At 68.7% G+C, this 55479-nt stretch carries 53 protein-coding genes, 1 tRNA gene and 1 pseudogene; 30 read left to right on the top strand and 25 right to left on the bottom strand.

Annotation, left to right across the window (positions count from 1 at the left end):
- Positions 1-156: 156 nt before the first annotated feature.
- The 3 genes from WBG79_RS19365 to WBG79_RS19355 all read right to left on the bottom strand — a co-directional run bounded on the left by WBG79_RS19365 (position 157) and on the right by WBG79_RS19355 (position 5893).
- Positions 157-1308 (bottom strand): hypothetical protein, encoded by a 1152-nt coding sequence (locus WBG79_RS19365; protein WP_337358860.1) that lies wholly within the window; start codon positions 1306-1308, stop codon positions 157-159.
- Complete coding sequence (locus WBG79_RS19360) at positions 1308-5018, bottom strand: hypothetical protein (RefSeq protein ID WP_337358859.1); 3711 nt, start codon at positions 5016-5018, stop codon at positions 1308-1310. The genes WBG79_RS19365 and WBG79_RS19360 overlap by 1 nt, the downstream gene beginning before the upstream one ends.
- 488 nt (positions 5019-5506) lie before the next feature.
- Positions 5507-5893 carry a hypothetical protein gene (locus tag WBG79_RS19355; RefSeq protein WP_337358858.1) on the bottom strand — a complete coding sequence of 129 codons (387 nt, stop codon included), beginning with the start codon at positions 5891-5893 and terminating at the stop codon, positions 5507-5509.
- A 331-nt stretch (positions 5894-6224) separates the two neighbouring features.
- On the opposite strand from WBG79_RS19355, the gene WBG79_RS19350 reads away from it, so the two are divergent.
- From WBG79_RS19350 to WBG79_RS19335, 4 genes are all read left to right on the top strand, one after another.
- Complete coding sequence (locus WBG79_RS19350) at positions 6225-6518, top strand: hypothetical protein (protein ID WP_337358857.1); 294 nt, start codon at positions 6225-6227, stop codon at positions 6516-6518.
- Entirely contained in the window at positions 6515-8254 is a 1740-nt protein-coding gene (locus tag WBG79_RS19345) for a cyclic peptide export ABC transporter (protein WP_337358856.1), read from the top strand. Before WBG79_RS19350 ends, WBG79_RS19345 begins: the two co-directional genes overlap by 4 nt.
- 348 nt (positions 8255-8602) lie before the next feature.
- On the top strand, positions 8603-10435 hold the full coding sequence (locus WBG79_RS19340) for an asparagine synthase-related protein (RefSeq protein ID WP_337358855.1): 1833 nt from the start codon (positions 8603-8605) through the stop codon (positions 10433-10435).
- Complete coding sequence (locus WBG79_RS19335; protein ID WP_337358854.1) at positions 10432-11175, top strand: lasso peptide biosynthesis B2 protein; 744 nt, start codon at positions 10432-10434, stop codon at positions 11173-11175. The genes WBG79_RS19340 and WBG79_RS19335 overlap by 4 nt, the downstream gene beginning before the upstream one ends.
- 98 nt (positions 11176-11273) lie before the next feature.
- On the opposite strand, the gene WBG79_RS19330 is transcribed toward WBG79_RS19335, so the two are convergent.
- Positions 11274-12767: an MFS transporter gene (locus WBG79_RS19330; RefSeq protein ID WP_337358853.1), complete on the bottom strand. Its 1494-nt coding sequence runs from the start codon at positions 12765-12767 to the stop codon at positions 11274-11276.
- A gap of 129 nt (positions 12768-12896) precedes the next feature.
- Between WBG79_RS19330 and WBG79_RS19325 the strand changes: the two genes are divergently transcribed.
- A complete protein-coding gene (locus WBG79_RS19325) occupies positions 12897-13808 on the top strand; it encodes a LysR family transcriptional regulator (protein ID WP_337358852.1) in 912 nt (303 codons plus the stop codon).
- A gap of 13 nt (positions 13809-13821) precedes the next feature.
- Positions 13822-14309 (top strand): annotated as a pseudogene (locus WBG79_RS19320) (IS3 family transposase); the annotation flags it as partial.
- A gap of 268 nt (positions 14310-14577) precedes the next feature.
- On the opposite strand, the gene WBG79_RS19315 reads toward WBG79_RS19320, so the two are convergent.
- Positions 14578-14653 (bottom strand) — tRNA-Ile (locus WBG79_RS19315).
- 235 nt (positions 14654-14888) lie between these two features.
- Between WBG79_RS19315 and WBG79_RS19310 the strand changes: the two genes are divergently transcribed.
- Together WBG79_RS19310 and WBG79_RS19305 are read left to right on the top strand one after the other, a co-directional pair.
- Entirely contained in the window at positions 14889-15653 is a 765-nt protein-coding gene (locus WBG79_RS19310; RefSeq protein ID WP_337358851.1) for an SIMPL domain-containing protein, read from the top strand.
- Between the two features lie 195 nt (positions 15654-15848).
- Positions 15849-16262: a septal ring lytic transglycosylase RlpA family protein gene (locus tag WBG79_RS19305; RefSeq protein WP_337358850.1), complete on the top strand. Its 414-nt coding sequence runs from the start codon at positions 15849-15851 to the stop codon at positions 16260-16262.
- A gap of 192 nt (positions 16263-16454) precedes the next feature.
- Here the strand turns inward: WBG79_RS19305 and WBG79_RS19300 are convergent, their stop codons facing one another.
- A complete protein-coding gene (locus WBG79_RS19300) occupies positions 16455-16865 on the bottom strand; it encodes an acyl-CoA thioesterase (protein ID WP_337359379.1) in 411 nt (136 codons plus the stop codon).
- Between the two features lie 235 nt (positions 16866-17100).
- Between WBG79_RS19300 and WBG79_RS19295 the strand changes: the two genes are divergently transcribed.
- On the top strand, positions 17101-17625 hold the full coding sequence (locus WBG79_RS19295; protein WP_337358849.1) for a DUF1993 domain-containing protein: 525 nt from the start codon (positions 17101-17103) through the stop codon (positions 17623-17625).
- Between the two features lie 16 nt (positions 17626-17641).
- Here WBG79_RS19295 and WBG79_RS19290 read toward each other — a convergent pair whose 3' ends face one another.
- From WBG79_RS19290 to WBG79_RS27660, 3 genes are all read right to left on the bottom strand, one after another.
- Positions 17642-18217 carry a Uma2 family endonuclease gene (locus tag WBG79_RS19290; RefSeq protein ID WP_337358848.1) on the bottom strand — a complete coding sequence of 192 codons (576 nt, stop codon included), beginning with the start codon at positions 18215-18217 and terminating at the stop codon, positions 17642-17644.
- 38 nt (positions 18218-18255) lie between these two features.
- The gene (locus WBG79_RS19285) at positions 18256-18549 is read right to left on the bottom strand and encodes an HlyU family transcriptional regulator (RefSeq protein WP_337358847.1); all 294 of its coding nucleotides are present in this window, start codon (positions 18547-18549) and stop codon (positions 18256-18258) included.
- A 101-nt stretch (positions 18550-18650) separates the two neighbouring features.
- Positions 18651-19040 (bottom strand): TFIIB-type zinc ribbon-containing protein, encoded by a 390-nt coding sequence (locus WBG79_RS27660; RefSeq protein ID WP_443147490.1) that lies wholly within the window; start codon positions 19038-19040, stop codon positions 18651-18653.
- 207 nt (positions 19041-19247) lie between these two features.
- Here WBG79_RS27660 and WBG79_RS19275 point away from each other — a divergent pair, with 207 nt between their 5' ends.
- From WBG79_RS19275 to WBG79_RS19260, 4 genes are all read left to right on the top strand, one after another.
- Entirely contained in the window at positions 19248-19598 is a 351-nt protein-coding gene (locus WBG79_RS19275) for a hypothetical protein (protein WP_337358846.1), read from the top strand.
- A gap of 183 nt (positions 19599-19781) precedes the next feature.
- Complete coding sequence (dnaG, locus tag WBG79_RS19270) at positions 19782-21725, top strand: DNA primase (protein ID WP_337358845.1); 1944 nt, start codon at positions 19782-19784, stop codon at positions 21723-21725.
- A gap of 351 nt (positions 21726-22076) precedes the next feature.
- The gene (rpoD, locus tag WBG79_RS19265) at positions 22077-24080 is read left to right on the top strand and encodes an RNA polymerase sigma factor RpoD (RefSeq protein ID WP_337358844.1); all 2004 of its coding nucleotides are present in this window, start codon (positions 22077-22079) and stop codon (positions 24078-24080) included.
- Between the two features lie 1115 nt (positions 24081-25195).
- Positions 25196-25408, top strand: coding sequence for a hypothetical protein (locus WBG79_RS19260; RefSeq protein WP_337358843.1), 213 nt, complete (start codon positions 25196-25198; stop codon positions 25406-25408).
- 101 nt (positions 25409-25509) lie between these two features.
- On the opposite strand, the gene WBG79_RS19255 is transcribed toward WBG79_RS19260, so the two are convergent.
- The gene (locus WBG79_RS19255; RefSeq protein WP_337358842.1) at positions 25510-25713 is read right to left on the bottom strand and encodes a hypothetical protein; all 204 of its coding nucleotides are present in this window, start codon (positions 25711-25713) and stop codon (positions 25510-25512) included.
- Between the two features lie 399 nt (positions 25714-26112).
- Here WBG79_RS19255 and WBG79_RS19250 point away from each other — a divergent pair, with 399 nt between their 5' ends.
- Positions 26113-27264, top strand: a complete 1152-nt coding sequence (locus WBG79_RS19250) for an AI-2E family transporter (RefSeq protein ID WP_337358841.1) — start codon at positions 26113-26115, stop codon at positions 27262-27264.
- A gap of 193 nt (positions 27265-27457) precedes the next feature.
- Here the strand turns inward: WBG79_RS19250 and WBG79_RS19245 are convergent, their stop codons facing one another.
- A complete protein-coding gene (locus WBG79_RS19245) occupies positions 27458-27916 on the bottom strand; it encodes an Rrf2 family transcriptional regulator (protein ID WP_337358840.1) in 459 nt (152 codons plus the stop codon).
- A gap of 212 nt (positions 27917-28128) precedes the next feature.
- On the opposite strand from WBG79_RS19245, the gene ccoN reads away from it, so the two are divergent.
- The 7 genes from ccoN to WBG79_RS19210 are packed head-to-tail and all read left to right on the top strand — an operon-like array spanning position 28129 to position 32755.
- Positions 28129-29769: a cytochrome-c oxidase, cbb3-type subunit I gene (gene ccoN / locus WBG79_RS19240; RefSeq protein ID WP_443147496.1), complete on the top strand. Its 1641-nt coding sequence runs from the start codon at positions 28129-28131 to the stop codon at positions 29767-29769.
- A 3-nt stretch (positions 29770-29772) separates the two neighbouring features.
- A complete protein-coding gene (gene ccoO / locus WBG79_RS19235; RefSeq protein WP_337358839.1) occupies positions 29773-30525 on the top strand; it encodes a cytochrome-c oxidase, cbb3-type subunit II in 753 nt (250 codons plus the stop codon).
- 11 nt (positions 30526-30536) lie between these two features.
- Positions 30537-30710 (top strand): cbb3-type cytochrome c oxidase subunit 3, encoded by a 174-nt coding sequence (locus WBG79_RS19230; RefSeq protein WP_337358838.1) that lies wholly within the window; start codon positions 30537-30539, stop codon positions 30708-30710.
- A complete protein-coding gene (gene ccoP, locus WBG79_RS19225; RefSeq protein ID WP_337358837.1) occupies positions 30701-31582 on the top strand; it encodes a cytochrome-c oxidase, cbb3-type subunit III in 882 nt (293 codons plus the stop codon). Before WBG79_RS19230 ends, ccoP begins: the two co-directional genes overlap by 10 nt.
- Positions 31579-31770 carry a hypothetical protein gene (locus WBG79_RS19220; RefSeq protein WP_337358836.1) on the top strand — a complete coding sequence of 64 codons (192 nt, stop codon included), beginning with the start codon at positions 31579-31581 and terminating at the stop codon, positions 31768-31770. The genes ccoP and WBG79_RS19220 overlap by 4 nt, the downstream gene beginning before the upstream one ends.
- 11 nt (positions 31771-31781) lie before the next feature.
- Entirely contained in the window at positions 31782-32624 is an 843-nt protein-coding gene (locus tag WBG79_RS19215; RefSeq protein WP_337358835.1) for a DUF2189 domain-containing protein, read from the top strand.
- Positions 32624-32755 (top strand): hypothetical protein, encoded by a 132-nt coding sequence (locus WBG79_RS19210; protein WP_337358834.1) that lies wholly within the window; start codon positions 32624-32626, stop codon positions 32753-32755. Before WBG79_RS19215 ends, WBG79_RS19210 begins: the two co-directional genes overlap by 1 nt.
- Positions 32756-32850: 95 nt before the next feature.
- Here WBG79_RS19210 and WBG79_RS19205 read toward each other — a convergent pair whose 3' ends face one another.
- From WBG79_RS19205 to WBG79_RS19185, 5 genes are read right to left on the bottom strand one after another with little or no spacing between them, the layout of a single operon-like run.
- Entirely contained in the window at positions 32851-33141 is a 291-nt protein-coding gene (locus tag WBG79_RS19205) for a copper-binding protein (protein WP_337358833.1), read from the bottom strand.
- Between the two features lie 15 nt (positions 33142-33156).
- Positions 33157-33660 carry a cupredoxin domain-containing protein gene (locus WBG79_RS19200; RefSeq protein ID WP_337358832.1) on the bottom strand — a complete coding sequence of 168 codons (504 nt, stop codon included), beginning with the start codon at positions 33658-33660 and terminating at the stop codon, positions 33157-33159.
- A gap of 13 nt (positions 33661-33673) precedes the next feature.
- Positions 33674-35080 (bottom strand): multicopper oxidase family protein, encoded by a 1407-nt coding sequence (locus tag WBG79_RS19195; protein ID WP_337358831.1) that lies wholly within the window; start codon positions 35078-35080, stop codon positions 33674-33676.
- 11 nt (positions 35081-35091) lie between these two features.
- Entirely contained in the window at positions 35092-36516 is a 1425-nt protein-coding gene (locus WBG79_RS19190; RefSeq protein ID WP_337358830.1) for a TolC family protein, read from the bottom strand.
- Positions 36513-36731 carry a hypothetical protein gene (locus WBG79_RS19185; RefSeq protein WP_337358829.1) on the bottom strand — a complete coding sequence of 73 codons (219 nt, stop codon included), beginning with the start codon at positions 36729-36731 and terminating at the stop codon, positions 36513-36515. The genes WBG79_RS19190 and WBG79_RS19185 overlap by 4 nt, the downstream gene beginning before the upstream one ends.
- 745 nt (positions 36732-37476) lie before the next feature.
- On the opposite strand from WBG79_RS19185, the gene WBG79_RS19180 reads away from it, so the two are divergent.
- Entirely contained in the window at positions 37477-37716 is a 240-nt protein-coding gene (locus tag WBG79_RS19180) for a hypothetical protein (protein WP_337358828.1), read from the top strand.
- Between the two features lie 156 nt (positions 37717-37872).
- Here the strand turns inward: WBG79_RS19180 and WBG79_RS19175 are convergent, their stop codons facing one another.
- Together WBG79_RS19175 and WBG79_RS19170 are read right to left on the bottom strand one after the other, a co-directional pair.
- A complete protein-coding gene (locus tag WBG79_RS19175; protein WP_337358827.1) occupies positions 37873-38808 on the bottom strand; it encodes a hypothetical protein in 936 nt (311 codons plus the stop codon).
- A gap of 127 nt (positions 38809-38935) precedes the next feature.
- Positions 38936-39940 (bottom strand): hypothetical protein, encoded by a 1005-nt coding sequence (locus tag WBG79_RS19170; protein WP_337358826.1) that lies wholly within the window; start codon positions 39938-39940, stop codon positions 38936-38938.
- Positions 39941-40397: 457 nt separating this feature from the next.
- Between WBG79_RS19170 and WBG79_RS19165 the strand changes: the two genes are divergently transcribed.
- Both WBG79_RS19165 and WBG79_RS19160 read left to right on the top strand, forming a co-directional pair.
- Positions 40398-40697 (top strand): hypothetical protein, encoded by a 300-nt coding sequence (locus WBG79_RS19165; protein WP_337358825.1) that lies wholly within the window; start codon positions 40398-40400, stop codon positions 40695-40697.
- Positions 40698-40715: 18 nt separating this feature from the next.
- On the top strand, positions 40716-41600 hold the full coding sequence (locus WBG79_RS19160) for a hypothetical protein (protein ID WP_337358824.1): 885 nt from the start codon (positions 40716-40718) through the stop codon (positions 41598-41600).
- A 22-nt stretch (positions 41601-41622) separates the two neighbouring features.
- On the opposite strand, the gene WBG79_RS19155 is transcribed toward WBG79_RS19160, so the two are convergent.
- Entirely contained in the window at positions 41623-42078 is a 456-nt protein-coding gene (locus WBG79_RS19155; protein WP_337358823.1) for a GatB/YqeY domain-containing protein, read from the bottom strand.
- 156 nt (positions 42079-42234) lie between these two features.
- On the opposite strand from WBG79_RS19155, the gene carA reads away from it, so the two are divergent.
- Positions 42235-43458, top strand: coding sequence for a glutamine-hydrolyzing carbamoyl-phosphate synthase small subunit (gene carA / locus WBG79_RS19150; protein ID WP_337358822.1), 1224 nt, complete (start codon positions 42235-42237; stop codon positions 43456-43458).
- A 78-nt stretch (positions 43459-43536) separates the two neighbouring features.
- Here the strand turns inward: carA and ypfJ are convergent, their stop codons facing one another.
- Positions 43537-44493 carry a KPN_02809 family neutral zinc metallopeptidase gene (gene ypfJ / locus WBG79_RS19145; protein WP_337358821.1) on the bottom strand — a complete coding sequence of 319 codons (957 nt, stop codon included), beginning with the start codon at positions 44491-44493 and terminating at the stop codon, positions 43537-43539.
- Positions 44494-44788: 295 nt separating this feature from the next.
- Here ypfJ and WBG79_RS19140 point away from each other — a divergent pair, with 295 nt between their 5' ends.
- Positions 44789-45484, top strand: coding sequence for a class I SAM-dependent methyltransferase (locus WBG79_RS19140; protein ID WP_337358820.1), 696 nt, complete (start codon positions 44789-44791; stop codon positions 45482-45484).
- Between the two features lie 18 nt (positions 45485-45502).
- Here the strand turns inward: WBG79_RS19140 and WBG79_RS19135 are convergent, their stop codons facing one another.
- The 5 genes from WBG79_RS19135 to WBG79_RS19115 all read right to left on the bottom strand — a co-directional run bounded on the left by WBG79_RS19135 (position 45503) and on the right by WBG79_RS19115 (position 51291).
- Complete coding sequence (locus WBG79_RS19135) at positions 45503-46870, bottom strand: aminotransferase (RefSeq protein ID WP_443147495.1); 1368 nt, start codon at positions 46868-46870, stop codon at positions 45503-45505.
- A 144-nt stretch (positions 46871-47014) separates the two neighbouring features.
- The gene (locus tag WBG79_RS19130) at positions 47015-47896 is read right to left on the bottom strand and encodes an ABC transporter permease (protein WP_337358818.1); all 882 of its coding nucleotides are present in this window, start codon (positions 47894-47896) and stop codon (positions 47015-47017) included.
- Positions 47893-48906 (bottom strand): ABC transporter permease, encoded by a 1014-nt coding sequence (locus WBG79_RS19125; protein ID WP_337358817.1) that lies wholly within the window; start codon positions 48904-48906, stop codon positions 47893-47895. The genes WBG79_RS19130 and WBG79_RS19125 overlap by 4 nt, the downstream gene beginning before the upstream one ends.
- Positions 48899-49981, bottom strand: coding sequence for an ABC transporter ATP-binding protein (locus WBG79_RS19120; RefSeq protein ID WP_337358816.1), 1083 nt, complete (start codon positions 49979-49981; stop codon positions 48899-48901). The genes WBG79_RS19125 and WBG79_RS19120 overlap by 8 nt, the downstream gene beginning before the upstream one ends.
- Before the next feature lie 137 nt (positions 49982-50118).
- Entirely contained in the window at positions 50119-51291 is a 1173-nt protein-coding gene (locus WBG79_RS19115) for an extracellular solute-binding protein (RefSeq protein ID WP_337358815.1), read from the bottom strand.
- A 234-nt stretch (positions 51292-51525) separates the two neighbouring features.
- On the opposite strand from WBG79_RS19115, the gene WBG79_RS19110 reads away from it, so the two are divergent.
- Genes WBG79_RS19110 through phnX form a run of 4 tightly spaced genes read left to right on the top strand, consistent with a single transcriptional unit; the run spans position 51526 to position 55206 of the window.
- The gene (locus tag WBG79_RS19110) at positions 51526-52260 is read left to right on the top strand and encodes a sulfite exporter TauE/SafE family protein (protein WP_337358814.1); all 735 of its coding nucleotides are present in this window, start codon (positions 51526-51528) and stop codon (positions 52258-52260) included.
- Between the two features lie 23 nt (positions 52261-52283).
- On the top strand, positions 52284-53285 hold the full coding sequence (locus WBG79_RS19105; RefSeq protein WP_337358813.1) for an agmatinase: 1002 nt from the start codon (positions 52284-52286) through the stop codon (positions 53283-53285).
- Positions 53282-54406: a TIGR03364 family FAD-dependent oxidoreductase gene (locus tag WBG79_RS19100; RefSeq protein WP_337358812.1), complete on the top strand. Its 1125-nt coding sequence runs from the start codon at positions 53282-53284 to the stop codon at positions 54404-54406. Before WBG79_RS19105 ends, WBG79_RS19100 begins: the two co-directional genes overlap by 4 nt.
- Complete coding sequence (gene phnX / locus WBG79_RS19095) at positions 54403-55206, top strand: phosphonoacetaldehyde hydrolase (RefSeq protein WP_337358811.1); 804 nt, start codon at positions 54403-54405, stop codon at positions 55204-55206. Before WBG79_RS19100 ends, phnX begins: the two co-directional genes overlap by 4 nt.
- Positions 55207-55479: the final 273 nt, after the last annotated feature.

The raw sequence follows: 55479 nt of genomic DNA, 5'->3' as shown, positions 1-55479 counted from the left end.
CTCATCGCGTGCAATGGCTCGCCGTGGCGCTTCCTCCAGGCTGATCGCTGGCTCACAGCCAATGGCCATCGGCCGGACGCGCCGGCACCGATGGCGCGAGACTCAGACCAGGAATGGGCGGTGCGGCACCCCCTTGGACGGCACTTGTCGGGTGACTCAGGGCTCCACCATGAAGCAGTCGTAGTAGCGCTCGCCCGTCACTCGCCGGTCGTTCGTGCAGCGGGAGACTACGGCGAGATCCTCCTCCGTTCGCCATTGCATGTAGGGGCCGATCAGGTAGCGCTCTCGACCATCCGGAGAGTTTCCGAAGGCGTCGATCTTGCCCTTGAGTTGCGGCTCCAAGGCCAGGATCGCCTCGCGCAAGGTTTCGCCTTTCATGAAATTGTCGGGAAGCTGGTCGAACGGCCCGTCATAATAGTTGTTGACGGCGGCGTTGGCCGCGAACACGCCGATCAGGATCTTGCGGTCGCGGTAACGGTCGCGGAAGAGCGCGAAGCCGGAACGTTTGCCGATCAGAATGCGCGGTGAGACGCGGGACGAGCGCCATGCCTCGGTGACCGGGGCGGCTTCGTCGAGAATGTAGTGGAAGAGCCGTCGCTCTCGGTTCCAGACCAGGAAGAAGCGAATGCCGGACTCGTCCGATACGGGCCCGATATAGACCTCTTGCGGGCGGAGGTAACCGGTGGGCGGAACCACTTGAGCGAGGTCGTTCAGTTCGAACACGACCGCGGTGCCGCGAAAGGAGACCCGCCACACGAGCTCCGCGAGCTTTTCGACCTCTACGCCCTCCGCCGCCCCGAGCAGGCGGTGGTTGATCCGACTTTCGATCGCCCACCCCGTGTAGTCCTCGAAGTAGGCGAAGTTGACCAGGCCCTTCTCACGTTCCTGAGGGTCGAGTCTGATATTGCCCGCCCACTTGACCTGATTGTGGTAGAAATAGAAGTAAAAGTAATTCTCGGTCGGATAGACTTTCACCCTCTCCGGCAGGCTCCTGAGCACGAAGTCGAGCACCGCGAGCGGATCGTTGGTGTCGATGGCCGCCCGCTTCGCGGTTTCCTCGATCAGTTCCTGGTTGGTGTAGAGCTTTGGCCATCCGGCCGGCCGCGCGGCCTCCTCCGCGCGCGCGCGCGGGGGCACGACCAGAACGAGGACGAGGAGGCCGAGGAGAAGGCGGCAGAGGAGAAGGCGGCCGAGGCCCAGGGTACGCTCGAACATGGTGGTCCATCCCGATCCGCAGCGGCCGCTCCGCAGCCGAACGCCAGCAGGCGAGCCGGAGCGCCGCCAAAGCACGCGCCGGCTTGCCGCCATCAGAAGAAGCTACCCTTCCTGTGCCACTTTTCGTGGCCTCCGCCCCCGAAGCCGCCCAGGCCGCCGCCGTGGTGATCGCCGCCGAATCCGCCGCCCCTGCTGGCTCTCTTGGCGTGCCCGCCGTCACCGAAGATGGTGTTCGGGCCGTGTCCGCCGATCGCGCCGCCGCCATGGCCGCCTCTGCTGGCCTTCTTGCCATGCCCGCCTCCACCGAAGACGGAGACCGGCGGTGCGACGTGATCCGGGGTCACCGTGATGATCCCCCTGCTCGCCTTCCTGGCGTGGACGGGTCCGACGGTCTGGGCGCGGCTCACCGCCTTGGAGTGGATCACGACGGGACCGCGGCTCTCCTCGCGGGAATGGCTCGCCGCCCGGCTTGCCGCAGTCCGGTGCACTGGCCTCACGTCGGCGCGGCTGGCCGCCCGTCCATGGACGGCGACCGGCGTCGGCCCGCGGCTCTCGGCGGTCGTGTGGCGCGACGTGCTGCCCCGGCTCTGCGCCACCGTGTGCCCCTTGACGATTCCCTCTCCGGTGGTCCCGCGCTGATCCTGGCTGAGCAGGCGGTTGTGCCGATCCTCCCCGACGGGTGCGCCGGCCGGAGGCGGTGCGGCGATCACGCTGGGGATGGCGGGCGGGGGCGTTTCGGGATGGTGCTCCTCGGGTTTCACGACGGTCTTGTCCTTGTCCTTGATGATCGGACCGAGACTATCGCTGCGGCGATGCGCGGGATCGCCGAACGTGTCGTGGCCGGCCGAGGCGCCGCGGAAGTGCGACATGGCCCGGGTGTGGTATGGGCTGGCGAAGCCGCCGCCGAGCAGCGAATCCTTGCGCCGGTGCTCCGAGCCGGCCTTGTTGTGGGAGCGGTCGCGATTGTGGCTGGACTCGACGCGCGCGTGCGACAGCGCTCGGTGGTGGATCGAGCCGTCACGCCGGTGCGTCTCGGCGCGCGTGTGGATCGAGCCGAACCGGTCGTGCGACTCGTGACGGCCGTGGATCGAGCTGTAGCGGTAGTGCGAGCGATCGACCGCGTGGATCGAGCTGGTCCGGTAGTGGGACATCGCCGTCGAGTGCACCGAGTCGTAGCGGTCGTGCGACAGGCGACGGTCGTGATTGGGCGGGAACGAGCCGTCGCGACGGTGAGTTCGGGCGCGGCTGTGCCAGACCGAGCCCCAACGGGCGTGCGTCTGGGCACGGCTGTGCAAATCGACCGGAGGGAGCACGGCGGAGCCCCAGCGGAAGTGGCTCTGCCACGGATTGTGGGCCGGGGAGGCCCAGCGCCGGTGCGTCATCGCGCGGGTATGCTCGAAGGAACCGAAGCGGCGATGGGTGCTGGCCCGGCCATGTCCGCCCACCAGAATCGGCGGCAATCCGACCCGGATGGGCGCGCAGGCGATGTCATTCAGTGGATCGTCGTCCCCGTTCATGCGCGCAAGACTGCCGAACAGCGCGTCCACGAGGCGCGGGCCGATGCGGCCGGTCCCTTCCAGGCGCATGTCCCGTTCGAAGCGCAGAATGGCCGAGACGAGGTCGCCGGGGCCGCGCGCGGGCAGGTACCCCATCAGCACGAGGATGTTGCGCACCGTGATCTCGATCGCCGGCGCGTCGTCGGGATCGACGAATGGCCACTCGATCAGGACGCAGTTGTCGAGCTCGATCGGCGCGCGCATCAGGATCACCTCGGGCAGGCGGATCCTGATCCGCAGCACCAGGTCCTCCCCGGGCAGCAGCACGACAGCCGGCCGCCAGCACAGGAGGGCGTCGATCACCTCGCACAGCCAGGGGTCGGCAGGCGTGAAGGAGACGAGTTCCGCTCCGTCGGGGATCATGTCGCGGATGAAGATGGGCGCGCGCCAGGCCCCTTCCCCGATCGCCGTGATCGTGATGGCGAAGCTGCAGAAGCCGTCGATGTCGCAGTCCTCCACGGCCGACTTGCGGATCCACAGGTCGACGGGGCCGGTCGGCAGCGGCGCGGTGCCGATCTCGACCGGGCTTTCGGTCCCGGCGGCCTGTCCTTCGCAGGGCTGCCAAATGGCGACGTCGCCGATCATGGTGGCGTCGTTGCGGGCGAGATCGGCCGGATTGGGGGCGCCGGACCCGTCGACGTTCACGTCGGCGTCGACCATGTAGGACTGCTGGGGGCCGTCCGCGGTTGAGACGGTGCCGCGCGCCGGATAGACCCGGAAGGCCCCGCTCGGGGCGAGCGGCGCGTAGGCGCTCTCGGGCGTGCCCTGCAGCCCGTGCACCTGCGAGTCGTCCTCGAAGGTTCCGGTTGCGGGGTTGTAGCAGGGACCCTCGGGCGAACAGAGATGATCTCCCGCGATCCAGAGGGTCTGGTCGGGCCGGGCCGGGTCCGCCGTCCCGGCGGAGGTGTAGCCGAGCCCGAATGCGGCTGCGCCGGACGCGTTGGCACGGATCCAGGGCTGCTCGCGCGGCGGCTTGCGCTCGGCATGACCGATGTCGTACCGGCCGGTGGGCTTCCAGTCGCCGTTCATGTCCTGCTCGTAGCGCAGGACGCGGCTTTCGCGCGACGTCGCGAAGGGCTCCTCGACGTCGAGGCCGAGGTTCTTCAGGCCGCCCCGCTCGGAGAGAACCATGAGCGGCTGGTCGTAGCAGTCCGGAAAGCTGATGTCGGCAACCGGATGGCTGGGACCGGCGCGCTCGAAGTCCGCTTTGGCGACGAAGAACTCGGGAATCTCGAACTCGCGGCGGATACTCGTGCGATCGAAGTCGCCCGAGGGTGCGATTCGGATCGACCAGACCGTGCCCGTCTTCTCGCCCTCGGCCATGTCGGCGGCGACCGCACGGCCGAGCGCGACGCCGCTCCACAGGGCGTAGTAGAGACGAGTTTCGCGGCTGGCCTTGTCAGTCCTGACCCCGATGCCCCAGACTCGCCGGCGTGGATCGGCGACGTTCCAGCACGACGGGGTTTCGGCGAAGGGGCCCTCGCCGCAATCGTTGATGCGGGCGGTGCCGAGCGGGTCGAAGACGACCGGCGGCAGACTGGCGTTGCGGGCGGCAGGCACGTCGTAGTGGGCGGAGCGACCGTCGACGCCATGGTCGTAGCGGCCGAGATCGCGCCCGTCCATACCGAGCCGATGGATCATCCCGGTTTCCAGGTCCGAGACGAAGAACTGGCGATGCGCCTTGTCGAAGGCCAGGTTTCCGAGGGAGGCGCCACTGTTCTCTCGGCCGTCCAGCGTGATGTTGGCGAAGGACCGGGGCGCGTAGTTGCGGGCCGCCTCGAGCTTCCAAACGGTACCGGGTCCCCCTGCCGGTCCCCATTGGCCCGCCATCCAGCCGCGTCCGTCGGCGGTGCGGTGCAGACCGAACGCTGAGGTGGCGGTCAGATAGATGTTCGGCGGGTTCTGATCGTCCAGGGCGACGCCGTAGACCTGACCGACGTCGGCCGCGGTGACCGGCAGGCGCTGCGGCTCGTCGAGCCAGTGCTGTCCCTGTGCCCTGAAGCCCGGGTTCCTCAAATCGAGGACGCTGCCCACGACCCCGTTGACGTCGATCACCGCCTTGCCGTCAGGCCCGGGGGCAGTACCGGAGAAGCGGGTGAGAAAGGCCTCGCCTGGACGCAGCGGCGTCAGATCGTTGCTCTGGGCTTGCGCTGCCTGAGCCGTGACCAGAATCGAGGCCAAGGCGAGCGCAACTCCTCCGCTCCGGCCCGCACGAGAAACCCGATGGCCGGCGCCGAACTGCGACATGGTCTGCCCTCCCGAGCGGATCGGGCCAAGAGATTGTTACTGCTTGGCTTGGGTTCGCGTTCCGAGAACTTATTCATTCGTGGCCCGGTCACGCCGGGTTCACAAACATAATTCCGAATATGACAGATTACTGAAATAGGGTTCATTACGTTTGGGAAACGTCCGATCAGCAATAGTGCCGATCCAGGTCCAGGACGGCGACCAACCGGCCGCGAAGCCATCCAAATTCACACCAGATGACGCATGGGGGCGATCCCGGCCTCGCGCACGGCCTTCGGCCCGACCCTCGGGAGCGGGGCCGATCGCCTCCAGAGGCTGGCCGTTGGTCTTCGTCGTCCATGTTCCGATGACCGGCCCTGTCGACGACGCGCCGGCGGCGCTCGGCCACGAGCGAAGTATCGCGGAGGTCGTCGCGGGCTTCTCGGCCGCGCCCATGGTGGCGCGCGCCGACGCCTGTCATGTGATCCTCGGTAGCCGCGTCCGTCGGCCTATTGGGCCCGATGAAGTTCCCCGTTCGGCGTGCGCAAAATCTGGCCGTCAAAGTAGACAATCGACCAGGTTTCAGACTGAGGCCAGGCAAGACGCGTACAGCCGGCGGGCACGCAGTATTCAGTCGGATTCCAACCTTGCAAGTCGAAATGAATCCAGTTCTGTCCCACCGAGTAATGGCCCCAGTGGCGAGTCATCAGTTCGTTCATGGATGCCGCGCTGGTGTAGTGGGCATTCGGCATGAATATGACCTCTATGTTCATTGCCTGACCCCAAGGCGTCATCATGATGCCGCGCCAGATCCCAGTCAGCTCCTCTGCTGAAGCTGCCCGGGAGACGAGCAAGAATACTAGCACGACAAGGGCCTTCATCAGAGATGCGAGCATGGGCGGCGGCCTCCTTGGCGGACCTTGCATCCGGCCTGGCTCCCGGAGGGAGCGGCCCGTGAAGCCTCGGGCTTCGTAGCCCTCTGGGCATTGAGGTCCGTCAACGACGGCGCTTTGAACTGCAGTGCTCGCATCCATGTGCGGAATCGGACATCCGCCGGCGCTGTCGGCGTTGTTGAGATTGGTCAAAGCGCCGTGGGCAGCTAGGAATAGTTTGCATGCGAACCCCGGTACTGGCTGGCCGTCCATAGCCGGGCGGGCCGTGGATCACCGGAGACGGCGGCGCTGACCGGCCAGTCGAAAGCGGCCTGCTCGCCATGAGGCCTGCACGATGACCAGCCTCCTTTCTCTGTTGGCCGTTCTGGCCGCCGCGATTCTCGCGTACCGCCAAGCCAAGCAGCAGGGCCAGTGGTCATGGCGGGCCGCCGGTCTGATCACACTTCTGGTCGCGGTCTATGCGATCGGGGCGGCAGGGATCGGCGTAGGTATCGCGAGCTGGGTGGCGCCGCAGGATCCGGCCTGGGCGGTCCTGATCGTCCTCGTTCCGATCATTGTCGGCATCGTGCCGACGGCGATATTGGCCAAGCGGATCCAGCGGCGTTACGCACCCCGGACAACACCATGACGGAGGTCCGTCCGGTCGGCGTGCTCGCGGCGGCCTGGGAGACGCTCCGGCCGTTCTGGCCGCTCGCCGCCCTGGGTGTTGCCGCGGGCGGGATCACCGGCCTCGCCACCGCGGCGGTGCTGGCCTTCCTGCATGGCGAGCTGCAGGATGGCGGCTCGCTCCTGCGCATGGCCCTGTTCGTGCCGGCACTGGCGGTCGTGAGCGTGGCGGGCGAGTTCATCGGCGGCGTGGCCAATGGTCGGGTCGGTCAGCATGTGGTCGCAGCCCTGAGGCGTGACCTCGCCCGACGCGTGGCGGCGGCCCCGCTCGCGGACATCGAGGCGGCGGAGCCGCATCGGCTCCTGTCGATGCTGGACGTGGACGTCGGCGTGCTCAGCGCTTTCACGATCAATCTGTCTGGAATGATCGTCTCGCTGGCGGTAATCGCCGGCTGCTTCGGCTACCTGGCCTGGCTCTCACTGCCTCTGTTCCTGGTGGCCGCCCTCGGTGCGCTTGCCGGCTTCCGCCTGCAACTCGCCGCCAATCGGGCCGGCATTGAAGGGTTTGCGGCCGCGCGCGCCGAGCAGGACGAACTTCAGTACACCTATCGGGCCATCATCGACGGCGCCAAGGAGATCCGGATCGGCCGGGCCCGCCGGGAACGCACGATGGCGCGCCTGGAGGGCGCGGTGGAGAGGATCCGCGGGCGGCTGTCGTCGACGCTCCAGCTCTATTTCGGCGGTCAGGCGTGCAACTCGACCGCATTCTTTGCAACGTTGGGGGCGGTCCTCGGTGTCGGGCACTGGCTATCGGTGGACAGCGCCGCCCTAGCGGGATTCCTTCTGGTCCTGACCTACACGAAGGGTCCGATCGACCGGCTGGTCGGCGGTGTGCCTCTCGTTGCGGATGCGATGGCCTCTCTGCGCCGGGTCGCCGGACTAGGCGGCGAGATCGGACCGGCCCCTGCAGTCCCCGGTCCTGTCGAAGGCGGACTGTTCGCCGGAAATACGGTCGCGCTCGCCGGCGCGACCTTCGCGTTCCCGTCCGTGCCCAATCAGCCCGTGCCCTTCGTGCTCGGCCCGATCGATCTGAGCATCCGGCGCGGCGAGACGGTCTTCCTGGTCGGCCGCAACGGCAGCGGCAAGACGACGCTGCTCAAGCTGTTGCTGGGACTGTACCGACCGAGCGCGGGCGAACTGCTTTGCGACGGGCGGCCGGTCGGAGCCGCCAGCGATGCGGACGCCTACAGGCAGCTCTTTTCGGTGATCTTCTTCGACTACTTCCTGTTCGACGACCTGATCTTCGCAGCGGACGGCGACGCCGAGGCAGCGGCGGGCGCCCTGAGGCGGCTGGAGATCGCCGACAAGGTCCAACTTCGGGACGACCGGGTCATCGCGGGAGGCCTTTCGACAGGCCAGCGCAAACGCCTCGCCTTCGTGCAAGTGCTGCTCGACCGCCGACCCTTCGTGCTACTCGACGAATGGGCCGCCGACCAGGATCCCGCCTTCCGGGAGGTGTTCTATCGGGACCTGCTGCCTGAATTGAAGCGGAATGGCAAGACGTTAATCGTCGTCTCGCACGACGACCGCTACTTCGACGTGGCCGACCGTGTCGTGGAACTGGAGGCCGGCCGGATCGTGGCGGACGGCGCTCCGGACGCCCGAACGCGACCGGTTCGTCAGCGACGTGGCGACGGCAGCGGACCTCGCGATACCGAAGCTGGCGGGATCCGCGCTCGTCCGGATGCATTCATTTGATCTAACTCATGGCCCTCGCGAATACATTAACTAAATTGAATATTTGTTTCAACCTGGAAAAGGGATGTTCACATGCGTGTCACGAAAGAACGGTCGGCTCATCAACACTCTGCGGCCGAGACCGATAAGTCATACGAAGCTCCTGCGATGGTTGAGGCCGGGGAAACACGCGAGCTTATTCGCGGCCCCATGCTTGAGACTTACTGGGACTGCATCGGCAACGGGAAAACCCTGACGCGGCCGAACTGCTGACGCCATGCTGGCGAGGTGCTCGGGTTCCTAAGATACTCGAGGCTCTCGTCAGCGCCGGGCTGCGGGGGCGGGGGCCCGGCGCCGAGGAGATCGACCATGCGGTGCGGTTTCGCGGTATGGGCGGAGGCGTCGCGCGTCGTCTTCCGGCGTCTCGGCGCTGTGGAGGCGGGGCGGTTGGCGGGTACCGCGCGGTCCGGCCGGACTGCGGTGGCCTTATTCGGCCGGCTTCATTACCGCCACGACCTGCCCGGCGGCGGCGCGGGTCCCGCCACGCCGGATGGCGATGCCGCGCGGTGCCTCGATCTTTTCGAGCGCCGCGGTGCCGACGGTCTGGTCGGGCTCGAAGGCGACTTCTGCCTGATCGTCCACGATCTGCGCGCGCGGCGGATACACGCCCTGCGCGACCCGTTGGGGGCTTTTCCCCTATACTGGCGGGCGTCGGACGGGCAGTTCGAGGCTTCCATGGCCGCCGACACATTGGTCCCGCCTGGCACGTCGGCACTTGACCGCGGTTTTCTTTCTGCATGGCTGGCCGCCCCGCTCCTGGCCTCGCCCGACGGGGTGACCGACCGCGCCATCCTGCAGGGGGTGAATCGCCTCGGTCCGGGTCGGCTGCTTTCGGTCGACCTTCCGGACGGTCCGGTGGTCGTCGGGGCGGCGTGGAACTGGGCGGAGCGGGCGCTCGATCCCGGTGACGCCACGCCTGCCGAGCTCGCGGCGCATGCCCGCATGCTGATCGACGCGGCCGTTCGCGAGCGCCTCGGCGATCGGACGGCGGTCCACGTGTCGGGCGGCCTGGATTCCTCGACCGTGGCGCTGACCGCCGCGGCGCTGGCCGGGCGCGCTGCCCCGCTTTATGGCCTCTCGCTGATCTACCGCGCGATCGGATCGCTCGCGGGCGAGGCGGCCTTTGTCGAGACCGCCTACGCGGCCGCGCCATCGCTGCGTCCGCATCTCATCCTGGCCGACGACCTGCTGGCCTACGACGACGCCGAGGCGGCGACGGACGAGCCCCATGGCGCGGTCCTGGCGGGGGCGCAGGATCTGTCCCTTCTCGGCGCCGCAAGGACAGCGGGGGCCGACACCATCCTGACCGGGATCGGCGGCGACGATCTCTTCGACATCCCGCCATACGACGTCGCAGACCTCGTCCGAGCTGGACGTTTCGTGTCCGCGTGGCACGAATGTGTTGCCTGGGGGCAGGTGTTCGGGGCGGATCCCTTCACGGTGCTGCGGCGCTTCGGCCTACGACCCCTGGCGGCGCGGGGCCCGGCAGGCCGGTGGCTCGCTCTCGGCCGTCCGGCGGCCGTGCCGGCCTGGATCGCGCCGGACTTCGCGCGGGAGGCAGGGCTTGCCGATCTGTTCCGGCAAGCCGAGGCCCGGCTCTTCTGCGGCACGGGTCCCACGGCCCTCTCGGTTGCAGCCGCCTCGATCGCGGCGCTGGCCGGCGATCCGCGCCGCGGTCTCGCCGCCGAACAGGGCATCCTGGTCGCGAACCCCCTCCTGGATCCGCGTTTGGTCGGATTCGCACTCGGCCTGCGCCTCAGGCCCCGCGCCGTTCCCAAACGGTCGAAGCCGATCCTAGCCGACGCGATGGCGGACCGCGTGCCGCAGATCATCCGGCAGCGAACCGACAAGCGGAACTTCAACGAGGTCTACTTCCGAGGCCTCGCCCGCAACCTGCCGAAGCTCGAGCGGCTGGCCCGTGCCGCGGAGCGGGATCTCGGCATCGTCGATGGCGGGCGATTGGCCGGGAGTCTCCGGCGGGCCGCCATGGGCGCGCTGACGGATCCTGGAGAGTCGCTGGGGATCGACCTCATGCTGGCACTTCTCATCTGGCTCGAGCGCCATGTCTCCGCTGCCGCGCCTCCGCTTTCCGTCCCATGCCTGAGCGATGCCGTGCCGGACATGGAGGCGACACAGGCATGAACGGCGCGGCAGCACAGGGCCACGGCGGCCTTCCTGACTGCCGGCTCGCCCTCGGCGTCCATCTGGTCGCCGCGCCCGACGGTGGTGCGCGACTGGTGGACCTGGACGGCGCATTCTACGGTTTGACGGCCGTCGCCGCCGACATGCTGCGCGGCATGCTAGCGGGACCGTCCGCGGACGCGGCCGCCGCGGTGGCTGTCGACTACGGCGTGCCCCTCGACGTGGTCTCGGCCGATCTCGCCGCTTTCCGCGCCGATCTGGCGCGGCGCGGCCTGGTCGAAACCGGCTCGGGACGGATTCGCCGCCGGATGCGCAGAATCTTGGCGCGTGTCGCCCTGGCACCGTTCCTCGCAGCCCAAGACATTTGCGGTCCATCCGCGACAGGTCTGCTGATTCTCGCCCGGCTCGCTGTCAGGATCTTCGGCTTCGGCGCGGCGGCTTCGGCGTTCCGGCCCGGCACCGGCGGCGCCCCGACGCGGTCGCCAGACCTGGCGACGGTCGCGGCGATCGACCGCGAGGTGATTGCCGCGGCGGCCCGCCTGCCCGGCGCAGCCTGCAAAGAGATCGCCCTGGCGGCCTGGCGACTCCTCGCGGCCCGCGGCCTTCCGGCCGAGTTGGTGGTCGGAATCGAATTCTACCCGCTGGCAGGGCACTGCTGGTGCCGAGTCGGCGACCGGATCTGCGCAGACCTTGGCGCGCGAGCTGCGGGTTACACGATCGTGGCCAGCTCTGACTGGTAGGCAAGCGGCTGAACGCTGAAAGAAACGTTCGGCCGCTCAAGGCATTACCGTCACTCTTTAACGGCAGTGCAGCTCTGCAACTCTCCAGCCACCCGGATTCAGCCTGACTTGCTTCGCGCGGCAAGTGGAAGCGCCTTATCCGGTCTATGCAGCATTCGTAGTCCAGCTTTTCGGTGCTGCGGAGAACCCGCCCACCGCGCAGCGGCGACCAGCACGGCGGTGCCGGTGGCCACTGCGGCGGCGCCGAAGGTCAGGCTCGTGCCGTACGCGACCGCAGCGGCGCCGGCAGACGGATCCTGTGCAAGCCCCGAGGCCATGGCGAAGAAAGCGGCCGCTCCGGAGGCGCCGGCCAGGAGGCCGATATATCGCGTCAGATTGAGCAGGCCCGAGACCGACCCGCGCCGGTCCGCTTGGGCGCTGCCCATGATGGCCGTGTTGTTGGACGCCTGTAGCAGGGCATAGCCGGCGGTGAGCACCACGAGAGGGACGAGGTAGCCGGCCAGTCCCGAGGCCACCGGCGACGCGGCCAGGAGGGCCGCGCCCAGGGTCATGGCGGCGAGACCCCCGATGGTCATCGCGGGCGGGCCGAAGCGGTCCGTCAACCACCCCGCCGGCCGACCCGCCAAGGCCGAGACGATCGGCCCGGCCGACATGGCCATGCCGGTCAGCGGCGGGTCGAGGCCGAGTGCGCGCGAGAGGTGGAAGGGTCCGACCACCAGGGTCGCCATCATGACCATGGAGACCAGCGCATTGAGGGCCAGGCCCTGCGCCAGGACCGGATCGCGCAGGAGCGCGAGCGGAATGACCGGCACGACGGCACGGGATTCGATCCTGAGCAGCAGCGCCAGACCGGCCGCGCAGATGACAAGCAGAGGGATGGCGGCCTGCGCCGTGGCGGTCGTCGCGAAGCAGAAGGCGGCGAGGGTCAGGCCCAGCGTCACGGCGCCCGCCGCATCGAACCGCGTCTGTGTCCCCGCCACAGCGGCGGCGTCCCGCGGCAGGGTCCGGGCCACGAGGCCGAGGGCCGCGAAAGCGATCGGAACGTTGACCAGGAAGACGGCTGGCCAGCCCACGCTGGCGATCAGCCATCCTCCGAGCGCCGGACCGAACGCCGTGCCGGCGGCCGAGATCGCCCCCATGGTTCCCATAACGCGTCCTATCCGCTCCTTCGGAACTACCTCGCTGACGAAGGCGAGGGCCAGCGCCAGCATCGCGGCGGCCCCGGCACCCTGGATCGCCCGGGCGCCGACGAGGAGCGCGAAGGACGGCGCCGCCCCCGAGATCGCCGATCCGACCGCGAACAGGATCAGACCCGCCATCAGGACTCGCCGCCGCCCGAAGCCATCACTGAGCGCGCCCGCAATGACGATCAGGACGACGATCGCCAGGAGATAGGCGAGCACCACCCATTGCACGGCCGCGAAAGGCACCGCGAACGCCGCGCTCAGTGTCGGCAGCGCGACATTCGCCGAACTGGTGCCGATCGAGGCCAGCAGGACAGACAAGGCGAGCCCCCCGAACTGCAAGGACGCGGCGGCCGTGCCTTGGCTCTCGGCGATGTCTGGAACGGGGTCGGCATGGGTCGTGGTCATGATTGCGCCTCTGGGTGGTTCTGCCTCGCCTCTTGTAGTGCCGCGGCTGATGAGGCGGAACGCGCAGCAATTGCAGGAAATAGCTGCATGGAACGCCGTATCAAATGCGGGTGTGCTAGATTGCGGTGCATGCCGCTTCCCGATCTGAACCTGCTCGTCGCACTCGACGTCCTGCTCGCCACCGAGAGCGTGGCTGTGGCGGCCGAGCGCCTTCGCCTCAGCCCGTCGGCCATGAGCCGGACGCTCGCGCGGCTCAGGTCCGCGACGGGCGATCCTCTCCTGGTCCGTGCCGGACGCCGGCTCGTCCCGACACCCCGCGCGCTCGCCCTGCGGGATCGCATCGCGCCCCTCCTGCAGGACGCTGCAGACTTGCTCCGACCTGAACGCCCGGTCGATCCCCGGGCGATCGAGCGCGCCTTTACGATCAGGACCCGGGACGGCTTCGTGGAGACGTTCGGGGCCCCGCTCGTCGCCGCGCTCGCCGACGAGGCTCCGGGTCTGCGCCTCGACTTCGTCTTGAAGTCGGAGCGGGACAGCACGCCACTCCGGGAGGGCACGGTCGATCTCGAGACGGGGATCGTGGGGCCCGTGCTCGGTCCGGAGCTCAAAGCGCAGGCGCTGTTCAGGGATTGCTTCGTTGGCGCGGTCAGGGCGGGTCACCCGCTCGCCGCCGGGACGATCGACGTTGCGGGCTATGTGGCGGCCGGTCACGTCCATGCGGGGCGCCCGGGCGCACCGCCTGGTCCGGTCGACGACGCGCTGGCGGCGGTCGGTCACAGGCGGCGCATCGCGGTGGTCGTCTCGGGTTTTTCGGCTGCGCTCATGATGGCCCGGGGGTCCGACCTCGTCGCGACGGTGCCCGAGCGCCATACGACGAGCCTGCGGCACGGCATGGCCACCCTTGCCCTGCCGTTCCCGCTCGACCCGATGACCATCTCGCTGATCTGGCATCCCCGCATGGACGCCGATCCTGCCCACCGATGGTTGAGACAGCGCTTCAGGCAGATCTGCCTGGATGTCATCCAGGATGGGTTCAACTGACGGGCTCGTCTTGAACGCCAAGCTGGAGAGGCTGGTTGCCGACCTCTCCCTCGACAAGGAATGGTGCAGGATTCGTTCGCCGAAAAATCCGAGGCCTGGTCGCAAGCGCAAGCTCGTCGACACGGTGCGGGGGTGTATGGGGCGTGTCGATCCAGCGAGCCTGCCGGATCCTCGCCCTCGACAGGTCTACCTTCCACTACCGCTCGCGTCGGGCCGGTCCGAAGGCTCGCATCCGGGAGATCTGTGCGACGCGCGTCCGGTACGGCTACAGGCGTCCAGGTGCTGCTCCAGCGCGAGGGATGGCAGGTGAAACACAAGAGAACGTACCTGCTTTGCAGGGAGTTGGAACCTCAGCTCCGGTACAAGGTGCCGTAGCGGCGGGTCAGGGCAAAGCTTCGGGACGACCGAAAGCCGGCATGCCGTCCCAACGACGTCTGGGTCATGAACTTCCTCTACGACCAGCTCGCCCGTGTCTGTTTGAACGGTGAGAAGCTGAGAGTGCGGGATGGAGCCCTTCCCCCGAGGGTCTGGAGCCCGTGCGGGAGCAAGGGTCCATTCCTCTTCTTGGCTGACCTGAACAGTTGCTTGGGACGCGACCCACAGATCAGGAAAGAACAAATCGCGATCCGAGACACTGGCTTGGATTGGGCCGATCCATTCCCCCGATCAGCGGCCCATGGAGACCCGCTCTAACCGCCTGCCTGGCCGTGTTACCGCGGCTCCGGCAATCTCCATCTGGAATTGACACATCAGAGAATACTCGTGTGCGTGGTGGGCCCGGCAGGACTCGAACCTGCAACCAGACCGTTATGAGCGGCCAGCTCTAACCGTTGAGCTACGGGCCCGTCGCGTGCCTTCCACCGTCAAGGTTGCGGCGCGATTGGGTGGTCGGTCACTAGCACCCCGGAGGAACGGGGACAAGCGCGCCACGATATGGACATGATCCGCCGTATGGTAAAAAGATCATCACGGCGGAGTGAAGTGAGTATCCGCATGAAACAAAACGCGTTTTTACCGGAGCCGGCTCACTGTGCCGGGCTCCGGGCGGGTCGTCGGGCCGAGCGGGAAGGGGTTGCGGCGATGCCGTTACGGTATCTGCGGCGGCGCTTTTTCTCAGGGTCCGGCAGCCTGGCCACCGCGCTCGCAGCCGTGATGCTCACCGGGGTGCTCGCGCTCCGCGTGCAACCGGCCGAGGCCGCCGAGCCGGTCTCGCCCTCCCTGACGATCACGGGGCGCGGCGAGGTCACGGCGGTGCCGGACGTAGTGCGCTTCACCATCGGGGTGGCGACCGAGGCGCGTACCGCCGGGGAGGCCCTGGCGGAGAACTCGAAGGCCGTGTCGGCGGTGGTCGCCGAGGCCGAGGCGCTGGGCATCGACAAGCGGAAGATCTCGACGGCCCGCCTCCTCGTCCAGCCGGTCTACGCCAGCCGGAAGGTGAACGGGCGCGAGGTCCAGGAGGTTTCCGGCTACGCGGTCACCAACGCGCTGTCGCTGGAGATCTCGCCGGTGGCCAAGGCCGGATCGGTGATCGACCGGCTCGTCGGCAAGGGCGCAAACACCATCGATAGCATCGCGTTCGAGGTCAGCGATGCCGACGCGCGGCTCGACGAGGCGAGGACCTCGGCCGTCAAGGCCGCCCGGGCGCGGGCGGAACTCTACGCGGCGGCGGCCGGCGTTCGGCTCGGCCGTGTCCTGGAGATCCGGGAAACTTCGCGCGAGATGCCGATGCCCCGCATGCGGCCGATGGCGAGCAAGGCCGCTGCGCCCCCGATCGAAGCCGGCGAGGCGACGCTCGGCGCGGAGGTCGACGTGACCTTCGAGATCCTGCAGGGATCATCCCCCTGACCTGAACCGTTCGATCATCCCGGACCGAACCGGCCGCCGCGGGCGGCGGATCGGCCCGGATGTGCCGCGGGCACGCCGTTTGGCGCGCTCATCACCACAACCGCAAGCTAGGACAACGGACTAGGGGCAATCAAAACTCGAGCTGATCGGAAAATCGCGGTTCGAGGCCCATTCAACCCATCGGAGAACCGACACGTGAACACTGCTCTGACGACGGCGCGCGCCCCGCGCGTCCCCCGCACCCTCGTCGCGATCCTCGGCCTCGGCCTCGCAGCGACCTCAGGCGGTTCCGCTCTCGCCGACACCGTCGGCGTGGCTTCCTTCTACGGCGGCAGCCACCACGGCGGGCCGACCGCCTCGGGCGAGCGATTCAACCAGAACGCCATGACGGCCGCCCACAGGACCTACCCGATGGGAACACGGGTGAAGGTCACCAATCTCTCCAACGGCAAGGCCGTTCTCCTCCGCATCAACGATCGCGGCCCCTTCGTGCGCGGCCGGATCATCGACGTGAGCCGCGGCGCCGCCGCCCAGCTCGGCTTCATCGGCAGCGGCGTCGCCAAGGTGCGTGTGGAGCGGGTCGGCGACATGACCGTCGCCCAGAACTGAGGATTTCCGTCTCGATATAGTCCCGACGCGGCTGGCACCGTGAAGGGATGAGGTATCGGACGGCGCTGCAAGCCGTCCGATCCACAACGCGACAGGTGCGGGCGGGTTCCCGAGGGAGCTCGCCTGCACCGAACCTTATCGCGGCCGGACCCCGCAGGCCTTCGGCTCCGGCCGTGCGTGCCCGCCGGCCGCTCAGTCGGCCTTCGGCGGAACGGGGCGGGGCCGACGGTCCTCGTCGATTGCCACGAAGGTGAAGGTGGCGTCCGTGACCTTCTCCCGATGATTGGTCATGAAGCGGCGCGCCCAGGCCTCGATGTGGATCTTCATCGAGGTGCGGCCCACGGTCTCGACCTCGGTATAGACGCAGAGGACGTCGCCCACCTTGACCGGGCGGATGAAGGTCATGGCATCGACCGCGACCGTGACGACGCGGCCCTGCGCCCGCTCCACGCCGGCGATGCCGCCGGCCTGGTCCATCTGGCTCATCACCCAGCCGCCGAAGATGTCCCCGTTGGCGTTGGTGTCGCCCGGCATCGCGATGGTGCGGACGGTCAGGTCGCCGCGCGGCTGGTCGACGGCAGGGGCAGCGGTCTCGGCGGCCATGGACAAGGGACACCCTCGGAAAGGATTTCGGAACCGGGCAGGGCCCGGAGAGGTCGGCATCGGCTCGCGCCCGCCGGCGGGCGGGACCGATCGTGCCGGCGAGGTTATCACGCGCCGGGGGGCGGGCAAGGTTGCGGCCCTTCGCCTCCGGCCGGCGCCGTGGACGGGGGCGACCGCGCGCGGTAGGACAGGCTCCCGCGCCGGCCGATCGCCGGACCCGCCCGAGAGGATTTCCATGTCGCTCAGCCTGCACACCGCGTCCGTGCCCGTCTTCGTCCGCTCGCTGGAGGCGCTCTCCGCCATCCTCGACAAGGCCGCGGCCCATTGCGTGGCGAAGAAGATCGACCCTGCGGTGCTCGGCGCCACCCGGCTGATCCCGGACATGTTCGCGCTGTCGCGGCAAGTGCAGATCGCTTGCGACTTCGCCAAGAACGGCGCGGCGCGGCTCGCCGGGGACGAGGCCCCGAAGTACGACGACACGGAGAAGACGATCGAGGAGCTGAAGGGCCGGATCGAGAGGACCGTCGCCTTCGTGAAGGGCCTGGAGCCGTCCGCGGTCGATGCGGGCGCGGGCCGCGAAATCGTGTTCCCGGTCGGCCCCAACCAGATGAAGATGCCGGGCGAGGCCTACCTTCTCCATTTCGTGATGCCGAACTTCCACTTCCACCTTTGCATGGCCTACGCGATCCTGCGCCAGGCCGGCATCGACATCGGCAAGCGCGACTTCATGGGTGCCGTCCCGGATCTCCGGCCCGCCTGAGGTCTGCGGCGGAAGGTCAGGTCTCCGGCAGGTCGGCCATCCGGACCTTGAACCCGGGGATCAGCGCCGCCGTCAGCTCCACGGCCGCCGGGTAGATGCGGACGGAGGCGTAGCCGGTACCCGCGGGCTCCCGGTGGACGTGCGTCTCCCGGGACTGGGCGTCGACGACCCAGTATTCCCGCACGCCCTCGGCGGCGTAGAGGGCGGGCTTGCGGCCGAGGTCGTAGCCGAGGCTCGAGTCCGCGACCTCGATCACCAGGAGCGCTTGCGGGCCTTTCACCTCGGCGAAGCCGAGGCGCGCGGGGAAGACCAGGTAGTCGGGCTCCAGATAGAGGAGCTCGGAGAGCGTCCAGCCCGGCTCCGGGATGAAGGTGAAGCCGGCCGGGAGCGCAAGCGCGAGGTGAAGGTTGAGGTGCTGTTTCAGCACCTCGTGGCGGATGCCCTTGGCGGCCATCGGGAAGAGCTCTCCGGCGACGACCTCGATCCGCTCGTCCTCGCCGACGATGCCGGCCTCGACCATGCGGAAGAGGTCCGACACCGTGAAGGCGCGGCGGACGCGACCGTCGGCGGAGAGGATGGTCCTTGCGTTCATGCCCGGAAGAGTAGCGCGTGCCGGCTCGCCTGGCGAGATCAGTCGAAGACGCGGTCGCCGCGCTCGTCGATCACCTGGCGGGCCTTGCGAAAGGTCATGTCCACGGCGTCGTCCTTGGAGGCGAAGCGATCGGCGCGGATGAAGCGGTGCTCGCGCCGGACGCCGTCGACCTCCTTGGAGATGACGCCGCAGACCTGGTGCTGGCCGCCCTCGACGAAGGGCGTCGCCTCGATGGTGAAGCCGTTGTGCTCCTGCCGGCCGGCGGGCTTGGCGGGAGCCTGACCACCCTCCGCGCCGCCGCCGAGGCCGAAGAGCTTCTTGAAGAACGACATGGTGATCTCCGCGATGGCCGGCCGTGCCGGCGCCGGCCCCGAAGCTACGGCCGGCCGACGCCGGGGGGAAGAGCCTTGCCGCCGCCTGGGCGTCGGGCGCTTCAGTCGAAGTCGAAGATCTCGCCGAGGATGGACTTCTTGCGGGGGGGATGGTGATGGCTCCCACCGTAGCGCGGGTCGTATCCCGCGTGGCGGCGGCGGTCGTCGTCATCGTCGTCGTCACGGTAGCGTGGCGCGTCGTAGCCGCGGGGCGCGTCGTAGCCGCGAGGAGCGCCTCCCGGCGGGGGGAAGCCGCCGCCACCGAAGGTCGGCGTTCCGGCCGGCGCGGCGGGCGGGGAGGGGGGCGGGGCGGCCTGCGGCGAGGCCCGCTCGATGATCTTGTCCAGTTCGCCCCGGTCGAGCCACACGCCGCGACACTTGGGGCAGTAGTCGATTTCGATGCCCTGGCGGTCCGCCATGACCAGGTTCTCGCCGTCGATGGGGCACTTCATGAGGTCGCGTCTCCCGTTCGGGTTCACGTCGGCGCGGCCGACTGTCAGGTTTTCGTCACATGACATAGGGTGCCGCAAGCTTCTCAGCAATGCCGCGCGGCGGCGGGGGCGCCGGGCGAGGAGGCGAGGGCCCGTTCGCATTCGGCCGGGTCCCGGCGGGAACGATTCGCGTCGCTTCGCGTGACTCAGAGGCAAAGGAGCCTTGTCATGAGTTCCAGTTCAACGGCGTATCCGGCCCAGCTCCACCTCGTGGTCGCCGAGTTCGGCCGCTACGGGATCTCCATCCCCGAGACGGATATCAGCGATCCGGACGTGATCTATGTCGATCGCGTGGCCAGCCGGATCGCGGCGGGCGACGTCGTCGCCCTGCAGGTCTTCCGTTTTGATCCGGTCGCGCTGACGGTGGCCGATGTGAGCGAGGAGATGGCCGAGGAGGCGCTGAAGCGGGCGCGCCTGCGCGGCGGCATTTCTCCGGAGGGCGCCGAGTATGTCGCTCGCCACCTGGGGTCCGAAGCCCTCGACGACATCCCGATCGCCCGGCCGAGTTGGGCGGCGTGATGGAGAGGAGGACAGTCCTGGCCGTCACGGTCGCGGCCGCCGGGGCCCTGGCCTTCGCGGCCGTGCTGCTGCTCGCCCTGCCGGACTGAGAGGCGATCGACCTCTTGCCCGGGGGCGGCGCCGAGGGCGGGGGGCGTGATAGCTTTTGCTGCACCACGTGCCTCGATCCGCTACAGTCCGGCCATGAAGTTCCCCCCCGCCCTTCTCGACGAGATCCGCGCCCGGCTGCCCGTCTCCGACGTGGTCGGCCGGCGCGTGCGCCTGAAGCGGCAGGGGCGGGAGTTCGCGGGGCTGTCGCCCTTCAACCCCGAAAAGACGCCGTCCTTCTTCGTCAACGACCAGAAGGGCTTCTACCACTGCTTCTCGTCCGGCAAGCACGGCGACATCTTCCGCTTCCTGATGGAGACCGAGGGACTGAGCTTCCCCGAGGCGGTGGAGCGGCTCGCCCAGGACGCCGGCGTGTCGCTGCCCAAGCCCGACCAGCGCGAGGTTGTGCGCGAGCGGCACCGGGCGAGCCTCGCCGACGTGGTCGAGATGGCGGCGCAGTTCTTCCAAGACACGTTCCGGCTGAATCAGGGTGCGCCGGCGCGCGCCTATGCGGAGCGGCGGGGGCTGCGGGCGGAGACCTTGAAGGAGTTCCGCGTCGGCTACGCCCCGGCCGAGCGGGACGCGCTGAAGCGGCACCTCGTCGGCAAGGGGGTCGACGAGCCGTCCATGCTCGACGCCGGCCTCGTCATCAAGCCGGACGACGGGCGCCCGTCCTACGACCGGTTCCGCAACCGGCTGATCATCCCCATCCATGACGAGCGCGGGCGCGTCGTCGCCTTCGGCGGCCGGGCGATCGCGGCGGAGGACCAGCCGAAATACCTGAACTCTCCGGAGACCGAGCTCTTCCACAAGGGCCTGATGCTGTTCAACGCCCACCGGGCTCGGGCGGCCGCCCACGAGAGCGGGCAGGTCGTGGTGGTCGAGGGCTACCTGGACGCGATCGCGGTCTACCAGGCCGGCATCAAGTCCGTGGTCGCCACGCTCGGCACCGCCTTCACGGAGGACCAGATCCAGCGCCTGTGGCGGTATGCGGCCGAGCCGGTGGTCTGCTTCGACGGCGACCGGGCGGGCATCCGGGCCGCCCACCGGGCGGTCGACCGCATCCTGCCGCAGCTGAAGAGCGGCTTCTCCTTCAACTTCTGCTTCCTCCCGGATGGCAAGGACCCGGACGAGATCGTCGCGCTCGGCGGCCGCGAGGCCTTCCTGGCGGAGATCCAGCGGGCGGTGCCGCTGGCGGAGGTCCTGTGGGAGCGGGAGACGACCGGCGCCACGATCGACACGCCGGAGCGCAAGGCGGCGCTCGAGAAGCGGCTCGAGGATCTCACCTCGGAGATCAAGGACGCCCGCGTCCAGAAGGGCTACAGGCTGCGCTACCGGCTGCGGCTGTCGAACCTGTTCTGGCAGAGCGAACGGGCCGAGCGCGGCGCCCCGACCCGGGCGCCCGGGGCCGCCGCCCCGGCGCTGCAGGCGGACGGGGAGCTCGCCGGCATCGAGCGGATCGTGCTCGGGCTGTCGATCGAGTATCCGGACATCTTCGAGGGTGCGGCCGACCGCATGCTCGACCTCGACTTCGGCATCGAGCCGCACGAACTGTTCAAGCGCGAGCTGACGCGCATCGCCACCGAGTTCGAGGACCGCTCGCCCTCGACCTTCTACCGGGGCATCGACCAGCGCTTCTATTTCCTCATGAAGGAGATCCACGGCGAGGACGTGGTCGATCCGGACGGCCGGGTGGTGACCGGCCGGGGCCATCGCCTGCGCGAGCGCTTCCCCATCCTGAAGTTCCATCCGCCGGAGGACTATGTGGTCCGCTGCCTCTGGCACTTCCTCGACCGGATCGAACTGAAGGCGATGGAGCGCCACCTTGACCAGGAGGTGACCAACGTCGGCCCGGACGCGGACGAGACGGTCGAGACGCGCATCCTGGAGCTCTCCCGCGAGGTGGTCCGGCGACGGGAGGAATACGCCCACCGGGAGCAGGAACTGGCCGAGGAGGCCAAGCTCATCCGCGCGGCCTTCGGCGGCCCCGAGAAGGGCGCAGCCCCGGTCTTCGCGCCGCCCCAGGGGGTGCGGCGGTAGGGGGAACCCATCGCCGGCGGCACGAGGCCGGCTCTGACGCCCTGTCCCATCGCGGCACGAATCACCCTTGCGGAATCGGAATCACCCGCTAAATAACGACGCTCCGATCCTTCCGCCGAAAATGGCCGGCCGAGGGGTCGTCCCTATTGTCTAACCGTACGGGCGCTTTAGCTAATCGGGACCGGCACGAGAAGGCCCCCCAGGGTGCGCGGGGAGGGGCACGGTTAAGCGTGGTTTAAGCGGACGGCTGGTATCGACGGGACATACGTGAGGGCCTCGGCGCCGGATCTTTCCGGAACCGCGGTCCGGCCGGGCAGGACCGCCCGGTGGCATCTCAGGAGAGTGGATTACATGGCGACGAAGGCTGCCGAGCAGGAAGAGACCGAGGCCCAGGCCCCCGAGACTCAGGACGGTCCGCTTCTCGATCTCTCGGATGCCGCCGTCAAGCGGATGATCAAGTCCGCGAAGAAGCGCGGCTTCGTCACCTATGACGAACTGAACGACGTGCTTCCCTCCGAGGAGGTCACCTCCGAGCAGATCGAGGACATCCTCGCGATGCTCAACGAGATGGGCATCAACGTCATCGAGACCGACGAGGTCGAGGACGCCGAGGGCGGCGAGAAGGAAGCCGCGGCCGGCGATGAGGAGGTCGAGGGCGGAGACCTGGTCGAGGCGACCTCGACGGCCCCGGCGCTCACCAAGGCGGCCCGCGAACCGGCCGACCGCACCGACGACCCGGTGCGCATGTACCTGCGCGAGATGGGCTCGGTGGAGCTCCTGTCGCGTGAGGGCGAGATCGCCATCGCCAAGCGCATCGAGGCCGGCCGCGAGGCGATGATCGCAGGCCTCTGCGAGAGCCCGCTGACCTTCCAGGCCATCATCATCTGGCGCGACGAGCTCAACGAGGGGAAGATCCTCCTCCGCGACATCATCGACCTGGAAGCGACCTATGCCGGCCCGGACGGCAAGGCGCCGGCGATCGGCGGCCCGCCGATGGTGCCGGCCGAAGAGGCGGAGGCCCCCGGCGCCGAGGGCGAGATGGCCGAGGGCGATCTCGGCGAGGACATGGACGACGACATGGAGGGCAACGTTTCGCTGTCCGCCATGGAGGCCGAGCTGAAGCCGAAGGTCGTGGAGACCTTCGACCGCATCGCCGACCAGTACAAGAAGCTGCATCGCCTGCAGGAGCAGCTCGTCGAGGGCGCGCTCAAGAACGAGACGCTGTCGCCGTCCCAGGAGCGCCGCTACAAGAAGCTCAAGGACGACCTGATCGGCGACGTGAAGAGCCTGTCGCTCAACCAGGTGCGCATCGACAGCCTCGTCGAGCAGATCTACGACATCAACAAGCGGCTGATCGGCTTCGAGGGCCGGCTCCTGCGGCTCGCCGAGTCCTACGGGGTGTCGCGCGAGGATTTCCTGCGCAACTACCAGGGCTCGGAGCTCGATCCGCACTGGCTGCGCCGGGTCGCCAACCTGGGCACGCGCGGCTGGCGCGAGTTCGTCAAGTCGGACTCCGACACGATCAAGGACCTGCGCCAGGAGATCCAGACCCTCGCCACCGAGACGGGACTGGAGATCACCGAGTTCCGCCGCATCGTCCACATGGTGCAGAAGGGCGAGCGCGAGGCCCGGCAGGCCAAGAAGGAGATGGTCGAGGCGAACCTCCGCCTCGTCATCTCGATCGCCAAGAAGTACACGAACCGCGGCCTGCAGTTCCTGGACCTGATCCAGGAGGGCAACATCGGCCTGATGAAGGCGGTCGACAAGTTCGAGTACCGGCGCGGCTACAAGTTCTCGACCTACGCCACCTGGTGGATCCGGCAGGCGATCACCCGCTCGATCGCCGACCAGGCGCGCACGATCCGCATCCCGGTCCACATGATCGAGACGATCAACAAGATCGTCCGCACCTCGCGCCAGATGCTGCACGAGATCGGCCGCGAGCCGACCCCGGAGGAGCTGGCCGAGAAGCTCGGCATGCCGCTCGAGAAGGTGCGCAAGGTCCTGAAGATCGCCAAGGAGCCGATCAGCCTCGAGACGCCGATCGGCGACGAGGAGGACAGCCACCTCGGCGACTTCATCGAGGACAAGAACGCGATCCTGCCGATCGACGCGGCGATCCAGTCGAACCTGCGCGAGACGACGACGCGCGTGCTCGCCTCGCTGACCCCGCGCGAGGAACGCGTGCTGCGCATGCGCTTCGGCATCGGCATGAACACCGACCACACGCTGGAAGAGGTCGGCCAGCAGTTCTCGGTCACCCGCGAACGCATCCGCCAGATCGAGGCGAAGGCGCTCAGGAAGCTGAAGCACCCGAGCCGCTCGCGGAAGCTCAGGAGCTTCCTCGACAACTGAGGCGTTTTCCCTAAGCATTTGGCTGGCTGTGATAAACACCCCGATCGCGCCACGAATGATGCGGTCGGGGTAACACCCGGGCAGCAGCGAGATAGAACTCGACCCCGAGCGCGACGACGCAGCCCCTGCTCAGGCCGGACCCGGCGCTCGCGGCCGCCGCCCCTCTATGCCTCCGAGTAGGAACTCGCGCTCCTGATCCTTGGTCCCGCTGGGGCCAGGAACTGGCAGGCGATCGCCTTCGTCCTCGAAGAGCGCGGCCTGCCCAAGATCAACCCGCTGATGGGTGTCGATACCTGCCCGCAGTTCGCGCGTTCCTGGACCAGCTTCACGGCGTGGACGACGCGTATCCGGCCGCCGACGCCGCCTCGAAGGAGAACTGGGCCTGGCCTGAGGCGCGACGAGCGAAGCGGTAATCCTGGCCCCGGGGTGGGGTACTCCTGTCGGGAGGGGGGTCAAAATTCGGCGCGCTCGTCGCGTGCTCCTGCCCCCTGCGCATAATTCTGTCCCTAAATTCTGGTGCCGTTACGTCAATCACTTGAGGCGTAAGGCTCGAATTTTTTTGGCCTGCAAGAGTTCGGCCCCACATCGTCCAACTGAGATTTTTTTGAAGTCGAAAACTTTCGGTCTCGCTGCTCGGCAGCGCTACCTGATCTCTCCAACAGCAGCGGCACGATGCCGGCGGGCTGTTGGTCCTCATCGGCGACGAGGTCGCTGGACGCCGCCGGCACTACGGCTTCGTCGTCATCGACGGGCATCGTCGAGGCCACACAATGCCTCTAGATCGTTGAGCGTCGGCGGTAAACGAGATCGAGGCAGCGATGCGGCGGCGGCTGAGGCGGAGAGGATAGGCGAGCGGGACGCCGATAGGGACGCCGCACGTTTCGTAGATTGGTTCTGGGCTCGTTTTGGAAAACCAGCGGCATAGCCGAAGCCTCTTGGTTGTTGCCGGAACAAACCGGCTTGACCGACCCCCTGTAGCTTGTGACGGACGCGGACAGGGGAGGGCCGGGCTAGCGCACATGCCATGCCGGAAGGGTAAAGCCCCGCTCACGATTGACAGGTATGTGGGTCTTACTGCAGGTAAGAACGGGAGCAACAGGTCGAGGAAGTGCGATATGAAAATTCTCTTTGCGGGCGCGCTGGCCGTTGCCGCCGTCGTGACGTTCTCAGCCCCGGCTTCGGCTGAGAAGTATTGCAACAAGCACGGCGAGTGCGTGAAGGCTCCGCGTCCTGGTTACGTGGTTGTGGCTCCGCCTCCAGTCTATATCGCCCCAGCCCCGGTGATCGTGAAGGAGAAGAAGCCCGACGTCGTCATCAAGGTGAAGTGACGCGTCCGAATGTAGCGGGTCCGGTCTATTCCGGGCCTGCTTCTGCGTCGACCGTCTCATTGCCCGGACTGCCCAATCGGCAATTGCCGCTCGTGGGTCATTCACTGCCAGCGCGTTCGCTCACGCCAACCCCAAGTCGGTCGGCGCGTCGCCCACTCGTCGATGCCGAACCAGCGCACGACCGCCCGGAAGAAGTCCACAAGGAACCATTCCTCGCCGCCGATTACGAGCCAGTAGTAGTTGACGTCGGCGAGCATGTGGTCCCCGGACCATCCCGACCAGGTCTTCGGGATGCGGCCTCCCATCCAACATCACCCTTCCCTCAATCGTATAGAGGCCGTACGTATTCATGGCGTAGAAGCCGTAGCCGGGCTCGTCGCTGTAGCTGACCATGGGGCCGCAGTGTTCGCCGGCGCGCCCAGGGCGGCGCCTGGGGCGACGTTGGTGAACACGCGCCGGGTCACGTCCATGGAGATGTGCGGATAGAGGTAGACGTAACCCTCGATCGCGATCTGTAACGCCTCCGCATCGCTCAGCGCGGCGGAACGAGTGCAATGCGACTTATAAAGCTCAGATCAACAATCAGAAGTGATGTGCCCAAGATGGTCTCCCATCCGGGATGTATGCCGGCATGATCGGCCGTAACCGAGTATGTAGTCGCCTGTATCCCACCTTGTCCGTTCTGAGAGGGTCGGACTCCAGCTATGCTGCTCGCCAGAGGGACTGGCATGCGAACTCAGGACGATAAGGCACTCACGCTGTTGCTCCTCGCCGTGTCGCTCGCCTTCCTGTGGGTGCTCTGGCCGTTCTCGGACGCCATTCTCTGGGGTGGCGTCGTGGCGATCGTGTTCGCGCCGCTCTATCGGTGGCTCCTGGTTCGGACCGGGCAGAGGCGCACGCTGGCGGCTCTGGCGGCAGTCACGATCATCGTGCTCATCGTCATCCTCCCAATCGCGCTCATCGGCCTTTCCCTGGTGCAGGAGGCGATCGACCTCTACGGAAAGACGCAGTCGGGAGAGATCAACTTCCAGCAATTGTCCCAACGCGTGTTCGATGCCCTCCCGACCTGGCTCGGAAACCTCCTCGACCGGTTCGGCCTGACCAACCTCAAGGCCGTGCAACTGCGTGTGTCGGCCGGGATGGTGAAAGCGAGCGAGTCCATCGCGACCTGGGCCTTGAGGTCCGGCCAGAGCACGTTCAACGTAGTCGTCGACATCGGCGTCATGATCTACTTGCTGTTCTTCATGATACGGGACGGCGACGCGCTGATCAGTCGCGTGCAGCGGGCGATGCCCCTCAGTGCGGAGCATCAGCGGGAGCTGCTGGGCAAGTTCACCGTCGTCATCCGCGCGACCGTCAAGGGCGATCTTCTCGTGGCCGCGTTGCAGGGCGCACTCGGTGGACTGATGTTCTGGTTCCTGGGAATTCATGCGCCGGTGTTGGGCGCCGTCCTCATGGCATTCCTGTCCCTGATGCCCGCCGTCGGTGCAGCCCTGGTCTGGATGCCGGTTGCCATGTACCTGCTCGTGACCGGATCGGTCTGGCAGGGCGTGACCCTGATCCTGTACGGCGCGCTGGTGATCGGCTCGACCGACAACATACTGCGCCCTCTTCTGGTCGGCAAAGACACGCAGATGCCCAACGTCATCGTGCTGATTTCCACGTTGGGCGGCATCGCCAGCTTCGGTTTGAACGGGTTCATCCTCGGACCCGTGATCGCCGCGATGTTCGTGGCCGTCTGGGAGCTCTTCTTTCCGTCCGCTCCGCTCCTGCAGCCGACCTCCGGTCGGGCTCGCGATCACCAACGCAGATCCCTGGGTCGACCGGGCCCCGGGACAAGCGAGCACGCGCCCTGAAGTTCAGGCTCGCCCGGCAACTGACCGGGCGAAACGATCGTCGCTGCAAGGCCCGCTCCGGCGGGCCTTTCAACGCCGCCTCAGGCGGCGAGGAGGCGCTTCACCTCCGCCTCGAAGGCGAAGCGGAGCTGGCGCGCCTCGTCCTCCGGGAGCCAGCGGGACATTTGCGGAAAGGGGCATTTGGCAACCCGCTCTACGCGAGAGGTTGCGCCGGCTCGGGGGTGTCCAGGCCCAGGCGCTCGCGAAGGCCGCGGCGCTCGGCCACGACGTCCCGAAGGGTCACGCCGTCCAGTTCGGCGAAGAAGGCCTCCATGGCGCGGTCGAGCGCCGCAGTCAGGCCGCAGGCGCCCACCAGGACGCAGCCTTCCGGCTTGCTGCCCTGGCAGGCGACCAGGGCGAGCGGTTCCAGGTCCCGCACGACCCGGCCGATCCTGATCTGGGCCGCGGGCCGGGCGAGACGGAGCCCGCCGGAGCGCCCGCGAACACCGTCGACCACCCCGATGCCGGTCAGCGACCGGGCGATCTTCATGAGGTGGTTCTTCGGCAGGCGATGCCGTCTGGCCAGCTCCTCGATGGTGACGAGCCGCTCCCCGGCGACGGCGAGGGACATCAGGATCCTCAGCGCGAAATCCGTGTGCAGGGTCAGACGCATCGAGTCCTCAAAAATACGTATGGTCGCCGCGCTCGATGGGCATTAAAGATGCATCCTAGATACCTCAAATCCGCTCGGCGGAACAGGGTGCGCGGTGCAATGGTTCGTTATGGCTCGAATCCTGTCCTCCGCTCGGGGTGCCCGGTCGTCCGGACCCGCCGCCGGCGGTGCCACCTTCCAGAGACGATCGTGAATCCATGGGGACCCGCCAGATGATCGCGAGCTTCACTTCGTCCGAGCGGCAGACGGCCTTCGCGATCACGGTCGCGGTCGGGCTGGCCGGCTTCGCGATGACGGTGCTGGGACGGGCCGACCTCCTCGGCGTGCATGGCGCGATCGTGATGATCTTTGCCGGCGCCGTGCTCATCCCCGTCATGGGCGCGTTCTACGGCCCGGAACCGACCGAGGACCGGGCGGCCTCCTATTACGACGACCCCATCAAGGCCGGAATCGTCCTGTCCATGGTCTGGGCGGTCTTCGGCATGTTCATGGGCGTCTGGGTCGCCGCGCAGCTCGCGTGGCCCGAACTCGCCTTCGACGCCGCCTGGTCCGGCTTCGGGCGGTTGCGGCCCACGCACACCACCGGCGTGATCTTCGGCTTTGGCGGCAATGCCTTGATCGCGACCTCGTTCCACGTCGTCCAGCGCACGTCGCGCGCGCGCCTGGCCGGGCAGATCAGTCCCTGGTTCGTCCTGCTCGGGTTCAATCTCTTCTGCGTGCTCGCCGTCTCCGGGTACCTGCTGGGGATCACGCAGTCGAAGGAATATGCCGAGGCGGAGTGGTACGCCGACATCTGGCTGGTGATCGTGTGGGTCACCTACTTCCTTCTCTACATCGCCACGATCGCGAGGCGGAAGGAGCCGCACATCTACGTCTCGAACTGGTACTTCATGGCCTTCATCCTGGTGGTCGCGGTGCTTCACATCGTGAACAACCTCGCCCTCCCGGTCTCCTGGGGTCATGCCAAGAGCTACACGATCTGGCCCGGCGTGCAGGACGCAATGGTCCAGTGGTGGTACGGGCACAACGCGGTGGCCTTCTTCCTCACGGCCGGCTTCCTCGGCATGCTCTACTACTACCTGCCGGTCAGGGCGCAGAGGCCGATCTTCTCCTACCGGCTGTCGATCCTGAGCTTCTGGGGCATCACCTTCTTCTACATGTGGGCCGGTTCCCACCACCTGCACTACACGGCCCTGCCGCAGTGGGTGCAGACGCTCGGCATGACCTTCTCGGTGATGCTGCTGGTCCCGTCCTGGGCATCGGCCGGCAATGCGCTGCTCACCCTCAACGGGGCCTGGCACCGCGTGAGGGACGACGCGACCTTGCGCTTCATGATGGCGGCCGTCGTCTTCTACGGGCTCTCGACCTTCGAGGGGTCCTTTATGGCGATCCGGCCGGTCAATTCGCTCAGCCACTACACCGACTGGACCATCGGCCATGTCCATGCGGGCGCCCTGGGGTGGGTGGCGCTCATCACGTTCGGGTCGCTCTATACGTTGGTGCCGTCGCTCTGGAAACGCGAGCGAATGTATTCGTCGACGCTCGTCGAGGTTCATTTCTGGCTCGCGATCGCCGGGATCCTGATCTACATTTTCGCGATGTGGAACTCCGGCATCATCCAGGGGCTGATGTGGCGGACTTATACAGAGGAGGGCGCACTAGCCTATTCGTTTGTGGACTCGCTGGTCGCCATGTACCCCTATTACATCGCGCGTGCTTTCGGGGGACTGCTCTTCCTCATCGGGGCGGTGGTCGGGTGCTACAATATGTGGATGACCGTTCGCGCCGTGCCGATAGCGGCGGAGCGGAAAAGCGACATCCCCGTCGGCGCCGCGGCCGTGGCGGGAGAGTGACGCATGCCCGAACTGTTGCACCGCAAACTCGAGCGCTCCGCCATCGGCTTCGTGGTCGCGATCCTCGCCGCCGCGAGCGTGGGCGGCATCGTCGAGATCGCCCCCCTGTTCACCATCCACGAGACGGTCGAGCCGGCACCGGACATGCGGGTCTACACGCCTCTCGAACTCGCGGGTCGGAACATCTACGTCCGCGAGGGCTGCTACTCGTGTCACAGCCAGATGATCCGCACGCTGCAGGACGAAGTGGAGCGCTACGGCCCCTATTCGCTCGCCGTCGAATCGAAATACGACCGGCCGATGCTGTGGGGGTCCAAGCGGACAGGTCCAGACCTCGCCCGCATCGGGGGGAAATACTCGGACCTGTGGCACGTCGCCCATCTCACGAACCCGCGCGACGTGGTGCCGGAATCCAACATGCCGGCCTACCGCTGGCTCGCCCGAACGCCCCTCAGGACGGACGACCTGTCCTTGCACCTGGCCGCTCAGCGGGCCTTGGGCGTGCCCTACACCGACGACATGGTGAAGAATGCCGCCCGGGATGCCTTCGGGCAGGCCACCCCCGAGACCGACTACGCGAGCGCCGTCGTCAAGCGCTATGGCGAGGAGACGCAGGTGAGCGCCTTCGACGGCGTGACGACCCAGGTCACCGAGATGGATGCCCTCGTCGCCTATCTCCAGGTCCTGGGGCGGCTGACGGGCGCCGCCTACAAGAACACGAACGCCCCCGAGCGGAAGCCCGACCCGAAGAACTGAGGCAGAACGGCATGCCCGACCTCGATCACGACACGCTCGTCGCCATCTCCAAGAGTTGGGGCCTCTTCTACATGATGGGGTTCTTCCTCTGCGTCGTCGCCTACGCGTTCTGGCCGAGGAACCGAGAACGGTTCCGCCAGGCGAAGACGAGCATCCTCGAGCGGAACGACGAACCATGGCGGTGAACGAGCGCGATCCGGTCACCGGCCGCGAGACGACCGGGCACGAGTGGAACGGGATCAAGGAGCTGGACACGCCCGTGCCCCGCGGCGTCCTGATCTTCCTGATCGTGACGCATCTCTGGGCGATCGCCTGGTGGTTCGTCGTCCCGGCCTGGCCGCTCGGGACGACCTACACGAAGGGGCTCCTCGGGGTCGACCAGAAGACGACGGTGGAGGCGCGGCTGGCCGACGGCCTTCGGCAGCGCGCCTCCTGGACGACCCGGCTGGAGACCGAGCCCTACGACTCCCTCCTCGCCGACGAGGCTCTGATGCGCACGGTCCGGCGCACCGGGCGCCAGCTCTTCGGCGACAATTGTGCGGCCTGCCATGGCCGGGATGCCAAAGGGGGTACCAACTATCCCAATCTCACGGACGACGACTGGCTGTGGGGCGGCGGGCCCGACCTGATCGAACAGACCCTGAGGGTTGGGGTCAACACCGCCCATCCCGAGAGCCGGGTCGGGCAGATGCCGGCCTTCGGCCGCGAGAGGATGCTCGACCGCGACCAGGTGCGCAACGTCGCCGCCTACGTCTACTCGCTGACGCACCCGGACTTCTCCACGCCGCAGACCGTCGCCACCATCGAGGCCGGCAAGGAGGTGTTCGCGACCACCTGCACGCCCTGCCACGGCGACGACGCGAAGGGCAACCGGGAGGTCGGGGCTCCGAACCTGACCGACGCCTATTGGATCTACGGCGGCACGCTCGACACCATCATCGCCTCCGTGCACGGGGGGCGTCGCGGCCACATGCCGACGTGGGACGAGCGTCTGACCAAGGCCGAGATCCGGGCCCTCGCGCTCTACGTCCACGACCTCGGCGTCAAGCGGCCATGATCGAACGCATGCGCGCCCGTCCGCCCATACGCTGGCTGCCCTGGCTGATCCTCGCGTCGGCTCTGCTGGTCGTCGGCGCCCATGCGCATCTCGTCTATGTCGCCGTTCGTTCGCAACCGGATTGCGTCGCCCATCTGAAGGCGAGGGACGACGGCCGAGGCTATCGCGCCGCCATGCCGGCGTGCTGAAGGAGGGGGACGTGAGCGAGACCGACAGATCCTACTGGCTCTTGAGCGAGACCTCCGGCATCGGCGAGACGCGCGACCCTCGCCTCCAGCGGGATCTGCCCGTGCTGGAGGGTCTGCGCTGGCTCGCCGCGGGCTGGCAGGACTTCAAGGCCGGCCCGATGCCCAGCCTCGCGTATGGCGGCGCGGTGTTCGTGCTTTCGGTCGCGTTCGTCTGGACCCTCGTGGCGTTCGGGCGCGACTACATTCTCTTCCCGGCCCTCGCCGGATTCCTGATCGTCGCGCCCTTCCTGGCGATCGGCCTCTACGAGAAGAGCCGCACGCTCGGCGAAGGACGGGCCATCGGCTTCCGGTCGATGGTGCGCGTCCGCCCGCGCGCCGGTGCCCAGATCTTCTTCGCGGGCCTGCTCCTCTGCCTGCTCGTGCTGCTGTGGACGCGGGCCGCGGTGCTCCTGTGGGCGCTCTTCTTCGGCGTCACGGCCTTCCCGGGCCTCGATCACGTCGTCGGCATCCTGTTCGGCACCGCGTATGGATGGACCATGGTCGTGGTCGGAACCGCCATCGGCGGCCTGTTCGCGGCCTTCGCGTTCGCGATCAGCGTCTTTGCCGTGCCGATGCTGCTCGACCGCCCCGTCGATGCGCTCACGGCCATGGGCACCAGCATGAAGCTCGTCTGGAACAACCTCCCGGTCATGATCGCGTGGGGAGCGATCGTGCTCGCCCTGTTCGCCCTCTGCGTCGCCACCGGGCTCCTCGGGATGATCGTCGTCTTCCCGCTGCTGGGTCATGCCACCTGGCACGCCTACAAGGCCGTCGCGGCTCCGATCCGTCCCGATGAACCGGACGGAGGCCTGTGATGCGCCGGAACTCCGATCGTCCCTTCGATTGGGTGGCTCGACTGGCCTTCGCGTCGGGGATGGCCGTCATCGTGCCAAGCCTCGCCGCCCTGGCCTTGGCTCTGGCCACGGTCGTCTTCTGGCTCCTCTAGGCGAGCGCGGCATGGCGGCCGGGCCCCCTGACCGGTCCCGACGAGGTCTCGCCGCCGAGGCCGGTCGGCGAGCCCCGAAGGGACCGATCCGGCCGTCACTTCCCCTTTTCGATCGCCGTGACCGTCAGGGCGCCGTTGACTCGGTCGGCGCTGAACCTGACCTTGTCGCCGGCCTTGACCTTGGTCAGGAAGGCCGGGTTGGCAACCTGGAACACCATCGTCATCGGCGGCATCTCCAGCGTCTTGATCTCCTCGTGCTTGATGGTGATCTTCTTGGCGCCGGGATCGACCTTGGTGACCTGGCCGTTGACGAGCGAATCCTGGGCGGCGGCGGGTTGCGAGAGGGCGAGGATCAGGGCGGCGGCGGAGGCGAACTTCGCGAGCATGGTGGGATCCTTTCTTCACTTCTTCTTCGAGGAGGCGGGCACCACCACGAGGGGCCCGTTCATGCCGGCCTCGTAGTGGCCGGGCTTCAGGCAGGCGAACTCGAACGTCCCCGCCTTGGAGAACGTCCAGACGAGTTCCGCGGTCGCGCCCGGCTGCAGGGACGTTCCGTTCGGGTCGTCGTGCTCCATCTCCGGGAATCTTTGCATGAGGGCGGCATGCTTGGCGTTGTCGGCCGGGGTGCCGAGCATGAATTCGTGGGCGAGTTGCCCGGCGTTGCGGATGCGGAAGCGGATCCGCTCGCCCTGCTTCACCTCGATCCGGGACGGCTCGAAGGCCATGCGGCCGTCGACCTCCCGGGCGACCACCTCGACGACGCGCGCGGGCTTCTTCGGGTCGCCCGGCTCGCCGAAGGCATAGCCGTCATGACTGTGGGTGTGTCCGGGGGCGCCGGGGGACGCGGCCGCCGGGCCGGCGACGAGGCCCGCCAGGATGGCGAGCGCGAGGACCGTCGATCTCATTGTTCGATCTCCTTCAATGCTGATGGCCGGCCTTCGGCTTGGTATTGCCCGGCTTGACGACCGTCACCTCGGCGGTCCGGCCCGGCACGACCTTGGCGGGGGGAGCGCTGGCGGCGGGCTTCGGGTCGCCCGTCCACTCGTACGCGACGGTGCCGGGCGGATGCTTGAACCAGCCCGGGTCCTTGTAGTCGTCCCGGGCGATGCCCTCGCGGACCTTCACGACCGAGAACATGCCGCCCATCTCCACGGGCCCGAACTGGGCGAAGCCGGTCATCATGGGGAGCGTATTGTCGGGAAGCGGCATCTCCATCGCGCCCATCTCGGCCATGCCGGTCGAGCCCATGGGCATGTAGTCCGGCACGAGCTTGCGGATCTTCTTGGCGATCTCGCGCTTGTCGACGCCGATCCAGGTCTTCACGTCGTGGCCCATGGCGTTCATCGTGTGATGCGACTTGTGGCAATGGATCGCCCAGTCGCCCTCGTGGACGGCGTCGAACTCGTAGGCCCGCATGGCGCCGACCGGGATGTCGATGGTCACCTCCGGCCAGCGCGCCTCGGGCCGCACCCAGCCGCCGTCGGTGCCGGTCACCTCGAAGTGGTAGCCGTGCATGTGGATCGGGTGGTTGGTCATGGTCAGGTTGCCGACCCGCACGCGTACCCGGTCCCCCTTGGCGCAGACCAGGTGATCGATGCCCGGGAAGGCCCGGCTGTTCCAGGTCCAGAGGTTGAAGTCCGTCATGGTGTTGACCCGGGGCACGTAGGTGCCGGGCGTGATGTCGTAGGCGTTCAGCAGGAACACGAAGTCGCGGTCGACGCGCATGAAGGCCGGGTCCTTCGGGTGGACTACGAAGAAGCCCATCATGCCCATGGCCATCTGGACCATCTCGTCGGCGTGCGGGTGATACATGAAGGTCCCGCTCTTCTGGAGCTGGAACTCGTACACGAAGGTCTTGCCCGGCTTGATGTGGGGCTGGGTCAGGCCGCCGACGCCGTCCATGCCGCAGGGCAGGAGCTGGCCGTGCCAGTGCACCGTCGTGTGCTCGGGCAGCTTGTTGGTGACGAAGATCCGGACCTTGTCGCCCTCGACCGCCTCGATGGTCGGCCCCGGGGACTGGCCGTTGTAGCCCCAGAGATGGGCGACCATGCCGGGCGCGATCTCGCGCGTGACCGGCTCGGCGACGAGATGGAACTCCTTCCAGTCGCCGTTCTGCCGCCAAGGCAGAGTCCAGCCGTTGAGGGTGACCACGGGCTGGTAGTCCGGCCCGCTGGATGGCCGCAGAGGCGGCTGCATGGTCGGCTCCTTCATGGTCGGAGCCTCGGGGATGGAGGCGGCCTGGGCGCGGCCGGAGACCGCGGCCGCGCTCACGAGGGCGGCGGCGGCGCCGCCGGCGCCGAGGAGAGATCGACGGGAGAGCGTCATGACGTGCTCCTTCAATGGCCTTCGCCGCCGGCCTCGGCCGGGGCGGCGGAGGGAGCGGCGGGCGAGCCGGAGCCCGCGCCGCCGCCGATCAGGGCGGATTGGAAGTCGACGGCCGCGATGAAGAAGTCGCGCTTCGCCTCGATGGCGGCCAGGTTGGACGCCGCGCTCTCGCGCGCGGTCGTCAGCAGGGTGAAGACGTCCTTGAGCATGCCGTTGTACTCGAGCACGGCCTGCTCGCCGACGATCCGGCGCAACGGCAGGATGCGGGTCTGGTAGGCCCGGGCGATGTCGTAGGAGGCCCGGTAGGCGGCATAGCCGGCGCGCGCCTCGGAGCGGACCTCGACCGCCTTGGCGGCGAGCCTGTTGACCGCCTGCATGTAGGTCTCGCGGGCGCGCCGCACGGAGGTCTCCCCGAGATCGAAGATCGGGATGGTCGCCTCCAGCTCGAAGCCGCGTCGGCGCGTGCGGTGGGTGTCCGGCCCGTCCTTCTCCCATTCGGTTGCCGAGATGCCGGCGAGTTCGACCGCCGAGACGAAGCGGGTCGCCTCCGTGAGCCCGAGCGACCGGGCGAGGGCCGCGAGCTCCAGCCGGTCGGCCGTCAGGTCGACCCGATGCAGGACGGCGCGGGCCTCCAGTTCGGTCGACGTCTCGACCGCTTTCGGCAGGGGCGGCAGGCGAGTCGGAAGGCGGTAGCCCGTGTCCGCGCCCCAGAGGCCGAGCCGCCGGGTGAGTGCCTCACGCTCGGTGACCGCGCGAAGCCGCGCCCGGGCCAGGTCGTTGGAGATCTCGGCATGGAAGGCCGCCGCCCGGGCCTGGTCGAGCTTGCTCGACGATCCGGCCTCGCCGAGTTTGGTGGTCAGTTCCGCGGCGGCTTCGGCGGAGAGCCGCGCCTGTTCCAGGAAGGACACCGCCTGGGTGGCGGCGACCGCCCGATACCAGGCGCGGCGGGTCTCGGCGGCGGTCCGGAACGTCGCCTCGATGGCGCGGAACCGGGCGGCCTCGAAGCGCTTCTCGCCGATCTCGCGGCGGGCGGGCAGGGTCGCGAGCGACAGCAGGTCGGCGATCAGCCGCCGCTCGATGTCCAGGATCCCGGCGGCGGTCACCCGTTCGAAGGTGACGGTCGGGCTCTCGGGCAGGGTCGAGGCGACATAGTCGGCCTCCGCGATGCCGAGCGCGTTGTATTCGGCCTGGAGGTTGCGGTTGTTGAGGAGCGCGACCCGGACGGCGCCGTCGGGGTCGAGCGGCTTGGCCAGGAGATCGCGGACCCGGGCCTGCGCGGCGGCGGCCTTCTCGGGGCTGTCGATCTTCAGGGTCTCCTGTCGGAGGTCGAGGCTCGCCGCCGAGAGGACGGGGGCCATGCCTCCGTCGGGCGTGAAGCTCGCGCAGCCGGTCAGGAGGACGGCAAGCGCCGCGGCGGCCAGGAGGCGGAGCGTCATGGACCCTTCCCTCTCGGCCCGACGGCCTCGTTGGTCGCGGCCCAGGGCTTGGGCTCGACCGGTCCGAAGGTGCCGGTGCCCGCGAGCACCGGCCGATAGGTGGTGGCGCGCACCTGGACGGCCGGATCGGCCGGGTCGGGCCCGACAGTGACGACGGGCGGCGGCGCGCACGCGGACAGCACCAAGGCTGCCCCGGTCGCCAGGACGATTCTCATGGGGGATCTCGCAAGGACGAGGGACCGCCACGCGGCGGCGGTGCGGACGATGCCGGAAGGGGCGGGAGACGGCCGCGCGGTCACGGCCTGGCGCGCCGCCGGAGCATGCCGGCGGCCCGATCCGCGCTCAGGCTCGCGGTGGCCTTTCGAGGAGGTCTACGGGCCCCGGAACATGCGCTGCCCCCGGCCTGGCAGGCCGAAGACGGCCGAAGACGGGGGCCTGCGGCACGACTTCGGGAGTGACGGCCGCCATGGCATGGCAGGCGACTCCGCAGCACGCGCCGTCGTCGCCGTGGCCGGAGGACGGGCAGCTGTCCGTGCCGGACCTGTGTTCGGCGCTGCCGTGCCCGATCGGGTCGGCCGGGAGCGACCACTGCGCGGCGGACGTCCCGTCGCCGTGCCCGTCCGCGCCCACATGCGAGTGGTGGTGGCCCGGCCCCATTCCCGCCGATGCGGGTGTGCCCGCCAGGACCGCCAGGACGGCGGCGGCCAGAAGCGCGAGCAGCCATGTTCGCAACGGACGGAGCATGGGCCGGACTATACCGTTCCCGTTCGCGGGAGCAAGCGTGGCCGGGGTGCTGCGATGCGGCGGCGGACGGAAGGGAGGGGGGTTGTCGGGTGGTGCGAAAACGCGGCCCGCGGCCTCATGGGTCGGCCCAACGCCGCTGGGACGCGCGGATTGCCAAGTCTGCCCACAGTCACTAACATTTCGATCGAACCAAGCATAGAAAGAGGAGGTTCCCCCATGGATCTGGAGAAGTTCAAGGCCAAGGCGAACGCGCTCAAGTTCAGAAAGGACCTGACACACGTAAGCAGAGAGGGCGCTTCGGTCGTCGTGAAATGGACAAACAAGAAGGGCAACGCCAAGTCCATGACGGTTGAGCTCAGTCCGGCTGCCGCGGCCCTCGACGAGGCGAACCCGGATTTCGCCGAGGCAGCCGCCAAGGACTTCGTCAAGAAGTGGGACGCCCAGAAGGGCTCCTAGACCCTGTGGTCGGCGAACGCCGGGTCGCCCCGCCTTCCCGTGCCGCGGTTGCGGCCCCGGGGCGATGGCCGTGTCCGGCGGCCGCGACGCCGGGTGCCCATGGACGGGCGGGCCGCGCGGGGCCCAGGCCGGCCGCGCGCTTCTCGACGACCGTTCTCAGGAAGCGCGCGGCGTTTCCTCGGGCAGGGCCGGCCAGTCTTCCTCGTCGTCGTCCGCAGGGTGCGGCGGTCGGGCGGAGGGCTCGGCCAGGGGCGAGTCAGGGTCCTGATCGATGAAGCGCTCGTTGTGGACGTGCTCGACCGAAACCACCTTCTCCTTATCCACGGCGTAGCCGAACCTCCACAGGACATCGGCCGTCATCGAGTAGATCCGGTAGAAGTCCCTCAGCGACATGCGCTTGTACTTGTCGGCGGACTTGTCGTGGATGGGTTCCCAGAGCTTGATGCCGCCGTGGCCGATCTCGCCGGGCTGGTACTTCTCGTGAGACCGAAGAACGGCGTCCTCCCACTCGAGACCGAAGTACGAAATCAGCCGTCGCAACACCGGTTCGGGGTTCTTCACGAAGTTCTCGTAGCGCAGGATGGGCCCGCCGCACTCGTAGGCATATCCCATCTTGCGGGCATAGAGGGCGGCCAGGGCCGCGATCGGGTCGGTTCTCGTCACATAGGGAAACAGGTGCTTGTCCATGCCGCGGGCCCAGCGGCCGATCTTCTCGCGGACATCGACGACCACGTCCGTCGTCGGCAGCTCCTTGCCGCGGATCCTGCACCAGAGGCGGAGGGGGACGTTCTGTGCGATCCGCCGCTCGTCCGCCGCGGCCTCGACCCCGCCGATGCTGGTGATCGACGCGAAGGGATTGCGGGCCAGCGTGAAGGAGGGCACGGCGAAGGACGAGATCCAGACCGCGTTCTTGACGAGGATAACGCCCCCTCTCGGCGGGCGCGGCTCGCCGGCGGCGAAATCCGACTCGTAGATCAGGCGCGCGCCGCCGTGACGGACCCGCGAGACCAGCTTCTGCTCGGCGCGCGTGTTTGTCGCGTTCAGATCATGGGCGACCTTAATCTTCGAGTGCGCGGCGAGGGCCCTCAGCAAGACGGTCTCGCCCGATCTCGAGAAACTGTTGAGCATGAAGACCGGGTAGCCGGACAACAACTCCGTCGAGGGTCGAGACGCGTTCATGTTGGTTCAACGGTGGGAGGGTGACGGCACGTGCCATACATCATGAGAGCCTTTTGGGCCAGCGCAGGATTTTGCTCCAGGGCTGGGCGGATTCTCGAGGTTTTTCCTTGATCATCAGCCCCAGCAGGGCATCCAGCGTCCGCCCGTTCCATTCGGGCATCCGGCTTTCAGGGGCCCGGTCGGCGAACAGCGGAGCGTTCGTGATCTCTCTCAACCATCGAACGTCCTCGGCCGTGTCTTTGACAATTCGCCGCTGCAGCTCCAGGGGGAGACTGAACTTCGAGCCGGGGAGACGCGCCAGCGCGCTGGTCAGCTCCGGCTGGTCGTCGAGCGACCGGCGGCCGGCTCTCGCCATGAGGCGATCGAGCAGCAGGATCGCCTCGTAGGACACGGACGGATTGCGCTGCTCGTCGGGAAGCTTGCGCGCCAGTTCCGGCGCACCCAGGGCGGCGCAAAAATCGGACATCAACGTGCCGCCGACGAAATGCTCGGAGCCGAAGGGTCGTATGTCCATGGCGCCGGGTCCGTAGGCGTTCATCCAGGCCTCGATGCCGGCTCTGTAGCGCGGGAACACGGAACGGCCCCTGCGGCCGTCGTCGGTCGCCGTTTGCGACGCCAGTTCGTCGAGCGTTATGCGTCCATGGCGCAGATGCTGCTGTGCCTGGCTGGTCGCCCAGGCGATCGGCTCGCGCACGTAGACGATCACCCGGACGTCGTCGGTGATCCGATCCAGCACCGATTTCAGGGCATCCCGGCGTCGGGCGCGGTAATGGAACAACGCCTCCGACGAGATGACGAGCCGGTCGACGGGGTTCTCCTTGAGCTGCTGGACGAGGCGTTCGGCGATGTCATTGACGCGCGAGGTGTCCTGGGCGGCGTCCTCGGAGGTCCCGAAGGCGCGGTTCAGGACGCGGGACTGGTTGTCGCCGAGGTCGGGAAACAGGATGCCGGATTCGCGCAAGAGCCCGCGGTTCTCCTCGAGCGCGTCCTGGATGCTCGTCGAGCCGGTCTTGTGCATGCCGATATGCAGATAGAGCTGCACCATCTCGACCCTTCAGGCTGCGCGGCACAGGCCGGTCCGGCGCGGCCGCGCGCAACCGTCGGGCGTGGAGGATGCCCCGCGATCCACCCTGGCCGTCCCGATCCCGACCGGCGCCCGTCCGCGTGCCGGTCGTACGGGAACGATGTCGCCCCGCTCCGGCGTGCCGCGTCGGGGATGCGTCCGAGGCGACTTCGGCGCCAACGGGCGTCGGGCAGCGGTGAGGGGGCGGAGGGCATCGGAGGCGGGCGACCGGACGGGCACTGGACCACGGCGCACCGGCGGGCAGAGCGGCGTCGCGCGGACGCACGGTTCTGCTCCGGAACTCTGTGGATTTCCGTCGTTCATTCTCGAAGCCCATGGCCGAGGGTCGTTCCGAGTCGCGACCAACATGCCTATTTTTGCATGTCTCGCGTTCCATGCCTATGGTCACAACGGCGTACCGGGCCCCAAGGAATCCGCCATGGCCTGTGCAGTCCCGATCCTCGCGGCGGCGGCCATGGCGCTGTTCGCCGGATGGGTCTGTCGGCTCCCGTTCCGGGTACTCGCAGCGGCGACGCTGGCCGTGTCCGGCTTCGAACTCTTGGCCGTCGAGGAACTCGCATGCTACTCGGACCTCGTCAGTGCGGATGCCGCCTTGTTCCGGTTGCCTCTGTACAGCGCGCTTCTCAATGCCGGCATGGCATCGTTCGCCTACACTGCGGAAGCGCCCGACTGGACTGACGACTTGCCGGAGGGCAGGGACTCGGTAGCAAACTGGTGATCGAGGACGAGGACGAGAATGTACGCGATCCACATCGGGGCTCCGAAGACGGGTACGACGTCTCTTCAGCACACGCTCAAGAGCCTGGACGAGGAGCTGGCCAAGCATGGCGTGCGCTATCACTTCACCCCCAGGTTCCAGAAGAGCGAGATCGGCCAGTTCATCCGGGGCAAGGCGGAACCCGCCGACAGCGCCTTCACGCCGCTCCGGCAGGAGATCGAATCGACGCGCTGCGTGCTGCTGAGCGACGAGGGCTGCACGGGTCCCCTGATGAATCCCTCCAAGAAGACGTGGGACGCCGCGCCGGAGCGCGCGTTCAGGTTCACCGACAAGCTGGGGATCCCGCCGCACAAGGTCATCGTCACGGTGCGGCGCCAGGACGAGTTCCTGCTCTCCTGCTACCTGCACAGGCTGCGCCACGGCCGGGTGACCTCCGAGTTCCGGCCGTACTGGGAGCAGGAGGTCAGGCTGGAGCTGATGCGCTGGTCGACCCTCCTAAGCACGGTGGAGCGCCACTACGGTCGGGACAAGCTGGTGGTGCTGCCGTTCGAGTACCTGCGGGCGGACTTCCCCGGCTTCGTACGGACCTTCCTCAAGCTGGGGACCGGCACCGATCTCACGGCCGACGTCATCCCGGTCGAGAGCCGGAACCAGGGTCTCGGCGCCGAACAGGTGGGCAAGGCGCTCGAACTGGTCCGCGCCCTCAAGGACGAGAACAAGTCCGTCCGGGAGATCAAGGAAACGATCAGGACCGAACTGATGCAGGACGAGCCGCCGCAACGGTCCCGGCCGGACCTCGGCGAGCTCAAGGCCAAGCTTGCCGCCCTCTTCAGGAAGGACAACGAGGCCGTCAGCGAGAGGTATTTCGCGGTGAAGCACCCGGCGTTCCTGTTCGACGCCTGAGCTGCCCTCTCCCGTTCTCGCCTCACCCCGCGAGCACGGCCTTCACCACGGCGCCGGCCTTGCCCATGTCCATGCGGCCGGCGTAGCGCTCCTTGAGCGCGGACATGACCTTGCCCATGTCCTTGACGCTCGCCGCGCCGACCTCCGTCACGATCGCGCGCACGGCCGCGTCCACCTCGGCCGGGTCCATCTGACGGGGCAGGTAGTCGCGGATGATGGCGATCTCGGCGCGTTCGGCGGCGGCGAGTTCGGGGCGGCCGCCCTCATCGTAGAGGCGGGCCGATTCCTCGCGGGACTTGATGAGCTTCGTCATCAGCTCGACGATCTCGGCGTCCGGGATGGTGCCCGCGGCCGCGCCGCCGCGCGAGGCGATGTCCTTGTCCTTGACGGCCGAGGTGATCATCCGCAGCGTCGAGACCTTCGCCTTGTCGCCGGCCTTCATGGCCGCCTTCAGATCGTCGTTCAGTCGCTGGCGCATGGCCGGTCCTCGCGGGTGCCGCCGGGCAAGACGGGGCGGAAACGTTGACGGGCGGAGCGTCCGCCCTTATCTCAGCGCGACGGATTCATCCGTCGACCGTTGCCGACGATATCGGGTCGGCCGAGTTCTAGATCAACACCGTCAGGAAGCAAGCCCATGAGCGCGACCGGAAACGCCCCCGGAACGGACCCGAACGCCTGGGCGGATCCGCGACCGACGGCGCTTCTCGTGCTCGCCGACGGGACGGTCGTCGAAGGCTTCGGCCTCGGCGCGGTCGGCCGGCAAGTGGGCGAGGTCTGCTTCAACACGGCGATGACGGGATACCAGGAGATCCTGACGGATCCCTCCTATGCCGGGCAGATCATCACCTTCACGTTCCCGCATATCGGCAATGTCGGGGTCAACGACGAGGACATCGAGACCGTCAACATGGCGGCCGTGACGGGCGCGCGCGGCGTCGTCCTCAAGGCCGACATCACCGATCCGGCGAACTGGCGCGCCTCGCGGCACCTCGACCAGTGGCTGAAGGCGCGCGGGATCGTCGGCATCGCGGGCGTCGACACGCGCGCCCTGACGGCGCTCATCCGCGAGGCGGGCATGCCCAACGCGGTCGTGGCGCACGACCCGGAGGGGGCCTTCGACGTGGAGGCCCTGAAGGCCGAGGCGAAGGCCTGGCCGGGCCTCGTCGGCATGGACCTCGTGCCGGGGGTGACCGCCGGGCAGACCTTCACGTGGGACGAGACGAGCTGGCACCTGGGCGAGGGCTACGGCCACCAGACCGACCCGAAGTACCACGTGGTGGCGATCGACTACGGGGTGAAGCGCAATATCCTTCGCCTGCTGGCGGACGCCGGCTGCCGCGTCACCGTGCTGCCCGCGACCGCGACGGCCGAGGACGTGCTGGCCCACCGGCCGGACGGCGTCTTCCTCTCCAACGGCCCGGGCGACCCGGCGGCGACGGGCGAATATGCGGTGCCGACCATCCGGCGGCTGGTGGACGAGGGCCTGCCGACCTTCGGCATCTGCCTCGGGCACCAGATGCTCGGGCTCGCGCTCGGCGGCCGGACCGCCAAGATGCACCAGGGCCATCACGGCGCGAACCATCCGGTGAAGGACTTCACCACCGGCAAGGTGGAGATCACGTCGATGAACCACGGCTTCGCGGTCGACCGCGAGAGCCTGCCGGCCAACGTCGAGGAGACCCACGTCTCGCTCTTCGACGGAACCAACTGCGGCATCCGCCTGAAGGGAAAGCCGGTCTTCTCGGTGCAGTACCACCCGGAGGCCTCGCCCGGTCCGCGCGACAGCCACTATCTCTTCACGCGATTCGTGAACCTCATCCGCGAGCGCAAGGGCGAGCCGCAAGTCGCCGAGCGGTAAGGGATTCGCGAAGGGCAGGGGGCCGTCGCGCGGTCACTCCGCGCTCCAGATGGGGCGCGCGGGTGGTTCCGCGGCCGCCTAGAGCTGGCTCGTGTTGAAGGTGTCGCAGGAGCCCATGCGGCCGGAGTCGAAGCCGGCGCGGAACCAGCGGACGCGCTGCTGCGACGTGCCGTGCGTGAAGCTGTCCGGCACCGCGTAGCCCTGGATGGTCCGCTGGATGGCGTCGTCGCCGATCCGCGAGGCGGCGTTCAGCGCCTCCTCGATGTCGCCGGGCTCGATGAAGTCGCGCTCCTTCTGGGCATGGTGCGCCCAGACGCCGGCGAGGCAGTCGGCCTGCAGCTCGACGCGCACCGAAGCGCGGTTGGCGTCGCGCTCGCTCATGCGCTGGCGGGCCTCGTTGAAGGCCGGCAGGATGCCGAGCAGGTTCTGGATGTGGTGGCCGATCTCGTGGGAGACCACGTAGGCCTGGGCGAAGTCGCCGGGCGCGCGGAAGCGGGTCTTCAGCTGGTCGTAGAAGGCGAGGTCGATGTAGACCTTGCGGTCGGCCGGGCAGTAGAAGGGCCCCGTCTGGGCGTTGGCCGTGCCGCAGCCGGAGCGCGTCGCGCCGGAGAAGATCACGAGGGTCGGCTCCTGGTAGCGCATGCCCGCCGCCTTGCGGACGAGATCCCCGGCCTGCTGGGGCAGGATCTCGGCCCAGCGCTGCTCGGTGTCGCGCAGCACGACCGCCGTGAAGCGGGTGAGCTCGTCGCGGCGGACGGAGCCCTGCGGGGCCGGCTGGCGCGTCTGGCGCTCGTACTGGGACGGTCCGGGCCCGACCGATTGACCGGACAGGAGCGACAGCGGATTGATCCCGAAGATCCAGGCGACGATCAGAAACAGGATGATCGTGCCGATGCCGCCGCCGCCAAGGTTTATCGGCATGCCGAGGCCGCCGCCGCCGAGGCCGCCGCCGAACCCGCCGCCCGTGTCGAACCCGCCGCCTTCACCGCGCCGGTCCTCGACGTTGGAGCTTTCCTCCCGGCCTTCCCACCGCATGCGCCCGTCTCCCTCGGCCTCGCGCGCAACCGGACCTGCCGGGCCCGCCGGGCTGTCCGCCCCTTATAGCGTGAGCCTTGCGGCAGCGGGAAGGCGAGAGGTGGAGCGGCAACGCCCGAGGCGGGCGGGGGTTCCCGGGGCTGCGGGGGCCGTGGTGACGCCCGGCGGCAGGTCCGTCGGCCCGGCTCGCCCCAAAACTTGCCGATCTCCTTGCCCGGCCGGGGATTTCCGGGGCGGCGTTGCGCTCCGCCGCGGCGTTGCACTAGGGTCGCGCGGGTCCCTGGCGGGAGGACGGATGGCACAGGCTTGGCTCGACTTCTGGAACGGCACGCACCGGATCTACGTGAACGACCGGCACCGCCGGGTGCACTACGACAAGGTCGCGGCCGACATCGCGGCGCTGGTGCCGCGGCCGGACGCGGTCGTGGTCGACTGGGGCTGCGGCGACGCGCTGGCGGCCGAGCAGGTGGCGCGCGCCTGCGGGGAGCTCGTGCTCTGCGACGCCGCCGAGAACACGCGGCGGCGGGTCGCCGCGCGGGTCGGCGGCGAGGCGCGGATCCGGGTCGTGTCGCCGGAGGAGCTGGCGCGCGACTACGCGGGGCGGGTCGACCTGATGGTGGTCAACTCGGTGCTGCAGTACCTGGACGAGCCCGCGCTCGGCGCGCTCCTCCGCGATGCGAAGGCACTCCTGCGTCCGGGCGGGCGCCTCGTCGTCGCCGACGTCATCCCGCCCGAGGACGACCTCGTCGGGGACGTCCGCAACCTGCTCGCCACGGGCTGGCGCCACGGCTTCGTGCTCGCCGCCCTCGGCGGGCTCGCGGCCATGTTCTTCTCCCCCTACCGCAAGCTCCGGGCCGAGATCGGGCTCGCGCGGCATGGGGAGGCGGAGCTGCTCGCCCGGCTCGCGGCCGCGGGCTTCCGGGCGGAGCGGCTGAGGCCCAACCTCGGCTTCGACCAGAGACGCATGGCCTTCTCGGCCACAAAGGCCTGACGGAGCGGCCCGGCCGGGTCAGGCCGGCTTCAGGCGGTCGAGGGCGCCGTCGAGGCCCTTGCGGAACTTGGCGAGCATCTCGTCGAGCTCGCCCGCGGTGATGACCAGCGGGGGCGTGAAGGCGATGCGGTCGCCGATCGCGCGGACGATCAGGCCGGCCTTCTGGCACTCGTCCTGGACCACGAGGCCGGCCTTGGCCTCCGGCGCGAAGGGGATGCGCCTCGCCTTGTCGAGCATGATCTCGACGCCGGCGATCAGGCCGACGCCGCGGGCGTTGCCGACGAGCGGGTGGTCCTCGGTCGCCTTCAGGCCGTCCTGCATGACGGGCGAGACCTTGCGGACGTGGCCGAGGATGTCGCGCTCCTCGTAGATCTTCAGGGTCTCCAGGGCGACCGCGCAGGCGACCGGGTGGCCGCCGTAGGTGAAGCCGTGCCCGAAGGTGCCGAGCTTCTTCGATTCCGCCAGCATGGCCTCGTAGATCGGCCCCGAGATCATCAGGGCCGAGATCGGCTGGTAGGCGGCGGAGAGCGCCTTGGCGCAGGAGACCATGTCGGGCTCCAGGCCGTAGGTCTCCGAGCCCCACATGTTGCCGGTCCGGCCGAAGCCGCAGATGACCTCGTCGGCGAGGAACAGGATGTCGTACTTCTTCAGGATCGGCTGGATCCTCTCGAAATAGCCCTTCGGCGGCGTGATGGCGCCGCCGCCGCCCTGGACGGGCTCGGCGAAGAAGGCCGCCACGGTGTCGGGGTCCTCGGCGAGGATGAGCTTCTCGAGGTTGTCGGCCATCCGCTGCGAGAAGGCCTCCTCGCTTTCGCCCTCCTCGTGGAAGCGATACCAGTGCGGGTTGTCCGCGTGCCGGAACTGGGGGAGGGGGACGTCGAAGTCGCCCTGCATGTGGGGCTGGCCGGAGACGCTGACGGAGGCGACCGTGTTGCCGTGATAGCCGCGGACGCGGCCGATGATCTTCTTCTTCTTCGGCCGGCCGAGCGCGTTGTTGTAGTACCAGACGAGCTTGATGGCGGCGTCGTTGGCCTCCGAGCCGGAGCACTGGAACATCGCCTTGGACATGCCCTTCGGGGTGATGGCGAGCAGGCGATCGGCGAGCTCGGCGGCCGGCACGTGGCTCTTGGCGAAGAACGTGTGGTAGTAGGGCAGCTCCAGCATCTGCCGGTAGGCGACCTCGGCAAGGCGCCGCTCGGAGAAGCCGAGCGAGGCGCACCAGAGCCCGGCCATCGCCTCCAGGTACTTGTTGCCCGCCTCGTCGTAGACGTAGACGCCCTCGCCGCGGCCGATGATGGTGCCGCCGGTCTCCGCGTAGGCGGCGAGGTCGGTCTGCTGGTGGACGAGCGAGGCGCGGTCGATGAGGTCGTGCGAGTTGGCGATCATGGCGGGCTCGGGGTTCGGGTCACGTGGGGCGGCCAAGTCTCTTCCGTCTCGGCCGTGTTCGTCCAGGCCCGTCGCGGGCCTCCAACCGCCCGGCCGGCGCGAGCCACGGCATGAAGAGGTCGAGGACGGGCCGCATCGGCACTCCTAGGCGGCCACGGGGCCGGCGTTCAGCTCCTCCACCTCGGCGCGATGGGCCGCCTCCGCGCGGGCTTCGGCCCGGGCGGCCTCGCGGCGCTTCAGGAGCTCGTACAGGATCGCGCCCGCCACCGTCACGGCCACGACGGCGACCGCGAGGGCGGAGAGGGCCGGGGTCGTGCCCTGGCGGACGCGGCCGGCGAGGACGGTGGTCAGCGTCTTGTCGGCGAGGATCGCGAAGGTCGTGGTGTTGTAGTTCTCGAAGGAGGACAGGAAGGCGATCACGGCGGCGGAGCCGATGGCGGGGGCCATGAAGGGGATCAGCACATGGCGGAAGACCTGGGCCCGGGTGGCGCCGAGGTCGAGGGCGGCCTCATCCAGCGTGCGGTCGAAGCGGGCCAGCCGGGCCAGGAAGATCAGCATGGTGTAGGCCGAGATGAAGCTCGACTGGGCGAGGACGGTCAGGACCGTGCCGTCGTAGATGAACTTCAGGCCGGTCGCCTGGGTGGTCTGGCGCCAGAAGACGACCGTCGAGATGCCGATGATGACGCCGGGGGTGAGGACCGGGGAGACCACCACGAGGTAGTAGAAGGCGCGCGCGCGGTCGTAGACCTGGGTCATCACGATCGCGCCGGCGAAGCCTACGGGCACGGAGACCAGGACGACCAGGAGGCCGATCCACAGGCTGTTCTTCAGGCCGTAGATCATGTCCTTATCGTTCCAGAGCACGCCGAACCAGTCGAGCGTGAAGCCCTCGAAGGGCATGATCTGGGGGTAGGCCGAGGTGTTGAACGCCGTGATGCCCATGATCACGAGCGGGCCGAACAGGTAGGCGAAGAAGACCAGCAGGTAGAAGCCCATCAGGGCCCGGAAGACCGCGCGGGAGGTCATCGGGCGATCTCCCCGAGGCCGAGGCGGAAGACCTTCAGGACGCCGAGGACGAAGACGATGCAGGCGACGAGCAGGATCAGCGCGTAGGCGGCACCCTGTTGCCAGTTGAAGGCCTGATAGAAGCGATCGTAGACGATCGGTGTGAACCACAGGGTCTTGGGCCCGCCGAGGATGAGCGGCGCCGCGATCGCCCCGGCGGTCAGCATGAAGACGAGCGTGGCGCCGGAGCCGATGCCGGGCTTGGCGTGCGGGACGACGATGAAGGCGTGGATGTGCCACCAGGGGGCGCCGAGGTCGCGCGCGGCCTCGACCAGGTTGCGGTCGAGCGTCTCGATGGCGTTGTAGAGGGCGAACATCATCATGAGCAGGTACGCGTAGGCGAGCCCCGAATAGAGCGCGACGTCGGCGGCGATGAAGTCGACGGGCGCGTCGACCAGCCCGAGCGCCAGCAGGGCCTTGTTGATGACCCCCTGGCTGGCGAAGAGGATGCGGAACGCGAAGGCGCGCAGGATCTCGTTGACCCAATAGGGCGCGATCAGGAGCAGCATGAAGAGGCGGAGCCGCGCCGGCTTCGCGACCTGGGCCATGTAGTAGGCGAGGGGATAGCAGATCGCGAAGTCGAGGATGGTGATCAGGATCGAGACCCAGATCGTCAGGAAGAAGGCCTTCAGGTGGGTGGCGTTCCAGGCGTCCGTCGAGGTGGTCGAGCCGAACAGGAAGTAGCGGTAGTTCTCGAGCGTGTAGAAGTCCTTGGGACCGCCCCACTGGGTCGGCGGCAGCTTCGGCCGTAAGGAGAGGTCGATCATCGCCATGAGGGGCATGACGATCATGAAGATCGCCCAGAGCCCGACGGCGACCACGAGGAAGAGCGCGACGGGCCAGCCGTTGCGGGCGATGAAGCCGGGGCCGGCCGGAGCCTTGCGGCGCTCGGCCCAGGCCATCAGCGCGAAAGCCGCCACGACCAGGGGCGGCAGCGCGTAGATGACCCACTGGCCGAGGGCGCTATGCATGGCCGGCCTGCTCGGGCGGCAGGACGACCGCCTCCTCGGCCCGGTAGGCGAGCGTTACGGCGGCCCCCTCGGGCGGGACCTCCCGCGCGGCGGCGCCCGAGAGGGTGACGGTCAGGCGGGTGCCGGACGGAGCCGCGAGGGTCAGGTGGGTGACGTTGCCCTCGAAGGCGGCCTCGGTGACCCGCACCGGAATTCCGGCGTCGTCCTCTCGGCCGATCGCGAAGGCTTCCGGGCGGACGAAGAGGACCGCCTCGGAGCCCGCCATCAGCCTGCGGGCGTTCACGCCGGCCAGAGGGCCGAACTCGGTGCCGACCCGGGCGAAGTCGCCGTCGACCTCCACGACCCGGCCCGGCAGGGCGTTGTTCTCGCCCACGAAGGCGGCCACGAAGGCGGTCCGCGGGTGATTGTAGAGGGTGCGGCCGTCGGCGACCTGCTCGATGACGCCCCGGTTCATGACCGCGATGCGGTCCGACATGGTCAGCGCCTCGCCCTGGTCGTGGGTGATGTACACGAAGGTGATGCCGACCCGGCGCTGGATGGCGCGGAGCTCGTTGCGCATGTGCTGGCGGAGCTTCAGGTCGAGCGCGCTCAGGGGCTCGTCGAGCAGGAGCACCTGCGGCTCGACCGCGAGCGCGCGGGCGATGGCGACGCGCTGCTTCTGGCCGCCGGAAAGTTCGTCGATGCGCTTGCCACCCTGGCCGGGCAGGGCGATCAGGTCGAGCAGGCGGTCGACCTTGGCGGCCCGCTCCCGGCGGCCGACCCCGCGCACGCGCAGGCCGTAGCCGATGTTGTCGGCGACCGACATCATCGGGAAGAGGGCGAGGTTCTGGAAGATGAGCGCGGTCGGGCGGGCGTTCGGCCCGGTGCCGCGCATGTCGCGTCCGTCGATCAACACGCGGCCCTCGGACGGCTCGACGAAACCCGAAATGGCGCGCAGCAGCGTGGTCTTGCCGCATCCGGAGGGGCCGAGGAACGAGAAGAACTCGCCCGGCCGGATCTCCAGGTTGGCGTCGTCGACGGCCGTGAACGTGCCGAAGCGGACGCTGACGCGGTCGAGCTGGACGGCGGCTGTCATGCGGGGAGGGGCTCCGGGTGGAGGCCGGCTGCGGCCGTCCGGCGGGCGCGGCCGGAGCGGGCCGTGGGGGCGGGGCGAGCTGCCGGGGCCGGCCGCTGGGAGACGGCCGGCCCCGGCGGGAGGAAGCCCGAGAGGCCTCAGGCCGCCTTGAACTTCTCCGCGTACTGGGTGCGGAGTTCCGCGAACCAGGACGGCTCCGGCGGGCGGTGCCACAGCTTCGACGTGGCGTCGTCCGGGAAGGCCTCCTGGAAATTCTTCTTGGCGACGTCGGAGAGGAGCGCGTCGGCGCCCTTGGCGATCGGGTTGTAGCCCGACCCGTCGGCGACCTTGGCGGAGACCTCCGGGGTGTGCACGTAGTTCAGCCACTCGTAGGCCTGCTCGATGTTCTTGGCGCCGGTCGGCATGGACCAGCCGTCGAGCCAGGCGATCGCGCCCTCCTGCGGGGCCATGTAGGAGACCGGCTTGCCCTGCTTCTTCAGCGACAGCGGCGGGCCGTCCCAGGTCTGGCCGATGACGACGCCGTTCTCCATCAGGCCCGACTTCGTGTTGTCGGCGGAGTCCCAGAACTGCTTGATCCAGGGCTTCTTGGTGATCGCGACCTTGAGGATCTCGTCGTAGATCTTCTTCATGGTCGCCTCGTCCTTGAAGGCGTCCATCATGCGGTTGGACGGCAGCTTGCCGGTGGCGTCGAGCCAGAGGCCGATGCCGAGCAGGAGCGAGTGGGGCCGGCCCTGCACCTTGCCCTTGTACTCCTCGTTCCACAGCGTGCCGTAGGAGAGCGTCTTATAGTCGAGCTTGGTCAGGTCCGTCCGCCAGGAGATCGCCTCCGACCCCCAGCAGTGCGGCAGGTGGTAGAGCTTGCCGTCCCAGGTCCAGACGCTCGTCGATCCCTCCAGCATGGCGGGCAGCAGGACGTCGAGCTTCAGCTTCTTGGTATCGAAGGGCTGGAGCAGGGCGAGGTCCTTGAACTGGGGGGCGCGGTCGCGCGTCGGCTGGCAGAGGTCGAAGCCCTCGCCGCCGGTGGCCTGCAGCTTGTTGATCTGCTCCTCGTTCTGGGAGAAGGGCGTGGAGTTGATCTTGATTCCGGTCTTCTTCTCGAACTCGGGGATGACCGGGTTGGGCAGCTCGTCGTCCCAGTGCAGGAGGTTGAGGCTGCCCGAGGACGAGAGCGCGTCCTTCACGTACCAGGGGCCGGTGGCGGCGACGGCGCCGGCCGCGGCGGTCGCCTTCAGGATCGTGCGGCGGGTGAAGGAGCGGGCGGCGGCCAGCGTGGCGGCCGTGTCGTTCCGGGGATCCAACGTCTTGCTCATGTCTCTCGTTCCCTCTGGCTGAGCCCCCACGGCAAAGCACGAAGCGGGCCAGGAACGGCAGTTTCGGTTTCACGCGCGGTTTGCTTTCGTGTAACCGGCGATCCAGGGGGTGACGTGACGTGCGCTTCGGCACCTGCCTAGATTCCGAGCAGCGCCTGCCGCAGCGTGGGACTGGTGGTCGGGGGTGCGGGGGCGTAGTCATGAAGTCCCCCGGCCCGCGGTCGAGTCCCGCCCTTGCTGATCGCCTATGCCTTCCTGGTCGTCTTCGTGGCCGGCGTCCTGCGCGGAATGACGGGGTTCGGTTATGCGCTGATGGCCGCGATCGCGCTCGCCGCCGTCTTCCCGCCCGGGCTGACGACCGCCACCGTGCTGATCGTGGAACTCGCCATCACGGCTCTGATGCTGCGCGACGGCGCGCTCAGGGCGGCGGAGCCGGCGCGGCTCGTGCCGCTCTCGGTCGGCGGCGTGGCCGGGACGGTGGCGGGCGCGGCGCTGGCGAGTGCGCTGCCGGCGGCCTGGGTCAAACCGGCGCTCGACGCGGCGGTGCTCGCCTCCGCGCTCGTGTCGCTCGCCCATTTCCGCGCCCCGGGGCTGGACCGGCCCTGGATCGGCGGCCTGATCGCCTTCCTGGTCGGGGTGCTCGCCTCCGCCTTCGCGGTCGGCGGGCCGTTCCTGGTGGTCTGGTTCCTGGCGATCGGCGCCGCACCCGCCTCGATCCGGGGCAACCTCACCGTCTTCTTCGGCGTCGTGGACGTCGCCGCGATCGTCATGCGGGCGTCCACGATCGGCATCCCGGCGGAGGCCTGGACGACGGCGCTCCTTCTGTTGCCGCCCACCCTCGCCGGCGTCTTCCTGGGCGGCCGGCTCTTCCACAAGGTCGACGCCGCCTGGTGGCGGCGCATCGCGGCCTGGTCGATCGCCGGCGGGGCGATCCTCAGCCTCGGCCGCTCCCTCGTCCTGCGCCCCTGAGGCGATCACGCGAGACACGAACCATGGTCAAGTCGATCGAACGCTATCCCGAACTCGCCGATCCCCAGCGCCGGCCGCGCTACACCGGCATCCCGACCTTCTTCCGCCTTCCCTATGCGGAGGATCTCGCGGGGGTCGACCTCGCCGTCGTGGGCGTGCCCTTCGACGGCGGCGTCACCCACCGGACCGGGACGCGGCACGGACCGCGCGAGATGCGCAACGCCTCCTCGCTGATCCGCAAGGTCAACGGCGCGACCGGCGTCGCGCCCTTCGACCTCGTCCGGGTGGCGGACCTGGGCGACGCCTGGGTGGAGAAGCCCTACGAGCTGGAGGGCGCGCATGCGGAGATCGCGGCCTTCTTCCGGACAGTCGTCGGGGCCGGGGTCACGCCTCTGTCCGTCGGCGGAGACCATTCGATCTCGCTGCCCATCCTGCGCGCGGTGGCCAAGGACGGGCCGCTCGGGATGGTGCATGTCGATGCCCATTGCGACACGGGCGACGACTACCTGGGGTCGCGGTTCCATCACGGCGCGCCGTTCCGGCGGGCGGTGGAGGAGGGGCTCCTCGACCCGAGGCGGGTCATCCAGATCGGCATCCGGGGCAGCCTCAACACGCCGGACATGTGGGCCTTCTCGTTCGAGTCCGGCATGCGGGTCGTGCCGATCGAGGAGTTCGACGACAAGGGTTGGGCCTGGGCGGCCGAGGAGGCGCGCCGCGTCGTCGGGGGCGGGCCGGCCTATCTCTCCTTCGACATCGACGGGATCGACCCGAGCCAGGCGCCCGGGACCGGCACCCCGGAGGCGGGCGGCATCACGGTCCTGCAGGCGCAGCGCCTGGTCCGGGCGCTCGACGGGCTCGATCTGGTCGCCGCCGACCTGGTCGAGGTCTCGCCGCCCTGGGACGTCGGCGGCATGACCACGCTGGCGGGCGTCACGATCCTGTTCGAAATCCTGTGCATCCTGGCCGGGGCGCGGGCGCGCCAGGACCGGGCGGCGCGGGAAGGGGAGGGGGAGGCGCTGCCATGACCGACTACGATCTCGCCGTCGTGGGCGCCGGCATCGTCGGCCTCGCGCACGCGCTCGCGGCGGCGCGGAAGGGACTGAAAGTGATGGTGATCGACCGCGACGCCCAGGCGAACGGGGCGTCCGTCCGCAACTTCGGCTTCGTCACGGTGACCGGGCAGGAGCGCGGAGCGTGCTGGCGGCGCGCCCTGCGGTCGCGCGACGTCTGGGCCGAGGTGGCGCCGCAGGCCGGCATCCGGGTCGAGCACCGCGGCCTCGTGGTGGCGGCGCGGCGGCCGGAGGCGATGGCGGTGCTGGAGGCGTTCCGGGCGACCGAGATGGGGGAGGGCTGCCGCCTGATGTCGCCCGCCGAGGCGGCCGGCGTGGTGCCGGCGCTCCGGACCGGGGCGCTCGCCGGCGCGCTCCACTCGCCCCATGAGGTCCGGGTCGAGAGCCGGGACGCGATCCCGAAGCTGGCGCGCTGGCTGGAGGCGGCGTGGGGCGTGACCATCCTGCGGTCCACGCTGGTCAGGGCCGTGGAGCCGCCGCACCTCGAGACCAGCGCCGGGCCGGTGCGGGCGGCGGCGGCGGTCGTCTGCCCGGGCGAGGACTTCCTGTCGCTCTTCCCCGAGCGGATCGCCGCCTACGGGGTGACCAAGTGCAAACTGCACATGATGCGCGTCGCGCCCGGGGCGGCCGGGTTCCGGCTCGGGGCAGCGGTCATGTCCGACCTCGGGCTCGTGCGCTATCTCGGCTATGTGGCCCTCTCCGAGGCGGCGGCCCTGAAGGCGCGGCTCGAGGCGGAGCAGGGGGACGCGCTCGCCAACGGGGTGCACCTCATCGCCGTCCAGTCGGCGGACGGTTCGCTGGTGGTCGGCGACAGCCACCACTACGGGCCGACACCCGACCCCTTCGCGCCGGAATCCGTCGACCGGATCATCCTCGACGAGTTCGAGGCGGTTCTCGACGTGCCGGGGGCCCGGGTGGTGGAGCGCTGGACCGGCATCTATCCTTCGGCGCCGGACCGGCTGATGTTCGTCGACCGGCCGGCTGAGCGGGTCCGGATCGCGATGGTGACGAGCGGGACGGGGGCGTCGACCGCCTTCGCGATCGCCGAGGAAGTGATCGGGGAGATGTTCGGATGAGGCACCTCAAGGCGGTCGTCTTCGACTGGGCGGGGACGATCGTGGACTACGGGTCGCGCGCGCCGATGGGCGCCTTCGTGCAGGTCTTCGCCTCCTTCGGGGTGGAGATCACCATCGCGGAGGCGCGGCGGCCGATGGGCCTGCCGAAGTGGGACCATATCGACGCGCTGCTCCGGGATCCCTCGATCGCCGCGCGCTGGCAGGCCGCACGGGGCGGGATGCCGACCAGGGAGGACGTCGACCGGATCCACGCGGTGTTCGTGCCGCTCAACGCCCGGGTGGTGACCGACTACGCCGACCTGATCCCCGGGGCGCTCGAGACGGTGGCGGCCTGCCGGGCGCGCGGCCTGAAGATCGGGTCGACGACGGGCTACACGCGCGAGATCATGGAACGGCTTGTTCCGGTCGCGGCGGCGGCGGGCTACGCGCCGGACAACCTGGTGTGCGCCGGAGACCTGCCGGCCGGGCGGCCGACTCCGCTGATGATGTACCGGACCTTCGCGGATCTCGGCGTCTACCCGCCCTCCGCGGTGGTGAAGGTCGACGACACGGAACCGGGCATCGCGGAGGGCCTGGCGGCGGGCTGCTGGACGGTCGGCGTGGCGCTGTCAGGCAACGCCATGGGGCTGTCCCGCGAGGAGGTCGAGGCGCTGCCAGAGGCGGAGTACGAGCGTCGGCTCGCCCGGGCGCGGGCGGAGCTCGACCGGTCCGGCGCGCATGTGATCATCGACAGCGTCGAGGACCTGGTCCCCGTGCTCGACCTCTTCGAAGAGAAGCTGGCGCGGGGCGAGAGACCGTGAGCGTGTTTTCCCCAAGCTGTGGATAAACCGCAAGATTCCAGCATTCCCGCGCGTTTCCGGGTTCGCATTACCCGTGGCCCGAAACTTTTTCGAAGAGCCGTGTTGACAGGCGGCGGGGTGGGGGACTAGATAGCGGCCAACGACGAGGGCGGTGGCGCTGCCGAGCGGCAGTGAACTTCGCTCTTGTTTCCGGGTCCTCGGGTGGTTATCTGAGGGTTCGGCGGCCCGGTGAGGGTCAGCTTCTCTCGCAAGACTGAAGCGGTCGGCTCCGAG

This window comes from Prosthecomicrobium sp. N25 (genome assembly GCF_037203705.1).
Classification (GTDB): Bacteria; Pseudomonadota; Alphaproteobacteria; order Rhizobiales; family Ancalomicrobiaceae; genus Prosthecodimorpha.
This window is presented reverse-complemented; position numbering and strand designations above follow the sequence as displayed.

Coding starts and splice junctions, on each gene's coding strand:
- WBG79_RS19365 (WP_337358860.1), bottom strand. CDS start 1,308: ATGGCGGCAAGCCGGCGCGTGCTTTGGCGGCGCTCCGGCTCGCCTGCT.
- WBG79_RS19360 (WP_337358859.1), bottom strand. CDS start 5,018: ATGTCGCAGTTCGGCGCCGGCCATCGGGTTTCTCGTGCGGGCCGGAGC.
- WBG79_RS19355 (WP_337358858.1), bottom strand. CDS start 5,893: ATGCTCGCATCTCTGATGAAGGCCCTTGTCGTGCTAGTATTCTTGCTC.
- WBG79_RS19350 (WP_337358857.1), top strand. CDS start 6,225: ATGACCAGCCTCCTTTCTCTGTTGGCCGTTCTGGCCGCCGCGATTCTC.
- WBG79_RS19345 (WP_337358856.1), top strand. CDS start 6,515: ATGACGGAGGTCCGTCCGGTCGGCGTGCTCGCGGCGGCCTGGGAGACG.
- WBG79_RS19340 (WP_337358855.1), top strand. CDS start 8,603: ATGCGGTGCGGTTTCGCGGTATGGGCGGAGGCGTCGCGCGTCGTCTTC.
- WBG79_RS19335 (WP_337358854.1), top strand. CDS start 10,432: ATGAACGGCGCGGCAGCACAGGGCCACGGCGGCCTTCCTGACTGCCGG.
- WBG79_RS19330 (WP_337358853.1), bottom strand. CDS start 12,767: ATGACCACGACCCATGCCGACCCCGTTCCAGACATCGCCGAGAGCCAA.
- WBG79_RS19325 (WP_337358852.1), top strand. CDS start 12,897: ATGCCGCTTCCCGATCTGAACCTGCTCGTCGCACTCGACGTCCTGCTC.
- WBG79_RS19310 (WP_337358851.1), top strand. CDS start 14,889: ATGCCGTTACGGTATCTGCGGCGGCGCTTTTTCTCAGGGTCCGGCAGC.
- WBG79_RS19300 (WP_337359379.1), bottom strand. CDS start 16,865: ATGGCCGCCGAGACCGCTGCCCCTGCCGTCGACCAGCCGCGCGGCGAC.
- WBG79_RS19295 (WP_337358849.1), top strand. CDS start 17,101: ATGTCGCTCAGCCTGCACACCGCGTCCGTGCCCGTCTTCGTCCGCTCG.
- WBG79_RS19290 (WP_337358848.1), bottom strand. CDS start 18,217: ATGAACGCAAGGACCATCCTCTCCGCCGACGGTCGCGTCCGCCGCGCC.
- WBG79_RS19285 (WP_337358847.1), bottom strand. CDS start 18,549: ATGTCGTTCTTCAAGAAGCTCTTCGGCCTCGGCGGCGGCGCGGAGGGT.
- WBG79_RS27660 (WP_443147490.1), bottom strand. CDS start 19,040: ATGAAGTGCCCCATCGACGGCGAGAACCTGGTCATGGCGGACCGCCAG.
- WBG79_RS19275 (WP_337358846.1), top strand. CDS start 19,248: ATGAGTTCCAGTTCAACGGCGTATCCGGCCCAGCTCCACCTCGTGGTC.
- dnaG (WP_337358845.1), top strand. CDS start 19,782: ATGAAGTTCCCCCCCGCCCTTCTCGACGAGATCCGCGCCCGGCTGCCC.
- rpoD (WP_337358844.1), top strand. CDS start 22,077: ATGGCGACGAAGGCTGCCGAGCAGGAAGAGACCGAGGCCCAGGCCCCC.
- WBG79_RS19260 (WP_337358843.1), top strand. CDS start 25,196: ATGAAAATTCTCTTTGCGGGCGCGCTGGCCGTTGCCGCCGTCGTGACG.
- WBG79_RS19255 (WP_337358842.1), bottom strand. CDS start 25,713: ATGGGAGGCCGCATCCCGAAGACCTGGTCGGGATGGTCCGGGGACCAC.
- WBG79_RS19250 (WP_337358841.1), top strand. CDS start 26,113: ATGCTGCTCGCCAGAGGGACTGGCATGCGAACTCAGGACGATAAGGCA.
- WBG79_RS19245 (WP_337358840.1), bottom strand. CDS start 27,916: ATGCGTCTGACCCTGCACACGGATTTCGCGCTGAGGATCCTGATGTCC.
- ccoN (WP_443147496.1), top strand. CDS start 28,129: ATGATCGCGAGCTTCACTTCGTCCGAGCGGCAGACGGCCTTCGCGATC.
- ccoO (WP_337358839.1), top strand. CDS start 29,773: ATGCCCGAACTGTTGCACCGCAAACTCGAGCGCTCCGCCATCGGCTTC.
- WBG79_RS19230 (WP_337358838.1), top strand. CDS start 30,537: ATGCCCGACCTCGATCACGACACGCTCGTCGCCATCTCCAAGAGTTGG.
- ccoP (WP_337358837.1), top strand. CDS start 30,701: ATGGCGGTGAACGAGCGCGATCCGGTCACCGGCCGCGAGACGACCGGG.
- WBG79_RS19220 (WP_337358836.1), top strand. CDS start 31,579: ATGATCGAACGCATGCGCGCCCGTCCGCCCATACGCTGGCTGCCCTGG.
- WBG79_RS19210 (WP_337358834.1), top strand. CDS start 32,624: ATGCGCCGGAACTCCGATCGTCCCTTCGATTGGGTGGCTCGACTGGCC.
- WBG79_RS19205 (WP_337358833.1), bottom strand. CDS start 33,141: ATGCTCGCGAAGTTCGCCTCCGCCGCCGCCCTGATCCTCGCCCTCTCG.
- WBG79_RS19200 (WP_337358832.1), bottom strand. CDS start 33,660: ATGAGATCGACGGTCCTCGCGCTCGCCATCCTGGCGGGCCTCGTCGCC.
- WBG79_RS19195 (WP_337358831.1), bottom strand. CDS start 35,080: ATGACGCTCTCCCGTCGATCTCTCCTCGGCGCCGGCGGCGCCGCCGCC.
- WBG79_RS19190 (WP_337358830.1), bottom strand. CDS start 36,516: ATGACGCTCCGCCTCCTGGCCGCCGCGGCGCTTGCCGTCCTCCTGACC.
- WBG79_RS19185 (WP_337358829.1), bottom strand. CDS start 36,731: ATGAGAATCGTCCTGGCGACCGGGGCAGCCTTGGTGCTGTCCGCGTGC.
- WBG79_RS19180 (WP_337358828.1), top strand. CDS start 37,477: ATGGATCTGGAGAAGTTCAAGGCCAAGGCGAACGCGCTCAAGTTCAGA.
- WBG79_RS19170 (WP_337358826.1), bottom strand. CDS start 39,940: ATGGTGCAGCTCTATCTGCATATCGGCATGCACAAGACCGGCTCGACG.
- WBG79_RS19165 (WP_337358825.1), top strand. CDS start 40,398: ATGGCCTGTGCAGTCCCGATCCTCGCGGCGGCGGCCATGGCGCTGTTC.
- WBG79_RS19160 (WP_337358824.1), top strand. CDS start 40,716: ATGTACGCGATCCACATCGGGGCTCCGAAGACGGGTACGACGTCTCTT.
- WBG79_RS19155 (WP_337358823.1), bottom strand. CDS start 42,078: ATGCGCCAGCGACTGAACGACGATCTGAAGGCGGCCATGAAGGCCGGC.
- carA (WP_337358822.1), top strand. CDS start 42,235: ATGAGCGCGACCGGAAACGCCCCCGGAACGGACCCGAACGCCTGGGCG.
- ypfJ (WP_337358821.1), bottom strand. CDS start 44,493: ATGCGGTGGGAAGGCCGGGAGGAAAGCTCCAACGTCGAGGACCGGCGC.
- WBG79_RS19140 (WP_337358820.1), top strand. CDS start 44,789: ATGGCACAGGCTTGGCTCGACTTCTGGAACGGCACGCACCGGATCTAC.
- WBG79_RS19135 (WP_443147495.1), bottom strand. CDS start 46,870: ATGATCGCCAACTCGCACGACCTCATCGACCGCGCCTCGCTCGTCCAC.
- WBG79_RS19130 (WP_337358818.1), bottom strand. CDS start 47,896: ATGACCTCCCGCGCGGTCTTCCGGGCCCTGATGGGCTTCTACCTGCTG.
- WBG79_RS19125 (WP_337358817.1), bottom strand. CDS start 48,906: ATGCATAGCGCCCTCGGCCAGTGGGTCATCTACGCGCTGCCGCCCCTG.
- WBG79_RS19120 (WP_337358816.1), bottom strand. CDS start 49,981: ATGACAGCCGCCGTCCAGCTCGACCGCGTCAGCGTCCGCTTCGGCACG.
- WBG79_RS19115 (WP_337358815.1), bottom strand. CDS start 51,291: ATGAGCAAGACGTTGGATCCCCGGAACGACACGGCCGCCACGCTGGCC.
- WBG79_RS19105 (WP_337358813.1), top strand. CDS start 52,284: ATGGTCAAGTCGATCGAACGCTATCCCGAACTCGCCGATCCCCAGCGC.
- WBG79_RS19100 (WP_337358812.1), top strand. CDS start 53,282: ATGACCGACTACGATCTCGCCGTCGTGGGCGCCGGCATCGTCGGCCTC.
- phnX (WP_337358811.1), top strand. CDS start 54,403: ATGAGGCACCTCAAGGCGGTCGTCTTCGACTGGGCGGGGACGATCGTG.